This is a genomic window from Polaribacter pacificus, assembly GCF_038024035.1.
In the GTDB taxonomy this organism is placed as follows: Bacteria; Bacteroidota; Bacteroidia; order Flavobacteriales; family Flavobacteriaceae; genus Polaribacter; species Polaribacter pacificus.
In genome coordinates this window covers 519,041-576,711 of record NZ_CP150664.1, presented here as the reverse complement: position 1 = coordinate 576,711, position 57,671 = coordinate 519,041, and the positions used below count along the sequence as shown (strand labels likewise).

The following is a 57,671-nucleotide window of genomic DNA, read 5'->3' as shown; positions in this document are numbered from 1 at the left end:
TATTGCATTGGTAGAAATAATTTTAAGCAGATAGACCCCAGAGGGTAAAACACCCAAATCAATAGTTCTTGTCGGATTTTCTATGGTTCTAACAAGTTTTGAGCTCATTGAGTAAATCTCTATTTTGGTAAGTTTCCCTTGTTTTGATTGTTGTAAGTGTAGATTATTTCCTCTAAGTGGATTGGGATACACACTAAATTGAACGAGCTTTTCTGTCGATACTCTTAAGGCAGTATACAGCCCCCAAACATCTTGAGCAGCAGGCCCTCCCCATATTCTGGTAGCCAAATATGGATTGTCAATAAAAGGATTTCTATTTCCTTGAGCGTAGGTATTGCTGGTGTTTTGATGATAGTCGTTGCGGGTTTTTTCGAGCTCAGAAACAGGGTCTTCTGCATTCCATTGTAGAAACAAATCAAGCATGGCATCAGGGGTGTTGCTTGAGCTTCCAAAACCAACTGCCGTTGGCAAACATTGATCTCCATACCGCAGGTACATATACATGATAATCCTGGCCACATCACCTTTCCATTGATCTCCTGGGAACCAGCCATTAGTAACAGCTTTTGAGGCTGTTCCAGATCCTGGAGCAAATACAGCATTGCTTCTTTCTGCGTTGCGCTGTTTGTCTGCAGGTCTTAGATTGTGTGCATCAGTTCCTGCCCCAGGTTGGCTAGTAGAAAGTTTTGGGCTGGCTAGTGATTTTGGAAAGACATGCTCGCGATTCCAAACAAACAACTGATTGTTTCCGCTATCTCTAAAGCCTTTGTCTCTTGATAGATCATTGGTAATTTCCAAATCAGTTCCGTTCTCCCATCCGTAGATAAGTGTTACGTTATTGGGTATAGAAGGGTACAAATCGGTAGCTTTAGAAGCTTCCCAGACTCCTGGAGTGTACCTTAGCGTATGGGTGTGTGTCGAGATGATTTTTACAGCCAAAGCTTGCTTTAGTGCAAGGCCAGAGGCTGTTAAATCTACATCTTTATAATAAGCTTGTTGAGCATTAATAAGGGCTATTCCCCAGATAAGAAAATATCCAAAAAACAGTTTCTTAAGCATCAATTTAGGTTTAGTTTTTTTCAAGCAAAGCCATATAGAATCCATCATAACCAGAAACTGAAGCTAGTTTTTTTTGATCTTTAACCAGCTTAAATCCTTTTCCTGCCTCAGAAGCTAAAAATAAAGCTACTTGCTCTTGGTTTTCTGAAGGCAATACAGAACAGGTTGCATAGACCATTTTTCCACCAACTTTTAACATTTTAGAGTAGCTCTGTAAAATCTCTTGTTGTGTTTCTTTAATTCGGTCTATAAATTCTGGTTGTAATTTCCATTTAGAATCAGGGTTTCTTCTTAAAACTCCTAAACCAGAACAAGGTGCATCTATAAGCACGCGATCTGCTTTTCCGTGTAATTTTTTTATGGCCTTGGTAGAGTCAATCACACGCATGTCTATGTTATGAGCTTTGTTTCTCTTGGCTCTAACTTTTAATTTTCTCAATTTACTTTCGTAAATGTCCATGGCAATAATTTGACCTTTGTTTTGCATCAAAGCAGACAAGTGTAAGGTTTTTCCACCAGCACCTGCACAGGTGTCAACTACTTTCATCCCTGGTTCTACATCCAAATAGGCTGCCACCAATTGTGAAGAGGCATCTTGTACTTCAAAATGACCATTTTTAAAGGCATCTGTTTGAAACACGTTGGCGCGTTCTACTAATTTTATAGCATCAGGGTGGTTAGGTAGGGTTACCGTTTCTATATTGTCCTTAGCTAATTCTGCTTGTAATTGTTCTTTGGTGTTGGTTAAGGTGTTTACTCTTAAAATGACTTCCGCAGGAATGTTTAGAGCATGCAGCTCTTTGGTCCAAAGGGCTTCGCCCAATTCTTTGGCACACAATTCATCCATCCAATCTGGAATAGACTCTTTAAATTTTCTGATTTTAGACAGTTCATCAAAACGTCCTTTGATTCTTCGAGCAGGAGTTGGCTCTATTTGGTTCCAATCAGGTAATGGAATTCCTTTTAAAACACACCAAACCGAAAAGATTCGCCATAAATTAGGTCTGTCAAAAGGCTCTTTAACCTCTGCAATCTCTGCATAGAGACGTTTCCAACGAATAATTTCATAAATGGTTTCGGCCACAAATTTACGGTCTCTGCTTCCCCAACGTTTATCTCTTTTTAAAGCTTTTTCTACTGCTTTTCCTGCATATTCTCCCTCATTAAAAACATCGCGAATGCTGTCTATGACTGCATATGTTAAGTTTCTGTGTAACCTCATTTCTTTATTAATTTTATTCGTGTGCAAAGGTAAGAATAAACCTACAGCTATAATTTACTTTTTGATTTTTTATTCACGGCTCTTTTTTTCGAGCAAATTATGTATTTTCGTGGTTCCTAGCAGATAAATACCCGTGAACAACTTACAGCACCCAGTTTCATACATTACAGGAATGACCACCAACAGAGCTTCTTTGTTGTTGCAAGAATTGGGTGTAAGAACCTGTAATGATTTTCTGCATTTGTTCCCATTTCGATATATAGACAAAACAACTTTTTATAAAATAAATCAGCTGCAAAACAGTCAGGCTGAAGTTCAGGTGATCGGCAAAATTACTCAAATAAAAACGGTAAAACAGCAACGAGGAAGTCGATTGGTGGCTACTTTTATCGATGAAACTGGAACCATGGAACTGGTTTGGTTTAAAGGAGTAAAGTGGATTAAAGATTCCTTAAAAATAAACACGCCCTATGTGGTGTACGGAAAATTGAACAGCTATAACAACAGTTTTTCAATTGCGCATCCAGAGATGGAATTGCTGACCGCCCATCAAAAGAAAATCCACTCGAGCATGCAGCCTGTGTATCCATCCACAGAGACCTTAACCAATAAAGGCTTTAGCAATAAGGTGTATAGAACACTCATGCAAAACCTATTTGTGCAAATAAACGGGCGTTTTGAAGAAACACTGCCTAACTCACTTTTGCAATCAGAACAATTGATTTCTAAAAGAGAGGCCATGCTCAATATTCATTTCCCAAAAAGTCAGGAGCTGTTGGCCAAAGCACATACCCGTTTAAAGTTTGAAGAGTTGTTTTTTATTCAACTGCAATTGCTTCGCAAAAAACTGATTCGTCAATCCAAGTTTAAGGGCTTTGTTTTTGAAAATGTAGGAACACATTTTAATAATTTTTACAAGGAGCATTTGCCTTTTGATTTGACCAATGCTCAGAAAAGAGTTTTAAAAGAAATCAGAAAAGATGTGGCCTCAGGAGTACATATGAATCGCTTGTTACAAGGAGATGTTGGCTCCGGAAAGACTATCGTAGCCTTGCTAAGCATGCTTTTGGCGATAGACAACGGTTTTCAGGCAGCATTGATTGCTCCTACAGAGATATTGGCAACTCAGCATTACAATGCCCTAGCAGAAATGGTGACACCCTTGGGTTTGTCTATTTCTTTATTAACAGGGTCTGTAAAAGCAAAACAAAGACGTATTATCCATCAACAGCTAGAAGAAGGAAGCTTGCATATATTAGTAGGAACTCATGCCTTGCTAGAAGACAAAGTTCAGTTTCAGAATTTAGGAATCGCTATTATTGATGAACAGCACCGATTTGGGGTGGCACAACGTTCTAAAATGTGGCAAAAAGGAAACGTAGCTTTAAAATTACCGCCACATATTTTGGTGATGACCGCAACACCGATTCCAAGAACCTTGGCGATGTCTTTGTATGGTGATTTGGATATTTCTGTGATTGATGAATTGCCTCCAGGTAGAAAAGAAGTTAAAACAGTACATCGCTATGACAGCAATCGATTGGCTGTATTTAAGTTTTTAAAAGACGAAATAGCCAAGGGAAGGCAAGTCTATGTGGTGTATCCGCTTATTCAAGAATCTGCTGCCATGGATTATAAAGATTTGATGGACGGTTATGAAAGTATCTCAAGAGATTTTCCACAACCACAGTATCAAATTAGCATCGTTCACGGAAAAATGAAACCCGAAGACAAGGAGTATGAAATGCAACGCTTTGTAAAAGGGGAGACCCACATTATGGTAGCGACAACCGTAATAGAAGTTGGAGTTAATGTACCCAATGCCTCGGTAATGGTGGTAGAGAGTTCAGAGCGTTTTGGATTGAGTCAATTGCATCAGTTGCGTGGTCGGGTTGGTCGTGGAGCCGATCAAAGTTTTTGTATTCTAATGACTGACTTTAAACTATCTGATGATGCCAAAATACGTTTAAAAACCATGGTGGATACCTCGGATGGTTTTCAGATTGCCGAAGTGGATTTAAAATTAAGAGGACCAGGGAACTTAATGGGCACTCAGCAGAGTGGCGTAGTAAACCTAAAAATTGCTGATTTGGTAAAAGATACTGCCATATTAACCAAAGCACGTAACATGGCGATGGCTATTTTACAAGACGACGCAGACCTTTCGAAACCAGAAAATTCTTTGCTAAAGAAAACCTATACTGAGCTGCAAAAAAGACAGGGCTTGTGGGCAAATATTAGTTAGCAGCACCAAGCCAAACATCGGCATGTTTTTCTGAATAATAGGTGGTAGTTTTACCATTGTTGTCGGTAAATTTTGAAATCCGTGTTTTTGGATCTTTCATGATTTTTTCAATCATTTTTTTATTGTCAACATAGTCTTGAAATGAATAGAACTCATCAGGGTCTCCAATATCATCAAGGGTGTAGTGGTTTTCATTATAACGGTATTCCCATTGCAATCCCAGAGCATCAGATGGAAAGGGTTTGTTTTCTTTGGGCTTATGAAAGGTGGTTTCATAAAAATCTAAACAGGATCCTAAAGCGCAGACTACTTGAGAATTTGAGACATCATTGTCATAAAACCAGATGCGTAAATAATAAGGTTCATTAAGCTTATCTAATTGTTGTTTCCAATGATCGTGAATCGCTAACAGGCCAGCAATTATTTTCTTTCTCGTTTTTCCTTTGGGTGGCGCAAAAACACTATTTAAAACAGGGATGTTGCCATAAGGTTGTATCCAGACTTTTACATAATCTCTTTGGTTACTTTTTACATACTCCAGATCTAACTGCTTGCTATTTTGCACCCAATTATCAATGGCTTTCCATATGCGTTTGTGTCCTCTAATTTTTTTAGTTCGATTCATCTGTAAAATAAGTTAATTGCCATGCTTGCGTTTTTTGCGCTTGTTTGCTGGTTGGTTTGTCCCAAGCAGGGTAGACTCTAAAACCTCTTTTCCCGTCTTTCTTTTCTGTGGATACTATGCCTTTATTGATTAAAACCTCTTTTGGGAATTTAAAAAAGCCGCGGTTATTTTTAGTGATAGCTTTGATGATAAAGAACTCAAAATCATCAGTTTGTTTGTGAGGCTCTGTAATGCCGTTTTTGTTTCGCTTCCAGCAAGTTACAAACTGTCCAATTTTTTTGGGAGTCCTTTTAGCGGTTCTTTCAATGATTTTGATCCCATTAATTTTATAAGAACAAGCCTTGTATTCCTTGCTTTCTATTTCTTGTTGATAGTCAGAAACAATTTCTTTCATCTTACAAATAAACACTTTTTTAAAAAGTTACACCAAGCGATTGCTGTTAAATTCTTCTTCTGAATTCTGTTTCTTATGTAGGTAAATTTGTGTAGTTTTGAAATCAAGATGTCATTTAGAAATGAGTTTATAAAAAGATTGAGAGATCTCTTAAAACAATGAGATTTTTGGTAATACTCAACATGACAATTTACATTAAAACAAAAGCCTTATTCATTTTATAGACGTCATATTGCCCATTCCGATTAAGCAAACCTTTACCTATGCGGTAACGGAGGCAGAAGCTGCTTTTATAAAGAGAGGAATGCGCGTGGCTGTTTCTTTTGGGAAAACCAAGATGTACACTGCCTTGGTTTACGCCATACATCAAGAGGCGCCTAGCTTGTACGAAGCCAAAGAGATCAATCAAATTTTAGATGAAACTCCAATTGTTACCGAGCGACAGTTAGCGCATTGGGAGTGGATCTCAAACTATTATATGTGTGCGCTGGGCGATGTGTATCGCGCTGCACTGCCTTCTGCATTTTTATTAGAAAGTGAAACAGTGGTGTATGCCAATGCAGCTTTTGCAGATGAAAGTGTCTTGACCGATGAAGAGTTTTTAATTTACGAGGCCTTACAGCATCAATCACAGTTAACCATACATCAAGTTGCTGATATCTTAGGTAAGAAAAAGGTGCTGCCTGTCATTTCTGAAATGCTTCAAAAAGAAGTGCTGATTGTAAAAGAAGAAATCTACGAACAGTATGTGCCTAAGATGGTAAAATACCTTCGTATTCAGCAGCAATATGCATCAGATACAGGATTGGAAGCTCTTTTGGTAAGTTTGAGTAGAGCGCAAAAACAACGAGAAGCCGTTTTGGGTTATTTTCAGTTGGCGAGTACTAAAAAACCTATCAAAGTAAAAGCACTTGAAGAAAGTGCAGGAGTGTCATCGGCAGTGATAAAGGCGCTAGTAGAAAAAGGTGTTTTTGAATTGTATGAAATTCAAACCGACCGCATTCAGTTTGACGGGAGCACGCAAGCACTTAAGGAGCTTAACTCATATCAAGAAGTTGCCTTAGAAGAGATTGAAGCTTCATTTAAAGAAAAAGAGATTGTTTTATTACACGGGATTACGAGTTCTGGAAAAACAGAAGTCTATACCAAATTAATAGAAAAGGTATTGGAAACTGGCAAGCAGGTCTTGTTTTTGCTTCCAGAAATTGCCTTGACCACTCAGATTATAAGCCGTTTAGAAAGGTATTTTGGCGATAAAATTTCTGTCTTTCACTCTAAGTACTCAATGAACGAGCGGGTAGAGGTATGGATGAATGTATTGCAGCAAAAACCGAAGGCACAAATTATTTTAGGAGCCCGTTCATCAGTGCTCTTGCCCTTTTCAAATTTAGGATTGATTGTTGTTGATGAAGAACACGAGACTTCTTACAAGCAGTTTGAACCTGCTCCCAGATACCACGCTAGAGATACTGCCATGGTATTGGCACATTTGCATCAGGCAAAAACCGTGCTGGGATCTGCCACTCCTTCATTAGAAAGTTTTTATAATACCGAGCAGCAAAAATACGGTTTGGTGAGTCTCAACAGGCGTTTTGGAAATGTTCAGTTGCCTAAGATGGAGCTGATCGACATTAAAGAGAAGCATCGGAAAAAACAAATGAAAGGTCATTTTTCTGATCGGTTATTGGCTTTGATTACAGAAGCATTGGAGGCAAAAGAGCAGGTGATCTTGTTTCAGAACCGAAGAGGTTTTTCTCCAGTAGTGGAGTGTACTACCTGTGGTGTGGCTCCTCAATGTCCAAATTGCGACGTGAGTCTAACCTATCATAAATTTAAGAATGAACTGCGTTGTCATTATTGCAATTACCAACGTGCCATGCCGCATAATTGCGCCGCTTGTGGAAGCAATAGTTTAGATACCAAAGGTTTTGGTACTGAGCAATTAGAGTTAGAACTAAAAGCCTTGTATCCAGATCATCAAATAGGTAGAATGGATTTAGATACCACGCGAGGGAAGCACGGTTATCAAAAAATCATCAGTGCATTTGAAAGTAGAGAAATTGATATTTTAGTAGGGACTCAGATGCTTTCTAAAGGATTGGATTTTGACAATGTGTCTTTGGTGGGTATTTTGAATGCCGACACCCTGCTTAACTTCCCTGATTTTAGAGCCCATGAACGCAGTTATCAAATGCTGGTTCAGGTAGCTGGACGTGCTGGGAGGTCTAAAAAACAAGGAAACGTAGCCATACAAACTTTTAATCCGTACCATCAAATATTACAGCAGGTAACCACCACAGATTATACTGCCATGTATAAAGAGCAATTGCAAGAGCGTTGGCAGTATCAGTATCCGCCTTACCATCGCTTGATTAAATTTACCTTAAAGCACAAGGATTATCAAAAGGTAGATATGGGTGTTCAATGGTTGGCTAAGGCCTTAGAAGCTGTGTATGGTGATCAGGTTTTAGGACCAACAGCACCAGTGGTGTCTAGAGTTCGAAACCAGTTTATCAAACAGCTTACTCTTAAGATTAAGCCCAATCAATCTTTAAAAGCGACCAAACAACAAATAGAAAAAATTCAGAACACCTTTTTTTCAGTTGCTGCCTTTAGACCTATCAGATTGATTATTGATGTGGATGCGCAGTAGTTTTGAGAGAAAAGAGAAAAGAGAAAAGGGAGAAGAGAGAAGAGAGAAGAGAGAAGAGAGAAGAGAGAAGAGAGAAGAGAGAAGAGAGAAGAGAGAAGAGAGAAGAGAGCATTCTGTTGGTGCTTTGTTTTTTGGGGTTTCTTTTGGCGTTAAAATGACTGATTGTGGTTCTTACCAGTGCTTTTTTTTAAAAAAAACTATTTTTTTTAATACATCAGGCAACCCTTTTAAAACATTTGTAGTCTATATATTTGTAAGGCATTAAAACCAAAGCATCCGGATTGAAAATTAGAACATTGCATACTAAAGAACAACGTTTGATTGAAGAGGCTGTACAGCAAAAAAGAGCGGCTCAACAACAATTGTTCAATCTATATAGCCCTAAGATGCTTGGGGTGTGTAGACAGTATGTAAAAGATGTTCATCATGCAGAAGATTTAATGCTTACAGGCTTCTTAAAAGTGTTTAATCATTTAGCTAATTTTAAACACGAGGGAAGTTTTGAAGGATGGATTCGAAGAATTATGGTGAATACCTGTATCTCGCATTTGCGAAAAAAGAATCCAGTACAATTGGTTGATGAAGATTTTGTTTTTAACGATCAGGCAACGCCTAATTTAGAAAGCACCGCTGTAGAAGATCTTCAGAAATTAATTGATGAATTGCCGATAGGCTATAAGTTGGTGTTTAATTTGTATGCAATAGAAGGGTATAAGCACTCAGAAATTGCTCAAGAGTTAAACATTACAGAGAGCACCTCAAAATCGCAGTTATTTAAAGCGAGAAAATGGTTGCAAACTGCTTATGAACGGATAAACACAACAATAGTACATGGAGACTAATAATATAGACAAATTACTGCGAGCTGCTTTAAAAGAAAGAAGCATAGCACCTTCTGCATCTGCATGGGATCGCTTATCAGATGCTCTAGATACTCAAGAAGCTGCTCCAAAAAAGAAACGCGTATTTTGGAGATACGCCGCGAGTATTGCGATTTTAATTTCTGTAGGGTATTTCTTAGTGCCTAGCGATAAGATTGAGCCAGTGCTTCCAAATAATGTAGTGGTACAACCTGTTATAGACACCACTAATTTTGTAAAGCCTACGTTTAAGAACACGGTGCCTGTAGAAGAGGTAATCGTTTCGGTTCCTGAGCCAGAAGTACTATCAAAAGAAAAGAAAAAATCAAAAAGCACTTTAAATACGCCTAAGCAGGTGCAAAAGAAGACAGCTGTTATTGCAAGCTTAGACAAGGAAACTCAAAAAGAGCCTGTAAAAAATACAGCTAAATCTGATAGCACTAAACAAGAGCCTGTTAAACAGTCTACGAGAATTCGGGTAAACAGTGCAGACTTGCTTTTTGCCGTAACCAACAGTCCAAAAGAAGTTAAGGCCTATTATGCTAAGTATAATGTAAACAGAGATGAGGTCTTAAAAAGTATCGAAAAAGAATTGCAAAAAACATCCTTAAAAATTGATGCGCAAACGGTTTTGGCAGAAGTAGAGAGAACTATCGATGAAGAAACCTTTAAAAAGAGCTTTATGCAAACCGTCAAAGGAAAAATAACGGGCTTAGCAACAGCTTTTTCTAACCGAAATAATTAAAAAAAGAAAAAATCACCCACTTATAATATTTTAAAAAGATGAAACATATACTAGTAGTATTCGTATTGTTATGCACTGTGCATGCCTTTTCTCAAGAGAAAACTTTTGAGAGTGAAGTTAAAAAAATATCTAAAAATATAGAGCTGATTACCAAATCTCAAAAAGATTCTTTAAAAACCAAGGTAGAAGCTATTAACAAGCGATTGGATAAAAAAGAGATTGATGCAAAAACGGCTACCGCTTTAAAAAACGAAGCAGCTAGTTACCACGCCAAACAAATAGAAATTTTGGTAGGCTTAGAAGAGAAAAAGTTACAGCAACTGGTGCAAGACAAAACCAATGGGAAAATTGCCGATTTAGATGAAAAAGAAATCAAATATAAAGAGTATGATGATGATGGCTCATTTAGAATTGGATCTAAGACTTTTAATATTCGGATAAAAAACACCGATGATGCTACTGATTGGGATTCTGATTGGAACTCTTCAAGAACCACCCGTTGGGAGCGAAGAGGAAAGCGCAACAGAGGTACCACAACTCAATTTGTTTTTGCAATGGGAGTTAATAATGTGTTGGTTGATGGTCAATTGTCTAGTTTAGACAACTCTGTGTACAAATTTTGGCAATCTCATTTCTATGAGCTAGGATGGACTTGGAAAACACGCATGTCTAGAGAAGCATCAAAATTATATATCAAATATGGAGTTTCATTTTTATGGAACAACTTAAGAGCTTTAGATAATAAAATGCACGTTGTTAATGGGGATGTTACTGATTTGGTTGTCCACCCTCAAGAATTGACAGAGAGTAGATTACGTCATGTTCAAATGACTTTTCCAGTCCATTTTGAATGGGATTTCTCTAGAAATGATGAGTTTTCTGATGGTACTTTTAGAGATCGAACCAATAATTCTGTTCGTTTCGGTATTGGAGCTTTCTTTGGATTTAAGCTAGGGACTCGTCAATACTTAGAGTATAGAGATGTCACTGGTACTAAGGTAGAAGAGGTTCAAAAAGATGACTTTAATACCAATGTTTTAAACTACGGAGTGAGTTCTTATTTGGCGTGGAAGTCTTTTGGGTTGTATGCCAAGTATGATTTAAATCCTTTGTTTAAGGATACGGAAACTCGAAACTTTTCTATGGGAATCCGTTTTGATTTTAATTAAACCAAGCCCATATCTTTTAAAAAAAAGCGAAGTTGTAGACTTCGCTTTTTTCATGCAATTTAGAATGCCAACTGAGGCTTAGTTCTGTTTGCTGTTCTTCCAGTCTTCTCTAAGTTTTGTAGAGAGAATTCCGGTTCCGTCATGTTTCCAACCAGGAGGTTTGATGAGGTATTTTAATTTATTGCCTAGGCTGGTTTTGGCGTTTCCCACATCTTTAAACATAGAAATCCATTCATGTAAGGCAATTTTAATAGGATTGTGCGTGTCTATATTGCTAACCAAACCATAGACAGGTTGTTCTACTTCGGGTTCAAAAGTGCCGAAAAATTTGTCCCAAATAATTAAGATGCCTGCGTGATTTCTGTCTAAATATTGTGGATTGGTAGCATGGTGCACTCTGTGATGACTAGGTGTGTTAAAAACGGCCTCAAACCACTTTGGCATTTTGCCAATAAGTTCTGTGTGGATCCAATATTGATATAATAAGCTGATTGACATTTGGGTTAAAATCATCAGTGGATGAAATCCGATAAAAACCAAAGGCAACCAAAAAATAAAAGAATAAAAACTACCAGACCAGGTCTGTCTTAAGGCAGTACTCAAGTTATAGTGCTGTGATGAATGGTGCACCACATGACTTGCCCAAAAAAATCGACTCTCGTGACTAATTCTATGAAACCAGTAATAAGCAAAATCATCAGCAAAAAAAACAAGTAGCCAAGCCCACCAAACAAAGGGGATTTCGAAGAGGTGAACAGTGTTGTAAACAACATAAAAGGCACCCAAAACAAGTGCCTTGCTTACCAAGCCAATAGCCACATTGCCCAAGCCCATTGCAATAGAGCTTGCAGCATCTTTATAGTCATAATCTTCGGTTTTTAACTTTGCAGTAAGTAGTACCTCAATGATGACCGTTGCGATAAAGAAGGGAATTGCGTAGTGAATGAGGTTGGGTAACTCTGGGGTGTTCATTTGTATTTTGGCTTTAGACAAATATAGTTACAAAGTTGGAAAGGAGCAAAAGGAGTGATGGGTGATGGGTGATGGGTGATGGGTGATGGGTGATGGGTGATGGGTGATGGGTGATGGGTGATGGGTGATGGGTGATGGGTGATGGGTGATGGGTGATGGGTGATGGGTGATGGGTGATGGGTGATGGGTGATGGGCGAAAAGCTGTCTAAAATTAATTTAAAATAGCTCTTGAGATATGAATAAAAACCCGTACATTTGCAGACTTAAAAATAATTTTAAACAATTACTTATGAATCATTACGAAACTGTTTTCATTTTGAATCCCGTTTTATCTGAATCTCAGATAAAGGAAACAGTACAAAAGTTTAATGACTATTTGGTTTCTAAAGGTGCCGAAATGATTTCAAAGGAAGATTGGGGCTTAAAAAAATTAGCGTATCCAATCCAAAAGAAAAAAAGTGGTTTTTATCACTTGTTTGAGTATAAAGTAGCTGGTGAAGCCATTGCGAACTTTGAACTTGAATTTAGAAGAGATGATAGCGTTATGCGTTATTTAACTGTTAAATTGGATAAGCATGCTGCTGCTTGGGCTGAAAAGCGAAGAGGGCGTGTTCAATCTGCTAAAAAATAAGAAGCTATGTCATCTATAGACCAACAAGCAAAAGGAAACAAGCAGGGAGAAGTAAGATACTTAACTCCGCTTGACATTGAAACTAAAAAAGAGTCAAAATACTGTCGTTTTAAGAAAAACGGCATGAAGTATATCGATTACAAAGATGCTGACTTCTTAATGTATTTAGTAAACGAACAAGGTAAAATTTTACCAAGACGTTTAACAGGAACATCTTTAAAATACCAACGTAAAGTTGCACAAGCTATCAAACGTTCTCGTCATTTAGCTTTGATGCCATATGTTGGAGATATGTTAAAATAATAAAAGAAGAAGCATTATGGAATTAATATTAAAACAAGACGTAGAAAACGTAGGCTTTAAAGATGATGTTGTATCTGTGAAAAACGGATATGGTAGAAATTTTTTAATCCCACAAGGATATGCAGTATTGGCAACTTCTTCTGCAAAAAAAGTATTGGCTGAAAATTTAAAGCAACGTGCTTTTAAAGAGGCTAAGATTGTTGAGGATGCAACTAAGATTGCTGACGCAGTAAAAGGAATGGAGCTTAAAATTACCTCTAAGGTAGGTTCTGGAGACAAATTATTTGGATCTGTAAACAATGCTGATGTTGCTGAAGCGATCGCAAAACTAGGTACAGAAATTGATAAGAAATATATCAAAGTAGCTGGTGGAAGTGTAAAACGATTAGGGAAGTACAATGCAACTGTGCGTTTGCACAGAGCAGTAGTTACTGAAATTACATTTGATGTAGTTGCTGAATAAGCACTCTCAATAGTATATCATAAAGCCTATCAAATTTATTTGGTAGGTTTTTTTATTTTTAATCATTAAATACGTTGTAATGAAATATAGATCATTGACCAAAGAACAATTTGAGGCCTTACACGAAGAATTTGCATTGTTTTTGGCTAGCCAAAAGATTGATGCTAAAGAGTGGAAGGCCTTAAAAGAAGAAAAACCAACTGTGGCTGATGAAGAAATGGCTATTTTTTCTGATTTGGTGTGGGAGGATGTGCTGAGTAAGACCACTTATGTAGAGCATTTCTCAAAGCAAAGTGTCAATTTTTTTAAATGTGAAGAAACACAAATTCACCGCATCTTTGTAAAGGTACATAAAGACATTGACCTTTTAGAGCAAGAGGGCTTTGAATGGTTGTTACAACACCCTACTGATGAAAGTGTTGAGCTTTATACCGGTACCAAAGCTTATACAGGAGAACGCAACCTAGAGATTTTTGATTTGATAGAGAAAGGAGCTGCCATTTCTAAAGGTGAACTGTATGATTATTTTCATCAATTAATCGGGTGTTAATTCCAATATTTTATACGTTCCTTAGTTTAAAAATCATATTTAATTGTTGAACTAATTTATAGTAATTCTATTATTTATATTAAAAACCTTTGTTGTTGTTGTTGTTGTTTGTCTTTGGTTGATTAAGTCTACAGTCTGTATTTTAACATTATAAAAAGACCGCTCTATGAGCGGTCTTTTTTACTTAATAATAGTCTTTATTTTTTTATCATCTGGAAACTCCCAGAAGAATTGATCATTTACCCAAACTTTTCTGACATCAAATGTGGCTCCTTCATTATACAAAAAAGATTCAATTTTATCTCTAGTACCATCACCCCAGTTTATATAAGTAATATTATTCGCATTTGGGTATTCATAATTCAGTAATACTGATAAGCTATTCAATCCATTTGAAATTTTAGTTAAACCTATACCTTTAGGGTTATCTAAATTACTTTTATAATAATTAACTTCTTTTCCGTTAATAACAAAGGTTAAACTAATTGAATTAACATCAATACTATTTGGTGTCGAACTATCTAAAAGATCATCTCCATCTTGATTGACAATATGGAGGCTTAGGTTGCTGCTAAAATAGGCGGAAGTTAGCCCGTAATCTTCTTCTTCGATACAGCTAAATAATGCTAAGCAAAATATTAAAACATACATTTTTTTCATAATTATAATTTTAAGGGGTTTTTATTTTAAGGAATTATATTGTAAAACATTTTTTTATTAAAATTAAAATTGTTAGTTAATGGAGACCAGTCGTCAAAAGCAAAATATCCATTAGCTCCATAATTATTTCCCCACCCCCAGTTCATGTGAAGATAGAGATATGCATAGCCAGTGCAATCAGGTTGATAGTACCAAACTCTTTTATAACCGTCGCAAACCCACATATGTCCACCAGGAACATTAGGTGGCTCGTAACCAGCTAATAAAACAGGTCTATTATTATCAAGATCATTAACTACATTTGAGTGGTTATAATTTGCAAAAATAGCAGATGTGTAGTTAAATCTATTTTTTAAAACAACACCAATATCTTTACTATTATGAACACCAGTTCCAATGCAACTATATGTAGGATATTCACTGTAAGCATTATTAATACCTCCATTTATATCAAGAATTAAATCTGCAGTTGCTGTTGTGGCTGTTGTATTTGGCATACTTGCCCATGAATACGAAGTAGGATATTCATGATATTTCATGATTTGTGCCATAGCGATTGCAACACAACCTGCGTATACTTGAAAATCACTACCACTGCATGGTATCGTATGTAAGGAAGCGTTAAATCCGTCACGCTGTTCCCAAAGTGTAGATAATAAAGGTCCAACGATTTCTTCTACAATTGGTTCACAATCAGGTTCTGGATCAATTATTTTCCTTTGATTAATGTTTTTTTCAATTGAATACCAAGCGGATTCAAATTTAGCACTTGGAGTTAATGTTGATTCTTGAATTTTTGTAATTGTATTAGACACCTCACTAAGCCAGCCTTTAACACCAGGAGGTAAACTATCTATTTCATTCGAAAATATATTAGTATTTGATTGTGCTAAAATAGGTAATGTTCTTTTATCTGCAGATAAAACCATAAAACCACCTTCTTCATAATTTGTTATATAAAAAACATTGTTCCCTTTTTTATTCTTAAAGGCTTTTAGGTTTTTTATTTTTCGTTTTGAAACACCTTTGGCATATGTTTTCTTTGAATTATTTAAAGGAGCGTTTTCAGCTATTTTTGTTGCTAAATCTTCATCAACAAAATGTTTTTCAAAATTAGTAACAATAATATCGTCAGATTCTTTCTTATTGCAAGCAGTTATTATGATAAAAAATATAAGCAATATTACAATGTTTTTCTTTTTTTCTTTCTTTTTCATGTTTTTAGTTAGTTAAAAATTTTAAATAAAAATAATATTTATTTATATGTTAACCAAATATTTTTAAATTAATATATTATTAAATCCTAATAAAATTTGTTTTTCCACATCTTTGTTCTTAATTTAAAAATGGGTATTAAATCAATTTTAAACCTCAGAAATACAGATGTTTATCGAATTTAATGTTTTTTTAGTTAAAATTTTACAATAATTTTTAGAAATGGCAGGTTTTGGATCAACAAAATAAATGGGAATGCCGTTTTTTACATATTGTATAAGGTTTGCAGCCGGATACACTTGCATAGAGGTTCCGATAATAACCAACATAGCTGCTGCAGCTACTTTTTGTGCGGCTTTCTCTAGTAGCGGCACATCTTTATCCAAACCAGACGATATCGGGTCTTAGTTGAGCTCCTGAAGGGCAACAATCTCCTAGCAGTAGATTTTTACTCCAATCATAGGTGTTTTGTGGGTATTTGGTGCTACGAACCTTTAGTAATTGTCCGTGTAAATGCATCACTTGTTTGCTACCAGCTCTTTCGTGCAAATCATCAACGTTTTGAGTGATAATGTCTACCTGAAAATGATTTTCAAAGGCAGCAAGGTTGTAATGCGCCTTATTTGGACTTACTTGTAGCAATTGTCTTCTGCGTTGGTTGTAAAAGTCTAAAACCAACTCTGGATTTTTAGCAAAACCTTGTGGAGAAGCCACTTCTAAGACGTCATGACCTTCCCAAAGTCCGTTTGCATCTCTAAAAGTCTTAAGGCCGCTTTCGGCACTGACTCCTGCACCGGTTAGAACCACTAAATTTTTCATACTAAAGGTTTTTGACTGCTAAAATATGATTTTTTGTTATGTTTGTGATAGAAACCCATGATATGATTGATGAAGCCCTAATTAGCTATTTAGAAGATTTTGTAAGCGACCAGCGAAAAGCTACTTTTAACCGTGTTTTGGATGCAAGAACCCGACACTTTACGGTAGTTCTAGAGGATATTTATCAACCTCATAATTCAAGTGCAGTTATTAGAAGTTGTGATATTTTTGGCATCCAAGATGTGCATATTATTCAGAACAAATACTCGAGCAGGGTCTCAAAGCACGTAGCTAAAGGTTCTCAAAAGTGGCTTGACATTAACAAATACAACAGCAGCGCTCATAATACCCAAGATTGTTTGGATGATCTGCGTGCTTCTGGTTATCAGATTATTGCCACCACACCCCACAATGATTCTTGTGTACTCTCTGAGTTTGATATTAGTAAAAAATCTGCTTTTGTCTTTGGGGTAGAAAAGGATGGGGTATCTGAGTACACCATGAGCCAGGCTGATGGCTATTTAAAAATCCCGATGGTTGGTTTTACAGAAAGTTTAAATATCTCGGTTGCTGCAGCTATTATCTTGCAAGATCTTACCTCAAAATTAAGAGCTTCAGAAATCCCTTGGGCATTGTCAGAGCAGGAGCGAAGTTTGTTATATGCTGATTGGATTCAGAAATCAATCAAAAGCATCAAAAAGATAAAAGAACATTATAACGAGTCTGTGAAATCATAAAATGAAAGAGGTAGATCTTTATATAGAAAAGAAAAAAGAGTGGCGAGAACTTTTAATCTTGTTACGTAATTTGTTGACCAACCTAGAGCTAGAGGAAACTATTAAATGGGGGAGTCCAGTGTATACAAATAAAGGCAAGAACATCGTGGGCCTTGCTGCTTTTAAAAGCTATGTGGGTCTTTGGTTTTTTCAGGGTGCTACTTTGGTAGATGCTCAGAAAAAGCTTATCAATGCGCAAGAAGGAAAAACCTCCGCAATGCGTCAGTGGCGATTTTCATCCAAAGAAACCCTAGATGTCGAAATGATTGTATCCTATGTAAAAGAAGCGATTGACAATCAAGTAAACGGCAAGGTTATCCTTCCAAAAAAGAATTTAAAACCAGTGATAATTCCTGAATTATTGGCAGCAGCTTTGAAGAAAGATAAGGATCTAGGCAATCAATTTTCTGGTTTTAGTTTGTCAAAACAACGTGAGTTTGCCGACTATATTTCTGAAGCAAAAAGAATATCAACAAAAGAGCTACGATTGGCGAAAATAATCCCTATGATACTAGAAGGCAAAGGTTTACATGATGCATATCGTTAATTTTTAGTTGTCTTCTGTTTTTTGTTTTCTTATCTTTGGATTGCTATGAAAACAAAAACTCATCAGGACAATACCGTTTTGGTTAAAAAGGTATTGCACAGAAAACAAGTGGTTTTGTTATTGCTGTTTGCGTATAACGAAACCATTATCAAACAAATTAAGAGCCTGCATACGTTTACTTACAGTAGGACCAACAGAGGCTGGGTTAGTCCTTTTAGTGAGGCTACCTTACTTAAAGTTCAAGAACTTTTGGCAGCTACGACAGTGCTGATTTTACATGATTCTTTGACACAAAATTTGTACAGGCGTGGTGTAAAAACCGAGCGAAATTTAACAAGAGAAGACCTTAGGCTAGTGGATGATTACGCAAAGTATTTGTCTGGCAAACGCTATAGTGATAGCACAGTTGCAACCTATGTTACTTTTATTGCTGATTTTGTAAATTATGTTCAACCCAAAGCAATCGAAACGCTTAGCAATAGAGATGTAGAATTGTTTTTTGAAGATGTGTTTGTGCCAAGACAATACAGCATTAGCTCACAGCGTCAGTTTGTAAGCGCACTAAAATTGTTTATTGCTTTTTATCCTCAGTGCAATATCGAATCAGTACAGTTAGAGCGTCCAAAAAAATCAAGAATTTTACCAACGGTTTTATCTCAAAATGAAGTGATTAGGTTACTTCAGGTTACTAAAAACTTGAAACATAGAACCGTATTGGCTTTGCTCTATTCTGCTGGCTTGCGCATTGGTGAATTATTGGCCATGGAGCTACGACATATAGATATTAGCAGGCGTCAATTGTTTGTAAAAAGCGGAAAAGGCAGAAAGGATCGTTATGTGATTTTAGCTGATAGTTTTGTGCCTTTGTTGCAAAATTATTTACTGACCTACCGACCAGAACGCTATTTTGTTGAAGGGGCTCCTGGCGTCCGTTTTTCTGATAGCAGTATTCGAAAGTTTTTACACAAGGCTACCCAACGAGCAGGAATTCCTAAAAAAGTAACTCCACATACCTTGCGTCATAGTTATGCAACTCATTTGCTAGAGAACGGTATTGGTTTGCGTCATATTCAAGAGCTTTTAGGCCATGCTAAGCCAGAAACGACCATGATCTATACGCATGTAGCCAAAAAAGATTTACTGGAGATTAAAAGTCCGTTGGACACCATATTGCTAAACATCAGCAAAGAACCGCAGGCCCCAACTCCTTTATTAAACACCGAAAACTTAAATCCGAATCGCTGATCTAAGTTTGCACCAATACAAATGCGTATTTTTTTCTATCTTGCTTTAAAATTGTAAAAAGTCTAAAAATGAAGATTTTTCCACAATTTTAATCGGATAAAATGAGGCTTTTTTCCTTTTATCCGGAAATTTAAACGTTTTTTGGGGAACTTTGTTCTCTATATAACCAGTTGTATTTCATATTGCAGCCTTTTGGTCATCAACTAAAATTTAGATTCTTTCTAAGATTCCAGGACTAAAAACCCAGATATTTAACGAAACTTTTTGAAGCGGAACAAGAATTGTGAATTCGCCAAACTGTTCGATTGTAATCGTTGAGAGTTGACTCTCAATACGTTTGCAACGTATACAGTTTGCCTAAGTTCTTGAAAAAAAATTAGAAAGTCAAGAACTTGTGTTCTGGATTTATAAAAATCGATACCCTTTAAATGAAAGATCACGTTCTTGAATGAACTGCTGATTTTTAGTGTTGAATTAGAAACGAAAGAATCCTTTTCTTCTAAGACAATCGATATAAGGGAGTTATATAGTTCATCTTAGAATAAAAAAATTTGAGTTGACGGTCCTATCAATGTAGCGGCTTCAATCCACCGTATGGCTAGATTAGGAACAATTTAAAAAAAGGATAGGATCGAAAAGCTTGCTAGTGCTTTTAACACAATAGGAACTCCTATGCCATACTAAACACAACAGCGTATATAATTAATTTTTAAAATTTAGAAAGATTCAAAAATTTAGTTACTTTTAAAGTGTAAAGAAAACACGAAAATCAAGGTAGGCTTATATTGTCTAGCATCCTGAGTGCCTCCAGCAACTTTGTCTACATCATGTCGGCACACCCAGAGCACAATATAAGCCACCCAAAACTAATCATATACACTCACGTTGATGTTTAATATGTAAGCCTTTTGGTATTCATTCCAATTTTGTGATTCATTCGAATTTTTATTGGTTCTAAAAATCTAGGAGTTTTGAGATGGACGCAGGGAATTGAAAAGCGATAAACTGTTCGATTGAAATCGTTGAGAGTTGACTCTCAAAACGTTTGAAACGTTCAACAGTTTAGCTAAGGTATTGAAAATAAGGGAGAAAGTCAAGTTCAGTATCCCAACAAACATGTAAACTAGATGATCACAATTTGAGCTAAGAGCTATTTTTAATGGCTTGTGATTTTTAGAAATGGTTTGATTCGAATTGAATCCTTTTCTGCTAAGACAATCCATATATGGAGCATATAGTTCATCTTAGAAGAAAAAAAACAGGAATGAATGCGCGTAACTAGCGGCTTACATCCTCCGTGTTTTTCAGTTTAAAAAACTAGGTCATTACTTAAAAATTGAGCACAAAAATTAAAAAAAATAAAGAAAAGAAAAACCAAAACACTAAACACAACAACCCATATAAATAATAGCTTGGATAGTTTCTATTTTGAAAATTTAGTTATTTTTAAAGGAAATTTGAGAACCTATAATGTCAGTGTTACAAAAACGCTACTATTCATATAGGAACTAGTTGTGCATAATTTGAAGAAACATATGGAACATTTTAATTTTGAATTGGAAGAAAAATTTGACAAAGGAAATTTTAATGAATATTTGGCTGATGCTAAAACCTCTATCGCTGCAGAAAATGGACCTGTAGATTTTGAAGTGACAGAAAATATCATAAACAAAATTTTCAATGGTTATACTGGTGTTTATGAAAAATACAACATCATAAAAAAAGGAGTTCTAATTGGATTTTTAGAAGCTTTCGTTGATAATAATTTAGAATATATGAACATTTTCACAAGCCCACTTAATTAATATGATTTGTCCACACTGTTCCACTGCTGCAAAATACGAATGGAAAACCACTCAAGCGATGAAAGTTGATGAAGAGGAATCTAAAGGAACTAAAATAGCATACTCAACTTGCCCAAATTGTGAAGAAATAGTTGTTTATCTGCAAAGAGGTGAATTAGAATATGACAATATTGGAATGGACTACTTTGAGGATATAGAATGGCAAAAAATGATATATCCTAAAAAGGAGAATTTTACAAATTCAGATGATATTCCAAAATTATATTTAGAGGATTATGAGGAATCAGTAAAAGTTCTTTCAGCAAGTCCTAAAGCATCTGCTGCATTAAGCAGAAGACTTTTGCAAAATATTTTAAGAGAAGAATATAAAATTAAAGAAAAGACTTTGGTTCAAGAAATTCAAAATTTTATTGAATTAGAAGGAATTCCTTCACATTTAACTGATGCTGTTGATGCTGTTAGGAACATTGGAAATTTAGCTGCTCACCCAACTAAAAACAAAAATACGGGAGAAATAGTATCTGTAGAAAATGGAGAGGCTGAATGGCTAATCGAAGTTATAGAAGCTCTGTTCGATTTTACTTTTATTCAACCTTTGAAACTTCAAAGAAGACGGAAAGAACTAAACTTGAAATTAGAACAGATTGGAAAACCTGAAATGAAGAAGAAAGAATAAAAACTATGCACAACAACGTGTATAATTCATTGCTAGTACTCGCCTACTTACGAAAATCCTCGCGGATTTTCTATTCGGTTTGTATTTGCTAATTTAGTTGCTGAAACACGCAACGAAATCATACACAAACACGTTGTGGTGCATTTAAGAAAAATCGTACTAATCATTAAAATTTTGACATTAATTAAATGGATTTAAAAAAAATTATCCTAATCAACCTTTAAAATAATGAAAGAGAAATTAAAAATTTTAGATTCATTAGAGGTATTAAGTTTTCAAAATAAAAAAACTAAACATCCTTCACATTTTCACGATACATATTGCATATCATTAATTGAAAAAGGAGTTCTTGTTGAAAATGAATTAATAGCATCTACAGGTAAAATACTAATTTCAAATCCTTATGAGATACATAATAATCTATCATCAGAGAATATAAGTTTTTCTACATTCTATGTAAACCAAGATGTCATTGATTTTATAAGCCCTTTTAATCGCACATCATTTCAAGATAAAGTTATTGAAAATCCTTTATTGCATAGCAGTCTCAAAAACCTTTTAAATTTTATCAAAGAAAAGAAAGAAAAGAAAAATTTCGTCAATGATTTTTACGATGATTTTAATCAGTTCATTTTTCAATTAACAATAAATTATGGAGCAGCAAATCCATACAATAATGAAAATGATACAACCATAATAAAAGATTTAAAAATATATATATCTGACAATTTGAACACACAATTAAGTTTGATTGAGCTTTCTAAAATGGTTGGAATGAGCAAATTCCAATTTATCCGTTGGTTTAAATTCAATATTGGGTTGACCCCATTTGAATACATACTTCTTAAAAAAGTGGAGTATGGTAAAACATTAATTAAACAAGGAATTCCCCTTGTTGAAGCTGCATTAGATTCTGGTTTTTATGACCAAAGTAATTTTTCCAATTATTTTAAAAAATATATCGGAATGAGTCCAAATTCTTACAAGCAAAGTTGCAATATATTCCAAGATTCAAATCAGCAATAAAACTATATTTGAACTTTATAAAATTGAAACCTTTTTTTTATGAAGTATATTATTGTCTTACTATGCATTGCTTTTGGATTAGAAACACAAGCACAAAACACCAATGATTTTGAAATTCAAATAAAATTACAAACAACTAAACTAAACGACCAACAATCTTCTGGAACGTGCTGGAGTTTTGCTACTACATCTTTTATAGAGACCGAAGCACTTCGATTAGGGAATGATACAGTTACTTTATCACCTATATTTTATGTCAAACCCACCTATATTAAAAAAGCTGAAAAATTTATTGATAAGAAAGGGGAAAGTTGGTTTAAGGCAGGAGATTTAACATTTAGTGTTTTAGATGCTTATAAAAAATACGGTGCTGTTCCTGAACAGGCATATAATGGCATCATTGAAGGAGATTGGCAACACGACCACGTAGAAATGGACAATTTGCTTTCTGCTATGGTTGAATCTGTGGGAAATTCTGGCTACGGTAGAATAAAACCGCAAAGTTGGAAAAAATCTGTCAACGGTGTTTTAAATGCATATTTAGGAATAGCACCCAAAACATTTAATTACAAAGGGAAATCATACACACCACAAACTTTTGCAGATACTTTTATCGGTATAAATCCAGATGATTATATAGAAATAACAAGTTATTCTCATCTTGAATTTTACAAAAATGTTGTTTTAAATATTCCTGCCAATTGGAATGACAACAAATATTTAAATCTGCCAATTAAAGATTTTGAAAGTGTTATCAATAATGCCCTTAAAAATGGATATTCATTAGCTTGGGATGGCGATGCTACCGAACCTAATTTTGATTTTCAAAAAGGGGTTTTGAATCTTATAGAACAACAAGAAGATTCTAAAATAACCCAAATTATTAGACAGCTAACTTTTGAAGATGGAACAACAACCGATGACCATAATATGCATATCATTGGAACAGCTAAAGACAAAAATGGGAAATTATATTATTTATTGAAAAATTCAGAAGGAAGCAATTCAATGGATGGCTATATCTATATGTCTAAAAATTCACTTCTGTTAAAAACTATTTCTGTTTTAGTTCATAAAGATGCAATACCAGCGGTTATCAAGAAAAAACTTATTTAGATAATTAGGATTTCTCATTAAAATAAAAAACTTATTATGAAGATAAATGTACCCATAAAACTTCTGTTGGCAATTACTATCATTTTAAATTCTTGCGTCACAAGCAATAAAAAAAACAATTCAATAGAAGGAATTTGGAAATCTATCGGTTACGGGAAAATTCTAAAAATAGATGCTAATTCTTATGAATATTATGACATTACAACTATTTCTTGCTTGCCTGCAAAAGAAGGCAAAATTTCGGATGTTAAAAATTCAATGCAAATTTCAAACGATACACTAACCATAACACGTGGATTTAGCAAATATCGCTATGTAAGATTAAGTAAGTTTCCAGACCTATGCCAACAAAGTACAAAAGACAAAAACGACATCTCATATAATTTTGAAGTCTTTGCAAACACCTACAAAAATCATTATGCATATTTTGAACTCAATAAAATAGATTGGGATAATCTTTACAAAAACTCAAAAGATAAAATAGATTCAAAAACTACGGAGGTCGAATTGTATATAATTATGCAAGATATGCTTAAAAGTTTGAAAGACAATCACGGTTCCATAGAACCAACGGATGAAATTTACGAATTGGCAGAAAATCAAATTCAAACAGAATTAGATGCACAAGAAACGGAAGAATTAAAAGAATATGGCGATTTTGAGATTGCTGGAATTGTTGCAGATTATTATCTTAAAGAAGATTTGACCAAAGACACGTGGCTTATGCAATGGGGAAAGATGGAAAATAATGTTGGTTATATCCAAATCAAAGCAATGTTTTTGTATGCAGATTTGAATTTAAACGATAGCTTTGTCAAAGAAAATGGATTTGTTTCAACTTATATGGACGCATTTGATAATTTGAATTACGAACAACAAATTGCAGAGGAAGTAGCTGGAATAAGCAAATTAATGGATTCTATAATGCAAGACTTAAAAGAAACAAAACATATTATTGTTGATGTTCGTTTTAATGGTGGTGGACAAGATGTCGTTGCATTAGAAATTTTGAGACGATTTAACGCTGACAGAAAACAAATCGCTGTAAAAAAAGCAAAGCACAATAACGGCTATACAAAAAAAACACCTATTTATTTAGAGCTTGCCAAAAATCCATACACAAAACCAGTTTATCTGTTGACTTCTCAACAGTCTGCAAGTGCAACAGATATGATGGCATTAAGTTCAATGGAATTAAACAATTTAAAACGTATTGGCTCAAATACAAACGGAGCAATTTCAGATGCTTTACAAAAGACTTTACCAAACGGATGGTATTTTTCACTTTCAAACGAAATTTACACAGATAACAATGATAAATTCTACGAAAATATCGGAGTTCCTGTGCATTACGAATTGAATTATCCCAATGAAAGACAGACATTTTTTAGAAGTGTTGCTAACGATTTAGAAAAAGATAAAAAGTATATTTTGAATGCGATTAATGAGCTACAGAGCGAGTAAAAACGCACCACAACAACGTATATAAAACATAGCTATTACAGGCTTTCCGAGAGATTTTCGCTTCTTTATTAAGTCCGCCAAATTTTTATTTTTGTATATTTAGAAATTAAAAGATAAATAGAAAAAATAAAAATTCGGCTCGTGTTTAATCCGAAAAGTTAGCGTCTATTTACACGCTACGTTTCATATACAAGACCGTTGCCATCCATTTGAGAAAAACGATTTACATATTAATATTTTTAGGAATTGGAATTAATTTCTGCTTCTCTCAAACTGAATCTGAAAAACGATTTGGATTGACAGAATTTGACTCAAAAAAACACGACCGAATTTATCGTGTTCAAATTGAGGATTATCAGAATCTCGAATTAATTGATTTCAAAAACGGAGAATTTAAAGGAACTCTTACTCATTCGGTTTGGACTACAAATAGAAAAGGAATTAGAAAAGATAGTATCATTCAGAAAATTGCGATTCCGAATTCTATGGTGGAAAAACTGATTTCGGAAATGAATAACAACGGATTCGAAAACCTAAAAGACTGTAACGAAGTTGAGAACTGTATTAGCGGATTAGACGGAACAACAACTTTTTTTAAAACAATTAAAGATGGAGAAATAAATTCTTCATCATATTGGGAATTAGAATCTGACTATTATTACAATCAAAATAGAGTAAAATTACCAGCAGAAGTTATAAAAGCAAGAAAACTGATTTCGATAATCAACAAAGAATTTGACTTGAAAGAACAATTTCAGAACTTTTTAAACCGACTGCCGAATGGACGTTATTCGTACAGTATGCTGATAATGAAAAAAGGATAAAAAACGTATGGCAACACCGTGTATAATTCATTGCTAGTTATAGCCTACTTACGAAAGTCCTCGAGGACTTTCTATCTGTGATTTATTTGCTAACTTTAGTGCTGAAACACGCAACGAAATCATACACAAACACGTTACCCATAATTAGTGCAAACTAAGTTTTAAGACTTCTACAAAGCGAAAGATTTTCCTTTTAAAGACCTGGATTCTATCTAAGTTATCGTTGAAGATCCTTTTTTGGGAACTAAACGCTTAAAAGGTTAGGAGTTTTTATTCAACATTATTTTAATATCGTTTTTCTGACCATACACGTGAAAGCGTTCTGACTCGTTCTTTACCAAAAAAGGCGCTATTAATGTACCCTAAGTCACAAACTAAATGCTAAAAGAGGCTGTTTTGTATTTATGCAATTTGTGGAATTGTCTCGCATACTTATTATCTGAAGGACAAGCATTCTGTCTCGTTTGTTTGTGAAGGTAAATGAAGGTCTGTGATAGCACGAAAGTCAGCGCGCACTACCAATGGCTAACACTGTGTATGGTTCATTGCTAGCTTCGTTTATCAATCAAAAAGGGTAGGAGTGTTTAAGTTCATAATATTTCATTAAATTTATCGCTAAGAATACGCAACGAAACCATACACAAACACGTTGGCAACCATTACCAATCACACTCAAAAGGAATGACTAAATACACATTAAATAAAGATAAATCAGATGGATATGGTGGAAATATTACTGACGTTAAAATAGTAAATAAAAAAAGTGAATTAAAAAAATGTCTGAATAATGGTTGGTACGAAGTAGATAGATTTACTCCAATTATAACACCTATTAAAAAATGGTGGAATAACTTTACTACTACGCAGAAAATAGGAATTTTAGCATTTATCATCCCTCTTTTTTTTAGTGGTTTAAAGTGGAGTATAGAAACGTATCTGAATCACGAATATCATTCTTTAAAGAAAGATTACAAGTCTTTAAATGCGAAATATTATCTTTTACAAGAGAAATATAACGATTCGACAACCATATTGAATGAAAAAATTGAAACCATATCACAACAACTGAAAACCAAAAAAGCTTCTGGTAAAAAGTGAATGATTTGAATTTATCAAAGGCGGATTGAAAAAAACGGTAGCCAACACTGTATAAAATCAATTGCTTTAGATACGTTTTTAAAACGAAAAGAGTAGGAGTGTTGAAGTTTGTATTATTTCATTAAATTTATCGCTAAGAAACCGCAACTAATCTTATACAAACACGTTGTATTTCATATTGCAGCCTTTTGGTCATCAACTAAAATTTAGATTCTTTCTAAGATTCCAGGACTAAAAACCCAGATATTTAACGAAACTTTTTGAAGCGGAACAAGAATTGTGAATTCGCCAAACTGTTCGATTGTAATCGTTGAGAGTTGACTCTCAATACGTTTGCAACGTATACAGTTTGCCTAAGTTCTTGAAAAAAAATTAGAAAGTCAAGAACTTGTGTTCTGGATTTATAAAAATCGATACCCTTTAAATGAAAGATCACGTTCTTGAATGAACTGCTGATTTTTAGTGTTGAATTAGAAACGAAAGAATCCTTTTCTTCTAAGACAATCGATATAAGGGAGTTATATAGTTCATCTTAGAATAAAAAAATTTGAGTTGACGGTCCTATCAATGTAGCGGCTTCAATCCACCGTATGGCTAGATTAGGAACAATTTAAAAAAAGGATAGGATCGAAAAGCTTGCTAGTGCTTTTAACACAATAGGAACTCCTATGCCATACTAAACACAACAGCGTATATAATTAATTTTTAAAATTTAGAAAGATTCAAAAATTTAGTTACTTTTAAAGTGTAAAGAAAACACGAAAATCAAGGTAGGCTTATATTGTCTAGCATCCTGAGTGCCTCCAGCAACTTTGTCTACATCATGTCGGCACACCCAGAGCACAATATAAGCCACCCAAAACTAATCATATACACTCACGTTGTAAGTAATGCCGAAAAACCCAGAAACCGAGTGAATAAAACGATATTTGAAATTACGAAAATGGACTGTCCTTCAGAGGAAAATCTAATCCGAATGAAATTGGACGGAATTTCAAGTATTGCGAATCTGGACTTTGATATTCCGAACCGAAAATTGACTGTTTTTCACAGCGGAGAAATTGACCAAATCGAAAAGTCAGTTATCGAACTGAATTTAGGCGGAAAAAAAATCTCAACGGAACAAACCGACCAAACGGAATTTAAAGAAAACGCAAACCAAAAAAAGCTACTTTGGTCTGTACTTGCAATCAATTTTGCTTTTTTCATTATCGAAATGACAACAGGAATTATCTCAAAATCAATGGGACTTGTTGCAGACAGTTTGGATATGCTTGCCGACAGTTTCGTGTACGGAATTAGTTTGTTTGCGGTTGGAGGAACTATAGTTAAGAAAAAGCGGATTGCAAAACTTGCTGGATATTTTCAAATAACACTTGCGATTATTGGATTTGTGGAAGTTTTAAGAAGATTTTTTGGAGACGAGAAACTTCCCGATTTTTCGACAATGATTATCGTTTCGATTTTTGCACTTATCGCAAACGGAATTTGTCTTTACATTTTGCAAAAGTCAAAAAGCAAAGAAGAGGCTCATATGAAAGCGAGTATGATTTTTACATCAAATGACGTGATTATCAATTTAGGAGTAATAATTGCTGGAATTTTGGTAAATTGGTTGAGTTCGAGTAAACCTGATTTAATTATCGGAACAATTGTTTTTGTGTTGGTAATTCAAGGAGCGTTTCGGATATTGAAATTAAGTAAGTGAATGAAAAAAAGCACTACTTACAACAACGTATATAGCTCACAGCTAGTCAGTTGCTTAATCGAAGTTAAAGTATATTTGCTAGTCCGCCAAATTTTTTAATTTGGCTTATTGAGTAAGAATAATAAGAAAAATTAAAAAATTCGGCTCGTGCTTCATCCGAAAATAATTTCATAATTTGCACGCTACGAGCCATATACAAGACCGTTGTGCATAATGCAGAAAATGCACGTGTTAAACATCAAAATTCGTCATAAGTATTAAACGATAGTATTTTAAATTTCTACTAAGTAAGGAAAGAAATGGAATCTACCAATCAGAGAGTTTTAAATTGGCTCGAAACTTTGATGGGGTTATTGATGTATGCTTTTTAAATAACCTTGTAAAATATGAATAGTTAAGATAACCTAACTCTAGTGCTATATCACCTACTGATTTTTGTGTAAAAGTCAACATTCGCTTACTCTCAAGAACATTTTTTTGAGCAATTAAATCCGTTACCGTTTTATTAAGTTTATCCTTACAAATTCTATTAAGGTGTTTTAAAGTAATATTCAATTTTGAGGCATAAAACGATGGAGATTTTTCCGATTTGTAATACATATTCAAATATTCATTGAATTGCTCAATCTTTTCACCATAGGAATTTGTGGTGTACTTATTTTCCAAAAGATATTTTCTTGTTATCTCAATATGTATAATATCTAAAAGGTTCATTACTTTATCTAACTTTTTAGTCTTTAGACTTCTTGTTTCATTTATTAACAGGTTAAAGTAATATTCTATATCGTGCAATTCGTTTTCAAAAAATCTAATTTCTGAGATTTCTTGATTGTTGGCATAAAAAGGATAATCCTGAATGCTCTTATTTCCGAAATACAAATTATATAATTCTTCGGTAAAGAAAACGATAAAACCATCTACATCGTCAGATAGTTTCCAGCTATGAACCTGACCTGGCCTTATCATAAAAATGCTTCCTTTGGTAATCTCAAAAGTATTAAAGTCAATTTTGTGAATGCCTTTCCCTTTGGTAAATAATACCAACAGATAAAAATTATGACTATGCGAATTTTCAATAAAACTATGGCTAATCAAATGATTTCTAAAAGTATTTATATATAGATTGTTCCCATTTATTTTCTTGTTAAAATTCCTAATGTCGTAAATTGGATATTTGGTCATATAAAATGTCTTAATTGTGCTATTAAAAGCGAATATAGTTATTTATTTGTATCAACAAAATATTTAATTTTGCGGACGTAATGGAAAGATTTTACTTTCACATCATATTTAGACGTATAATTGAAATGTCTTTATTGCTTTAAAAAACTGTTTTTTTTAGCTTTATGAATATTTTATAAAAGATATGGAAGTTTCTACTAAAAGATAATTGAAACATTTGATCTTTTATGTTTTAAAAGTAGAACTGAATAATTTAAGAATTGAGTGTATGGATTTATTTAAAGGGACTAAAATATATAGCATTGTTACTGGTACTTGTCCGGTATGCCAAGAAGAAAGTATGTATGTTGAAAATAATCCATATAAACTGAGTTCAATATTTAAAATGCACGAACGCTGTAAAAATTGCGGTTTGAAATATGTCATAGAACCTTCTTTCTTTTTCGGAGCAATGTATGTCAGCTATGGTTTAAATGTTGGAATAGCCATAATAACGTTTTTAATATCTTATTTAATAGTTGGTCTTAGTGTTTTGGAATCATTTTTTGCACTAATTGGAATGCTAATCATTCTTATTCCAGTTGTATTACGATTATCTAGAAATATCTGGATTAACATCTTCAAGAAATATAACAAAAACGCTAAGCAGGTTTAGCTATAGACTACTAAAATTTGAATAGAGAGTAGAGCAGTACGTGAAAGCACTATGCACAACAACGTGTATAAAACATAGCTATTATAGGCTTTCCGAAAGGTTTTTGCTTATTTATTAAGTCCGCCAAATTTTTATTTTTGTATATTTAGAAATTAAAAGATAAATAGAAAAAATAAAAATTCGGCTCGTGCTAAATCCGAAAAGTTAGTGTTTATATATACGCTACGTTTCATACACAAGACCGTTACCCATAATTAGTGCAAACTAAATTTTAAGGTTTTAACAAGCCGATTGAATTTCTTTTAAAAATCTGAACTTTGTTTAATGTTACCGTTAAAGATCCTTTTTTGGAGAACTAAACGCTTAAAAGGTTAGGAGTTTTTATTCAACATTTCTTTAATACCGTTTTTTTGACTGTACACGTGAAAGCGTTCTGACTCGTTCTTTACCAAAAAAGGCGCTATTTATGTGTACTAAGTCACAAACTAAATGCTAAAAGTGGCTCTTTTGTATTTATAGTGTTTGTGGAATTGTCTCGCATACTTATTATCTGAGGGATAAGCATTCTGTCTCGTTTGTTTGTGAAGCTAAATTAAGGTTTGTGATTTGCACGAGAGTCAGCGCGCACTAACAATGGCTAACACTGTGTATAGTTCATTGCTAGAGCCGTTTTTAAGTCGAAAAGGGTAGGAGTGTTTAAGTTCAGAATATTTCATTAAATTTATCGCTAACATTACGCAACGAAACCATACACAAACACGTTAGGTTTCATTGGGGAATTTTCAATAATTACCGAAATATAGTTTTTTAAAGAACTTTATTTTGGTTGAATAATCCTCGAAAACAAGCTAGTCGAAACATTACGTTTGACTGTGTCATGCGAGAGAAAAGATCATAATTATCGATTTTAGAGCTCAAAAGAGCCATTTTGCGGAGTTTTTCTGACTCACACGTGAATTTATAGCTGATTCCGAATTGATTATTGTAGAAAAGCTGAGTTGAGTTAAGGTTGGAAAAAATCACAGTGGAGTACAGGTTGTTCAAATGAAATTTTAGGAAGCCCGACAAATTAGTACAGCAACGAAAACCTAACACTGTATATGCTTCATTGCTTTAATCCGTTTTCAGAACGAAAAGGGTAGGAGTGTTCAAGTTTATTTTATTTCACTAAATTTACTACAAAGAAACCGCAACGAAACCATATACAAGACCGTTAGCTGTAATTAAAAACGAAATCATCGCTATTAAATGAAAAATCTTTTTATTGAAACTGAATTAAATAACTGGAAAGATATTTTTCTTTTAAATAGTAAATTAACGAAACAGCTTTTGTTTAGAGGACAATCAAATAAAGATTGGACAATTTCTTCATCATTAGAAAGATTAGTTGAAAGAATCCATCCTAATTATGTTGACCGAGCAATAATAACGGTTCAGGAAAAACAAATGATTGAAGAATTTCAGTGGAAATATCCATTATTTAAAAATCCAACAATTGAAAAAGAAAACTACGTTGAATGGTTATCTATAATGCAACATTATGGGGCTTCAACAAGATTGATAGATTTTACAGATTCATTTTTTGTAGCAACACAAATGGCAATTTCTGAAAGTTATACAGATTCTGCTGTTTGGGGAATTAATAAACATACTTTGAATAAGTTTATATTTGAAACTTATACAAATGAGAACGAAACAAATTCAGCTTCTCAAAAAACACTTGACTCACTTTCTATTAAATTAGCCAACGAAAAAATAAAAAATGCTTTCAACGAAGTAGAAAAAAAGTTATTAATAATTAGACCCGAAAACAGTAATGAAAGAATATATAGGCAACAAGGATTATTTGTTATGCCTACAAATTTAAAAATTCCTTTTGTCGAAAGTTTATCTACAATAATTGGAAACCAAACTCCTTTATTTTGGGACTTTAGACATCTTATATTAAATTCAGATTCATACAAACAAGATCAATTTGCACTTGTTAAAATTAATATTCCGAAAAAAATCCACAGAGAAATATTAGAAAACTTAAGAGAAATGAATATAAATTCCGAAATATTATTTCCTGGAATTGAAGGATTAGCTAAATCTTTAAATTATAGTAAGTTTGTATAAGATAACTACAGCTAACACTGTGTATAGTTCATTGCTAGCTTCGTTTTTAAATCAGAAAGGGTAGAAGTGTTTAATGTTCATAATATTTCATTAAATTTATCGCTAAGAATACGCAACGAAACCATACACAAACACGTTGTAAGCAAGCCGAAAACAAGATTGTAACTTTAACGAAAATCAGTAAAAAGTGAGAAAATTAAAACTTCAAATTCAACTCTCGATTGATGGATTCATTTCTGGTCCAAACGGAGAAATGGACTGGATGATTTGGAATTGGGATGAAGAACTAAAGAACTTCGTCAAAGAAATAACAGAATCGACTGACACCATTGTATTAGGGCGAAAACTTGCTGAGGGATTTATTCCACATTGGAAATCCAACAAAGAATTGGAAGGTGCTGAAAAAATTAATAACTCAAATAAAATAGTTTTTACAAAAACGCTCGAAAATACTGAATGGGAAAATACCCTTTTGGAAAAAGGAGATTTAGTCGAAAAAATAGAAAAATTAAAGTCCTCAACTGGAAATGACATAATTGCCTATGGAGGTGGCGAATTTGTTTCTTCACTAATAAGAGAAAATTTAATTGACGAATATTATTTTTTTATAAATCCTTCGATTTTGGGGAAAGGAATGCCAATATTTGAGAAAGTTAATTATAAAACTGAATTAAAATTGAAAAGTGCAAAAGCCTATAAATGCGGAATAACAGTTTTGACATATAAAAAGTAAAAGCCAGCTTACAACACCGTATAAAATTAATTGCTAGTACTGGTTTTCTTACGAAAATCCTCGCGGATTTTCTATTCGGTTAATATTTACTAAGTTTATCGCTAAAACCACGCAACTAATCTTATACAAACACGTTACCCATAATTAGTGCAAACTAAATTTTAAGGTTTTAACAAGCCGATTGAATTTCTTTTAAAAATCTGAACTTTGTTTAATGTTACCGTTAAAGATCCTTTTTTGGGAACTAAACGCTTAAAAGGTTAGGAGTTTTTATTCAACATTTCTTTAATACCTTTTTTTTGACTGTACACGTGAAAGCGTTCTGACTCGTTCTATACCAAAAAAGGCGCTATGTATGTACCCTAAGTCACAAACTAAATGCTGAAAGTGGTTCTTTTGTGTTTATTGAGTTTGTGGAATTGTCTCGCTTACTTATTATCTGAGGGATACGCATTCTGTCTCGTTTGTTTGTGAAGATAAATTAAGGTTTGTGATAGCTCGAAAGTCAGCGCGCCCTAACAATGGCTAACACTGTGTATAGTTCATTGCTAGCTTCGTTTTTAAATCAAAAAGAGTAGGAGAGTTTAAGTTCAGAATATTTCATTAAATTTATCGCTAACAATACGCAACGAAACCATACACAAACACGTTAGGTTTCATTGGGGAATTTTCAATAATTACCGAAATATAGTTTTTTAAAGAACTTTATTTTGGTTGAATAATCCTCGAAAACAAGCTAGTCGAAACATTACGTTTGACTGTGTCATGCGAGAGAAAAGATCATAATTATCGATTTTAGAGCTCAAAAGAGCCATTTTGCGGAGTTTTTCTGACTCACACGTGAATTTATAGCTGATTCCGAATTGATTATTGTAGAAAAGCTGAGTTGAGTTAAGGTTGGAAAAAATCACAGTGGAGTACAGGTTGTTCAAATGAAATTTTAGGAAGCCCGACAAATTAGTACAGCAACGAAAACCTAACACTGTATATGCTTCATTGCTTTAATCCGTTTTCAGAACGAAAAGGGTAGGAGTGTTCAAGTTTATTTTATTTCACTAAATTTACTACAAAGAAACCGCAACGAAACCATATACAAGACCGTTGGGTTTCATTAGGAAATTAGATTTAATATTGAACTTTTAGTTTTTTTAGATTATTTTTTATTGCCGAGAAATTCTTCCATCATCAACATTCTAAAAATACTTTTAGAGGAATGAATGGAGTTAATATTAATCAGCCAACAAATTTAAATTAAGAATGGGATCTCAGATTTTAAAAGAATCAAAATTCAGTTATATAGTTCTATGGGTTCTATCCTGTATTCCATTTGGAATTTATCCTTTTTTACTTTTAACAAATATGATTTCACTTGCTGGACACAGATCTGGAAATGAATCGTTTTTTGATATGCTTTTGCCTTATTCTTTTTTAATTTTCTCAACTCTTTATCCTTTGACTTTTTTATATAGTTGGACAAAAAGGAAAAAGAAAAATTTAATTATTTCACTTCTTCCAATATTTCACATAATTATCAGTTTAATTTTGTTTTTCCTCTGGCTAAACTTTGGAAAAGAGTTTTAAAAATTACTACTTTATTTGTACAGATTAAAACAGAATAGAACAACGATTTAAGGCCAAAAGAGCCATTCTAAGACATTTTCACAAGTCCGAGAGAGATTTACTATAGTGGCGGAATTGAATACAACTGCGAGTCTGAGTTGACTTAGATACCAGGATTTTAAAGCGAGAGGACACTAATTAGATCTTGCCTCTGCTCACAATAATCGACAAAAAACGAAAACCCAACACTGTGTATAGTTCATTGCTAGCTTCGTTTTTAAATCAAAAAGGGTAGGAGTGTTTAAGTTCATAATATTTCATTAAATTTATCGCTAAGAATACGCAACGAAACCATACACAAACACGTTACCCACAATATGAAGAAACCTATGATATACATTATGATTGCAGTAATTCTAATAATCGGAATTACATTATTTATGAAATCTGCGAATAAAGGAAAAACTAAAACAGCAGAACAAAATTCGACTGAAAAACAAACGGAACAAAATCCTTATACTGATATGCGAAATATGGCTTTTTCGGCTACTTCTGAACAATTAGGTTTAAGTGGAATTGATAAAAATGATGTTTACGGAATAGTTTCTGAAATGGATATGAATGGAGCAACTGCAACTGTCGTGACTTTTTCAACTGGAGACACAAGTCTTTATTTGAGTACAGGTGGAGGATTTATTGGTGCTGGACAACACGAAAGCGTTCAGAGAGTTGTGAAAAAATATGTGGAAAATGGACAAAAATATGTTGAGAAAGCGACTAAAATTGAAAAAGCGGAATTACCTGAAAGCGGAATGACTAACTTCAATTTTCTGACTAAAAACGGAATTTATAGCATTTCTAAAAGTTTGAGTGAACTTGAATCTGGAAAATCGGAATTTTCAAATCTGTTCGTTGAATTGAACGAAGTAATATCTCAAATCAGAATGAAAAGCGAATAATAAATACTGTGGGTAACACCGTGTATAGTTCATTGCGGTTGAATTTCCTCATCGGAAATTCACGCATTTTTACTAATTTAGTGCACGGCGGAAAGTGACTCGCGTCCATTTCCGCAACGAAACCATACACAAACACGTTGTACGCAAGCCCGAAAAAATCAACACTTAGTTTAAGTTATAATTCACGAATACAGCATTTTAATTAAGAAAGTCATGAGATTGACGTGTTATAGTCAGGTGAAAATGTCTAAAAATTCGTGAAGTATTTATAAATTAAGTTCTAAAATTGCTGAAAAGATTTAAAAATGATTAAACAACCAGAACTAGGAAAAACAATTTCAGATTATAGAAAAGCAAAAGGATTAACACAAGAAGATTTAGTTGAAAAATGTAATCTTAGCGTTAGAACACTTCAGCGAATTGAATCTGGAGAGGTAACTCCAAGAATCGTCACAGTTAAATTGATTTTTGAAGCTTTAGAACTTGATTATTATAACTATTTTAAACCTGATTCGGGAGAGAAAGGTATTGTTACCTTATTCAATTTTAAAGACAACACTTTTAAAAAGGTTTCAGTTGTAACATTAACGGCATTTGTTATTGCATTTACTTTAACCATTTTATATCAATACAAAAAACCTAAGAACATAGTTAAGAATGAAAACATTTTTGCTGAAAAAAACATAATGAAAGATTCGGTAGATTTAATAAACCCTATAATTAATGGACAATATAGTGGATGGAATAATGAAGATGAATTAATTGCGAGAGACATAAGCTGTATGATTGATGATGTTTATTTTATTTCTCCATTAATAAAATTAAACAAAAAGACTAGAGAATTCCGAACACCATGTGTTACCGGTACAATTTCAACTGATAAAGTAATCATTACAAGTATGAGATGTGAGCCGACTAAAAGAATTGTAAGTAAAATTGTATTTGAAGGGGACAAATATATTTATACTGAAGGAGCAAAATTAGTTTTTTCAGAAAAGGAATCTATTAATGCTTACGAAATAATCATACTTAGAAATTGATTAAATAATTGGCCATCGTACAACACTGTATAAAATCAATTGCTTTAGGAGCGTTTTTAGAACGAAAAGAGTAGGAGTGTTAAAGTTTGTATTATTTCACTAAATTTATCGCTAAGAAACCGCAACTAATCTTATACAAACACGTTGGGTTTCATTAGTGAAATGAAACTAATTATTGAAATATAGTTTTTTAAAGAACTTTATTTTGGTCGAATAATTCTAGAAAACAAGCTAGTCGAAAGATTACGCTTGACTGTATTACGCGAGAGAAAAGATCATAATTATCGACTTTAGGGCTCAAAAGAGTCATTTTACGGAGTTTTTCTGACTCACACGTGAATTTATAGCTGATTCCGAATTGATTTTTGTGGAAAGGCTGAGTTGAGTTTAGGCTGGAAAGAAAATTACAGTGGAGTAAAGGCTTTTCAAATGAAATTTTAGGAAACCCGACAAATTAGTACAGTAACGAAAACCCAACAATGTATATGCTTCATTGCTTTAATCTGTTTTCAGAACGAAAAGGGTAGGAGTGTTCAAGTTTATTTTATTTCACTAAATTTACTACAAAGAAACTGCAACAAAACCATATACAAGACCGTTACCACACATTTGAATAAACCAATGGCATTACCTGAACATTCAAAAATAATTAACAAAGTAGCTCGCGGAATTTTCAAAGAATACGGAATTGAACGGAAAGGACAATCACGTACTTGGATGGATGATCAATATTGGTTTACGACAATAATCGAATTTCAGCCATTTAAAGACAGACAAGGAACTAGTTTGAATGTTGGAATAAATTTTCATTGGTACGAAAAGGAATATTTTTCTTTTGATATCGGAAATCGTGAATCTGATTTTATTGATTTTAGAAACGAACAACAGTTTAAATCCGAAATCGAATCATTGGTGGAAAAAGCTCTTAAAAGGACACTCGAATTTCGGAATTCAATGATGGATTTGAAAAACGCTGAAAAGAATATCATGAATCACGAATTTGCCAGCGACAATCTTTGGGGAAATTATCATCGAGCAGTTATTTGCGGACTGAACAACGAGCCGAAAAAGTCGAACGAATTTTTTGATCAGATTTTAAGAAATGAATTTGAATACGATTGGCAAAAAGAGCTTAAAGAAAAAGTAGAAAAACTAAAATCCTATTTGAAAAATATAACGGAGTTTAAAGATAAAGTTGATGAAACAATAAAAATTACCCGAACGAAAAAGAAACTGAGAGCCACCTTGAAAAAAAACGTGTGGTAACAACGTGTATAGTTCATTGCTGGAGGCGTTTTCAAGTCGCAAAGATTAGTTGCTTTCAAGTTTATATTATTTCATTAAATTTATCGCTAGGAAACCGCAACGAAACCATACACAAACACGTTACCCACAATATGAAGAAACCTATGATATACATTATGATTGCAGTAATTCTAATAATCGGAATTACATTATTTATGAAATCTGCGAATAAAGGAAAAACTAAAACAGCAGAACAAAATTCGACTGAAAAACAAACGGAACAAAATCCTTATACTGATATGCGAAATATGGCTTTTTCGGCTACTTCTGAACAATTAGGTTTAAGTGGAATTGATAAAAATGATGTTTACGGAATAGTTTCTGAAATGGATATGAATGGAGCAACTGCAACTGTCGTGACTTTTTCAACTGGAGACACAAGTCTTTATTTGAGTACAGGTGGAGGATTTATTGGTGCTGGACAACACGAAAGCGTTCAGAGAGTTGTGAAAAAATATGTGGAAAATGGACAAAAATATGTTGAGAAAGCGACTAAAATTGAAAAAGCGGAATTACCTGAAAGCGGAATGACTAACTTCAATTTTCTGACTAAAAACGGAATTTATAGCATTTCTAAAAGTTTGAGTGAACTTGAATCTGGAAAATCGGAATTTTCAAATCTGTTCGTTGAATTGAACGAAGTAATATCTCAAATCAGAATGAAAAGCGAATAATAAATACTGTGGGTAACACCGTGTATAGTTCATTGCGGTTGAATTTCCTCATCGGAAATTCACGCATTTTTACTAATTTAGTGCAAGGCGGAAAGTGACTCGCGTCCATTTCCGCAACGAAACCATACACAAACACGTTGTACTTAATGTAAAATGAAAGAATACAGAATAAAAACATTTAGTGATTTACACAAATTACTTGATAGCTCAGAACGCTTGACAATATATCGTGGACAATCCAACGCAGATTGGGAATTAGTACCAAAAGCTGGTAGGGAGCCATTTAACAAAGTCAACGATAAATACGCTATTGAATATTTTAAAGATAATTCTCTACCATTTCTAGATATCACGCCTGAAAACGATTGGGAATGGCTTGCATTTGCTCAACATCACGGAGTTCCAACTAGGCTTCTAGATTGGACAAAAAACCCAATGATTGCAATGTTTTTTGCAGTTGCTGTTGATGAGGATTGTGATGCTGCTGTGTATAAGTTTAAATATGAAAATTATGCTTTAACTGAAAAAAAAGCTCCTTTTGATTTTAAAATTGTTACAGTTTACAAACCGAGGTCAATAACGAAAAGAATAATTGCACAGCAAGGACTATTTACAATTCATCCAAACCCTTCTAAATCATTTTCAAAAGCACCTGCTAAGGGAACTTTGGAGAAAATAATCATTGACAAGGATTACCGTAAAAAACTAAAATTTGAATTACATCGATATGGGTACAATCATTTTTCAGTTTTCCAAGATTTACAAGGTTTATCTGAATATATAGAATGGAGATGGATGAATAGAGAATAAAAAAACACTAAGCACAACAATGGCTATAAGTAATTGCTGGTTCTCGCCTACTTCTGAAAATCCTCTCGGATTTTCAGTTTGGTGTGTACTTGCAAAGTTAAGTGTTAACCCACGCAACTACTCATAGCCGAGACCGTTGGCTATAAGCCGAAAAAGAAATTGAAACAGCCATTAAAAATCATATTGTTATTTCTGACTTTATGTTCATTTGAATTAGTAAATGGACAAATCTATGAGTTGAAAATAAATAAATCGAAAAATTCGAAATTAGTTAAGGTCTTAAATAATGGCGTTTTAATCGGTAAAACTAATGCGAATTACTTGTTAGTTAAGATTTATAAAGTTGACAATGGGAGTGGAAGCGCGAAACTTGAAGAAGGACACGAACGATCGTTTAATTTACTTGTAGCGATTTCAGAATATGACGAATATCCTAAACAAAATGTTTTTGAGATAGGTCCTTTTTATAATCCCGAATTTGTTGAGTGGACTGAAATTAAGAAATACGAGAGAGAATTTACTATTAAACACGGAGGAGTTGACAATCGAGTAATTACTAAGTTGCGTGTTAATATTGAATCATTAAAACTGATTAAGAGCCAATAGCCAACACTGTATAAAATCAATTGCTTTAGGTACGTTTTTAAAGCGAAAAGGGTAGGTGTGTTTAAGTTTGTATTATTTCACTAAATTTACTACTAAGAAACCGCAACTAATCTTATACAAACACGTTACCCATAATTAGTGCAAACTAAATTTTAAGGTTTTAACAAGCCGATTGAATTTCTTTTAAAAATCTGAACTTTGTTTAATGTTACCGTTAAAGATCCTTTTTTGGGAACTAAACGCTTAAAAGGTTAGGAGTTTTTATTCAACATTTCTTTAATACCTTTTTTTTGACTGTACACGTGAAAGCGTTCTGACTCGTTCTATACCAAAAAAGGCGCTATGTATGTACCCTAAGTCACAAACTAAATGCTGAAAGTGGTTCTTTTGTGTTTATTGAGTTTGTGGAATTGTCTCGCTTACTTATTATCTGAGGGATACGCATTCTGTCTCGTTTGTTTGTGAAGATAAATTAAGGTTTGTGATAGCTCGAAAGTCAGCGCGCCCTAACAATGGCTAACACTGTGTATAGTTCATTGCTAGCTTCGTTTTTAAATCAAAAAGAGTAGGAGAGTTTAAGTTCAGAATATTTCATTAAATTTATCGCTAACAATACGCAACGAAACCATACACAAACACGTTACCCATAATTAGTGCAAACTAAATTTTAAGCTTCTTACAAACCGATTGAATTTCTTTTAAAAATCTGAACTTTGTTTAATGTTACCGTTGAAGATCCTTTTTTGGGAACTAAACGCTTAAAAGGTTAGGAACTTTTATTGAACAACTCTTTAATACCGTTTTTTTGACTGTACACGTGAAAGCGTTCTGACTCGTTCTTTACCAAAAAAGGCGCTATTTATGTACCCTAAGTCACAAACTAAATGCTGAAAGTGGCTCTTTTGTATTTATTGAGTTAGTGGAATTGTCTCGCTTACTTATTATCTGAGGGTTAAGCATTCTGTCTCGTTTGTTTGTGAAGATAAATTAAGGTTTGTGATAGCTCGAAAGTCATCGCGCACTAACAATGGCTAACACTGTGTATAGTTCATTGCTAGCTTGGTTTTTAAATCAAAAAGGGTAGGAGAGTTTAAGTTCAGAATATTTCATTAAATTTATCTCTAAGAATACGCAACGAAACCATACACAAACACGTTACCCATAATTAGTGCAAACTAAATTTTAAGCTTCTTACAAACCGATTGAATTTCTTTTAAAAATCTGAACTTTGTTTAATGTTACCGTTGAAGATCCTTTTTTGGGAACTAAACGCTTAAAAGGTTAGGAACTTTTATTGAACAACTCTTTAATACCGTTTTTTTGACTGTACACGTGAAAGCGTTCTGACTCGTTCTTTACCAAAAAAGGCGCTATTTATGTACCCTAAGTCACAAACTAAATGCTGAAAGTGGCTCTTTTGTATTTATTGAGTTAGTGGAATTGTCTCGCTTACTTATTATCTGAGGGTTAAGCATTCTGTCTCGTTTGTTTGTGAAGATAAATTAAGGTTTGTGATAGCTCGAAAGTCATCGCGCACTAACAATGGCTAACACTGTGTATAGTTCATTGCTAGCTTGGTTTTTAAATCAAAAAGGGTAGGAGAGTTTAAGTTCAGAATATTTCATTAAATTTATCTCTAAGAATACGCAACGAAACCATACACAAACACGTTGCCATTAATTAAAAAAACGAACATTTTGAATAGAATAATATTCCTAATTATTTTACTGATTTCTTTTAAAACATTTGCTTGTGATTGTGAATGCGTTGGAGATTGTTCATTTAAATCGGTTTCAAGTGGTTCGGACTTTGTAGCTTTAGTAAAAGTAATTGAATATTCGGATTTTCTTGACCAAGAGATTTATGATTATGATGGAAAAATGCCTTTGTCAATGACTGTAGAAGTTATTGAAAAATATATTGGCTATGAGAAACGGAAAAAGATAAAAATTTGGGGAGATAACGGAATGTTATGCCGACCATATATTGCGAACTTTGAAATCGGAAAATATTATTTAATTGCACCTTCGAAAATAGGCGAAACTTCCGATAATGGAGTTAAAGGAGATTATGACTTCTTTAGTTGCTTTACCGACTATTTAACTGTGGATTTTGAAAAACAAATAGCTTACGGAGAATACTCAAGAAAAGAAAATCAAATATCTCTACAAGATTTTGTGAAAGAAATTAAAAGCATCAATTTTAAAAAAACGGAATGGTTTACGAACAACAACAATAAAAACTTTTTTAAATCAGATTCAATTACTCTTTATAAAATTCTGAATGAAAAGGATGAATTTGTAAAATTGAATAATGGATTAATCAAAACTGAACAAAATAAAAATAAAGACTTTACAACTTTAGAATTTAAAAGAAATCGAAAGTTAAAAATAATTGATACGAATATTGAGAACTGGACAGAAACTGAACATTTAGGAAAATGGAAATGGAAGTTTAATATCGAAAAGAATGAATTAAGTTTTTACTTGAATAAAAAATTATATTCTACATTTAATGTAGTTTCACAAGAAAGAGATTATATAAATTGGAATGATAACGACAAAGTTCATTTTTATGTTTTGAAATTGGAAAAAGTAAAAAATAACTAATGGCAACACCGTGTATAGTTCATTGCGGTTGAATTTCCTCATCGGAAATTCACGCATTTTTACTAATTTAGTGCACGGCGGAAAGTGACTCGCGTCCATTTCCGCAACGAAACCATACACAAACACGTTGGCTTTAATTACTGACAAAGATTAAATGAAAACAGATAAAGAAAAACTTGATGAATTAATTACACTTGAAAAAGATGATAATTTACTCAATCATATTTCGACAAGTTTGTTTAATCGAGGAGAAACTATTGCCGAAAAAAACTTGAATGAATATACTATTTGGACGACAAACTATTTTGTTGGTACTTTTTATCCAGTTTTCAAAATTAACTTTAACGAGAAAAACGAAATAAAAAATATTAAAACGGAGTTAAACCTAAATGGAAAATTATGGATAATTATTTTAGGTGGACTAGTTTTGTCATTTTTCGTATTCGCTTTAATAATTCCCGTGATTAAGGATTTTGAATATCTTGATTATACTTCTTTAATAATTTTAGGAGTTTATGGATTACTAGCATTTGGAATTTATTGGGTATTTAAGAAAATTTATCTAAATGAGAGAAAATACTTATTAAGTGAATTGAAAATGGCTGTTGAATTAGAGAAAGAAGAAAATATTGATAAAATTGAAAACGAGAAAAATGAGTGGACAATAAAAATGACCTTATTCAGATTGTTTGCATATCCATTTTCAATATTTATTATTTTATTTCCAATACATACAATCCTAACAGGTGGAAATATAGAACCTAAAGTTGTAGGAGGAATTTTGTTAGCTCTTTTATATTTGATTACAGACATTAATATGATTCAGAAAAAAAGAAAGAAAAACTAAAGCCAACACCGTGTATAGTTCATTGCTAGCTTGGTTTTTAAATCAAAAAGGGTAGGAGTGTTTAAGTTCAGAATATTTCATTAAATTTATCGCTAAGAATACGCAACGAAACCATACACAAACACGTTGGGTTTCATTAGTGAAATGGAACTAACTATTGAAATATTGGTTTTTAAAAAGTTTTATTTTGGTCGAATAATCCTCGAAAACAAGCTAGCCGAAAAATTACGTTTGACTGTGTCACGCGAGAGAAAAGATCATAATTATCGACTTTAGAGCTCAAAAGAGCCATTTTGCGGAACTTTTCTGACTCACACGTGAATTTATAGCTAATTGCGAAACGATTGTTGTAGGAAGGCTGAGTCGAGTTAAGGCTTTTCAAATGAAATTTTAGAAAACCCGACAAAATAGAACAGTAACGAAAACCCAACAATGTATATACTTCATTGCTTTAATCTGTTTTCAGAACGAAAAGGGTAGGAGTGTTGAAGTTTATTTTATTTCACTAAATTTACTACAAAGAAACCGCAGCGAAACCATATACAAACCCGTTGGCAATAATTTGAAAAAACATAATGGAAGAACAACCTTTGATATTCGAAAAAAAAGGATTTCCCTCAATTAAATTATTTGACAAACATTTTGAAATTAAAGCAATTGACTATTGGGAATTTAGGACTTTCAAATATTCCGAAATTAAAGAAATAATTCACTATAATCCGAATGACAAATGGTGGAATAAACTCTATATTCTTACATCATTAACTGCGCAAATATTCTCTAAAAATGACCCTTGGATTTTAAAAGTAATAAAAAATAATGGCGGAGATTGGGTTTATAAAACTTCGCGTGAACCAAACTCTGACTTTAGAAAGACTGTGAATCTGATAAAAACGAAACTGGATAACTGACTGAATTAAAAAAAACTATTGCCAACACCGTATATAATTAATGGCTAGTTCTCGCCTACTTACGAAAATCCTCGCGGACTTTCTATCTGGTTTTTATTTGCTAAATTAGTTACTTAAATACGCCACTAATCATATACAAACACGTTGCCTTTAATTGCGAAAAACGAAAAAACGAAAATGACTTTAAAGATTAAACAAATCAAAATATTTATTATCATCTTAATCTATTTTTGTTTAAATAGTTGTGCTCCAAAATTGACTTTTACTGAAATTGAATCCCGAGTTAATGATGATTATAAAGCATTTAACGAAAATAATATTGAGTATGAATTTAAAAACACTCCGATAAAGTACCTGAAAGAATACGGAGAGAAAGGTTACAGGAAAAAACTTCTGGAAATATATGAGTTAAGGAAAAATAATAAGTATCCTCCAAATTATAGCGAAATAGGAAGTCTTAGAATTCAAGCCAGAAATAAATGTAACTCAACCTATTTTTATAAAGTTAGATACCTTATAGACAAAACTCAGCATACGCCATTTATAGATTCTACTGCTCTAGCTTTAAACTATAAAGAATATGGGAGAAAAAATGTGAATTTTCTTCCAAATGTCAAAATCTTACAAATTAGAGAGAAAAAGGAAGAAATATTAATATTAGATAAAGACAGAAAATGGAAACTGTTAACTTTTAATAACTCAGATATGAAAACATATGATACATATTTTGGAAAAGGGTTTTCAAAATGCATTAAGTCAAAAGTTGAGAGTTCTGATTACTTACCATATTGGTGAAAATCTTAAAATGAAGGAATTTAGTACGAATAAAACAACTAAAGGCAACACCGTATAAAATCAATTGCTAGAGTCACGTTTTCAAGTCAAAGAGATTAGGAGTCTTTAAGTTTTATTATTTCATTAAATTTATCACCAAGAAACCGCAACTAATCTTATACAAACACGTTGTAAGCAAGCCGAAAATGACATTCGAACAATTAAATAGACATATAATTCCAATGACCGAATTTACTCTTAAATGGAGATTTACGGAAGAAGAATATGATTGCTTGTCTGAACAACATTTGAATGAATTAAAACCATTAGACAAAGTTGGAGCGGAATTTCTTGCTGATTTTTTAAATGATTGTAAAGTCCATAGTGAATTGCCTTTTAAAAATGGAATGTTTCGGAATTTGGACAAAGCTAAAATTCTGGAAAATAATGACAAAGAAATCACGAAATGGCTTTACCAAAGAGCAATTCCTTTTGACAAAGAGGTTTTCCTTTCGTGGAACGGAAATAATGGAATGATAACTAAATGGAAATTTGTAGTTAAATATTGGAATTCGATTTTTTATGGAGGAGCTGATGATTTGACTGTTTTTGACCAAAGCCTTGAATGGACTTTGTTCTTTTTCCACGAAGACGAAATTCATTTCGGAACAAACAAAAATTATGAACCAATAGTGGAATTTGATAAAGATTGGTTTGTGATTTAAAAGTAAGCGGAATAAAAAAGCCAGCTTACAACACTGTATAAAATCAATTGCTTTAAGTGCGTTTTTAGTACGAAAAGAGTAGGAGTGTTTAAGTTTGTATTATTTCCTTAAATTTATCGCTAAGAAACCGCAACTAATCTTATACAAACACGTTACCCATAATTAGTGCAAACTAAATTTTAAGGTTCTTACAAACCGATTGAATTTATTTTAAAAATCTGAACTTTATTTAATGGTATCGTTGAAGATCCTTTTTTGGGAACTAAACGCTTAAAAGGTTAGAGGTTTTTATTCAACATTTCTTTAATATCGTTTTTTTGACCGTACACGTGAAAGCGTTCTGACTCGTTCTTTACCAAAAAAGGCGCTATGTATGTACCCTAAGTCACAAACTAAATGCTGAAAGTGGCTCTTTTGTATTTATAGTGTTTGTGGAATTGTCTCGCATACTTATTATCTGAGGGATAAGCATTCTGTCTCGTTTGTTTGTGAAGATAAATTAAGGTTTGTGATAGCACGAAAGTCAGCGCGCACTAACAATGGCTAACACTGTGTATAGTTCATTGCTAGCTTCGTTTTTAAATCAAAAAGGGTAGGAGTGTTTAAGTTCAGAATATTTCATTAAATTTATCGCTAAGAATACGCAACGAAACCATACACAAGACCGTTGTGGGTAATTTGAGAAAACCGAAATGAACGAATCAAAAAGACTGAATTTTTTAAAATCATATCTCAAATTATATGGAGTTGAGAAAATTGAATTGACCAATGAAACGATTGATTCAATAAGCGGAATTGCAATCTATGACGAAAATGACATAGAAGAACGACAGGAATTTATTTGGCATAAATCTGAAAAGGAAATTCCTTCATCCGAATTGAACATTCTGATTGAAAAAATTGTTGCGGAAAAATGGCATAACGGAGACAAAATTTCGGAACATATTGAGGAATTGGAATTTGAGGAATTTGACAATACAACTAAAGAAAAAATATTGACTGAATTATTTGACGTAAGAATTAGAATGATTGATGATGGAGAGGAAACGGACTCATATTGGGTGCATTACTAATTGAAAAGCTGAATATGAAAAATAAAAAACTACCCACAACACCGTGTATAGTTCATTGCTAGAGGCGTTTCCAGGTCGAAAAAAATAGTTGACTTCAAGTTTATATTATTTCATTAAATTTATCGCTAAGAATACGCAACGAAACCATATACAAACACGTTACCCATAATTAGTGCAAACTAAATTTTAAGGTTCTTACAAACCGATTGAATTTCTTTTAAAAATCTGAACTTTATTTAATATTATCGTTGAAGATCCTTTTTTGGAGAACTAAACGCTTAAAAGGTTAGGAGTTTTTATTCAACATTTTTTTAATATCGTTTTTTTGGCTGTACACGTGAAAGCGTTCTGATTCGTTCTTTACCAAAAAAGGCGCTATTTATGTACCCTAAATCACAAACTAAATGCTGAAAGTGGTTCTTTTGTATTTATAAAGTTTGTGGAATTGTCTCGCTTACTTATTATCTGAGGGATACGCATTCTGTCTCGTTTGTTTGTGAAGATAAATTAAGGTTTGTGATTTGCACGAAAGTCAGCGCGCCCTAACAATGGCTAACACTGTGTATAGTTCATTGCTAGCTTGGTTTTTAAATCAAAAAGGGTGGGAGTGTTTAAGTTCAGAATATTTCATTAAATTTATCGCTAAGAATACGCAACGAAACCATACACAAACACGTTAGGTTTCATTGGGGAATTTTCAATAATTACCGAAATATAGTTTTTAAAGAATTTTATTTTGGGCGAATAATCCTCGAAAACAAGTTAGTCGAAAAATCACGTTTGATTGTGTCACGCGAGAGAAAAAGACCATAATTATCGACTTTAGAGCTCAAAATAGCCATTTTACGGAGTTTTTCTGACTCATACGTGAATTTATAGCTGATTTCGAAATGATTGTTGTAGAAAGGCTGAGTCGAGTTAAGGCTTGAAAAAATTACAGTGGAGTAAAGGTGATTTAAACGAAACTTTAGGAAGCCCGACAAATTAGTGTAGCAACGAAAACCTAACAATGTATATACTTCATTGCTTTAATCTGTTTTCAGAATGAAAAGGGTAGTAGTGTTCAAGTTTATTTTATTTCACTAAATTTACTACAAAGAAACCGCAACGAAACCATATACAAGACCGTTACCCATAATTAGTGCAAACTAAATTTTAAGGTTCTTACAAACCGATTGAATTTATTTTAAAAATCTGAACTTTATTTAATGTTATCGTTGAAGATCCTTTTTTGGGAACTAAACGCTTAAAAGGTTAGAGGTTTTTATTCAACATTTCTTTAATATCGTTTTTTTGACTGTACACGTGAAAGCGTTCTGACTCGTTCTTTACCAAAAAAGGCGCTATGTATGTACCCTAAGTCACAAACTAAATGCTGAAAGTGGCTCTTTTGTATTTATAGTGTTTGTGGAATTGTCTCGCATACTTATTATCTGAGGGATAAGCATTCTGTCTCGTTTGTTTGTGAATGCAAATGAAGGTTTGTGATAGCACGAAAGTCATCGCGCCCTAACAATGGCTAACACTGTGTATAGTTCATTGCTAGTTTCGTATTTAAATCAAAAAGGGTAGGAGTGTTTAAGTTCAGAATATTTCATTAAATTTATCGCTAAGAATACGCAACGAAACCATACACAAACACGTTACCCATAATTAGTGCAAACTAAATTTTAAGGTTTTAACAAACCGATTGAATTTATTTAAAAAAACTGAACTTTATTTAATGTTATCGTTGAAGATCCTTTTTTGGGAACTAAACGCTTAAAAGGTTAGAGGTTTTTATTCAACATTTCTTTAATATCGTTTTTTTGACTGTACACGTGAAAGCGTTCTGATTCGTTCTTTACCAAAAAAGGCGCTATTTATGTACCCTAAGTCACAAACTAAATGCTGAAAGTGGTTCTTTTGTATTTATTGAGTTTGTGGAATTGTCTCGCTTACTTATTAACTGAAGGATACGCATTCTGTCTCGTTTGTTTGTGAAGATAAATTAAGGTTTGTGATAGCACGAAAGTCAGCGCGCACTAACAATGGCTAACACCGTGTACAGTTCATTGCTAGCTTCGTTTTTAAATCAAAAAGGGTAGGAGTATTTAAGTTCAGAATATTTCATTAAATTTATCGTTAAGAATACGCAACGAAACCATACACAAACACGTTACCCATAATTAGTGCAAACTAAATTTTAAGGTTCTTACAAACCGATTGAATTTATTTAAAAAACCTGAACTTTATTTAATGGTACCGTTGAAGATCCTTTTTTGGGAACTAAACGCTTAAAAGGTTAGGAGTTTTTATTCAACATTTCTTTAATATCGTTTTTTTGACCGTACACGTGAAAGCGTTCTGACTCGTTCTTTACCAAAAAAGGCGCTATTTATGTACCCTAAGTCACAAACTAAATGCTGAAAGTGGTTCTTTTGTATTTATAGAGTTTGTGGAATTGTCTCGCATACTTATTATCTGAAGGCTAAGCATTCTGTCTCGTTTGTTTGTGAAGATAAATTAAGGTTTGTGATAGCTCGAAAGTTAGCGCGCCCTAACAATGGCTAACACTGTGTATAGTTCATTGCTAGTTTCGTATTTAAATCAAAAAGGGTAGGAGTGTTTAAGTTCAGAATATTTCATTAAATTTATCGCTAAGAATACGCAACGAAACCATACACAAACACGTTACCCATAATTAGTGCAAGCTAAATTTTAAGGTTCTTACAAACCGACTGAATTTATTTAAAAAACCTGAACTTTATTTAATGTTATCGTTGAAGATCCTTTTTTGGGAACTAAACGCTTAAAAGGTTAGGAGTTTTTATTCAACCTTTCTTTAATACCGTTTTTTTGACTGTACACGTGAAAGCGTTCTGACTCGTTCTTTACCAAAAAAGGCGCTATTTATGTACCCTAAGTCACAAACTAAATGCTGAAAGTGGTTCTTTTGTATTTATAGAGTTTGTGGAATTGTCTCGCATACTTATTATCTGAAGGCTAAGCATTCTGTCTCGTTTGTTTGTGAAGATAAATTAAGGTTTGTGATAGCTCGAAAGTTAGCGCGCCCTAACAATGGCTAACACTGTGTATAGTTCATTGCTAGCTTCGTTTTTAAATCAAAAAGGGTAGGAGTGTTTAAGTTCAGAATATTTCATTAAATTTATCGCTAAGAATACGCAACGAAACCATACACAAACACGTTAGTGGTAATTACACAACATCAGAATCTGATTTACACTTCGAGATAAATAAGTCTTAAATACTAATGAAAATTAATAGATTTTACAAATGAATAAAAACGAGTTAATAACCTTTTTTGAAAGTGACCTGAACAACTTAATCACTGAAATAGAACTTTATAAGAATGAAGAGAATATTTGGCGAATAGAAAAAAGCATCTCTAATTCAGCAGGAAATTTAACTTTGCATTTAATTGGGAACTTACACACTTTTATTGGAAAAGAAATTGGAAAAACAAACTATGTTAGGAATAGAGAACTTGAATTTACTCAAAAAAAAGTTCCAAGAATTGAATTGATTAACAGTATAAATACCACCTTAGAAATGGTTAAAAAATCACTGTTATCTATTACAAACGAAGAATTGAAAAACGATTATCCAATTTTGAAGTTTTCCAAAGTAGAAACAAATGAATACTTACTAGTTCATTTAATAAAACATTTGACTTATCATCTTGGACAAATAAATTATCATAGGCGGCTAATAGATTAATAAAGACTACCACTAACAACGTATATAAAAAATAGCGGTTTTGGTGCTTAAACGAAAGATAAATAATAAAATAAAGGTCGGTTATAAACCGAAAAGTTAGTGTTTAAAAACCCGCTACTTTTCATATACAAAACCGTTGTGTGTAATTTAAAAAAACTCTCGAATTGAAAAGAATAATCGGAATTTTATTGATAATCATCTTTCTGTTTTCTTGTAAAAATTCAGATTTAGAATCAATCAAATTTGAAAAAAAATTATTATCAAAAATTGAGGAAAATGGGAGGAATTTTATCAAATCAAAAGAGAAAAAATATTTAGATTTTAAAGAATTAACTGAATTTGATTGGGATTTTTTTAAATATATTTCAGGAAATGAAAGTGTTCCAGTTCTAAAAGACGAAATCAAATGCGACCTTAATTTGGATTTTGAAACGAGTGATTTAGATATAAATAAATCAAGGTTTTATTTTTTTAAGGACAATAAGTTTATCAAAAAATTAGAAATAGGTCATAATAATAAAGTCCGTTTTTATTTCTCAAATTATTGTTCAGAAAAAGAATATTACGAAAGTAAATTCATAGCAACAAATAATTCTGAAAAATTTGAAAATTCAGAAACTATATTACATCCTTTTTGTGAATCAATAATTTATAAAAGCGAACAGTTAATTGAATATTATGATTATAAATTTCTTGTTTCAAGTCTTATAACAAAAGACAAAGGAAAAACTTATGAATATAATATTGCCGAAAAAGAATTAACTGACTCAATTGGAGTTAGTAAAGTTTTTAATGAAAAAATCAATACAGAAAATGGAATAATAAAAATTTCTTTTGACATTATAAAAGACAGAATAAGCAAACCGAAAAATTTTGTATCCGTGAATGAGAATAAAATATTTATAAATCCTAATTTCTCTAAAAATTGTTATACGAACTCTGAAGAAAATGTAATTTTTCATTGCGAATTTGATTTTTTGGAAAAAGAATTTAAATCAACAGAATTTGAAATAAAAACTACACACAACAACGTGTATAATTAATGGCTAGTTCTCGCCTACTTACGAAAATCCTTGCGGATTTTCTATTCGGTTTTTATTTGCTAAATTAGTTACTTAATACACGCCACAAATCATACACAAACACGTTAGCAAAAATTATGAAAAAGAAAATAATTCTACTTTTAATATTAGCTTCATTAACTTATAGTTGTGAAGAAAAAGGGACTGAATGGAGTACAATTCAAATTTCGGGAAAGATTAATACCCAAGGAGTTGATGAAGTTAAATTTTATCCATTTGAAAACTTGACTGATGATTATACCTTAATGCAAACTAGTAAAGTGATTAATAATAATTTTAAGTTTTCATATACACTTAATAAAGACAAAATGGCTTTATTAATACTTAATAAGAAAAGATATTATATATACGTTGAACCCCAAAAAAATATCGAGCTAGAAATCAATTCAGATTATTCCATAACCTTTAAAAATGAAAAGGAAAAAAACAATTTGGTTTATTCTGAATATTTATCTAAACATTCTGCAAATTTAAATTTCAAATTACCTGTAAAAAAATTCACAAATCAAATAGATTCTTTAGAGCGTAAAAAAATCACCTTCATCAAAAACAATAAAAATAGAATTAGTAATAATTTTTACAATTTCCTTGAAAATTATACTATTTATAATTCAGCAAAAGAGAAAATATATTATGCACGAAGATATAATCCTGAGCTTATAAAAAAAGAAAACAACTATTTTGATTTTCTTAAAAAAATTGAAATACAAGATGAAAGTTTAATCAATAATTATGGTTATTTAAATTTTGTTGACAATTATATTAATTATCTTTATTTAGATAAAATTTGGAATAAAAAAGTTGAATATAAAAATGATTATATTGAAAAATATTATTTAGCAAAAACTCATCTAAAGGGAAATGTACTTGAGCAAATACTTACAGAAAATTTAGTGCTTGGTATTTCTCATAAAATTGAAAAGGAGAAATTTAATTCAATATTGAATGAATTCTTATCTGGTGAAAATTCAGGGAATTTAAAAAATCTAATTAAGAATAGAATCTCAAAATTCGAGAATTCGAAACTATCAGTAGGAAAAACTTTACCTAATTTTGAGTTAATAGATAATAATGATCAAAAATTACTTTTGTCTAATTTCAAAAAAAAATATTTAATCATAGATTTTTGGGCAAGTTGGTGCGGACCTTGTAGAGCAAGTATTCCAAAAATGATTGAAATTTCAAAAAAACATAAAGAGAATTCTAATTTTGCCTTTATTAGTATAGACTCAAATAAAGAAAATTGGAAAAAAGCTAAAAATCAATTGAAAATTCCAATTCCTAATTTTATTATTGACAAGGAAGTACAAAAAATATTTGGCTTTGATAAGGCAGTTTCCATTCCATACTATTTGGTTTTGGATAATAACGGAAAAGTAATTTTAAGAAACCCTTCAGTTAACGAAATTGAAACATTTTTAAATGAAAATTAACTTTTGCTAACACCGTATAAAATTAATTGCTAGTGCTGGTTTACTTACGAAAATCCTCGCGGATTTTCTATTCGGTTAATATTTACTAAGTTTATCGCTACAACCACGCAACTAATCTTATACAAACACGTTGCCATACATTTGAAAAAAATCATCTTCATATCGACAATTTTTCTGATTTTAAGTTGTGAAAAGAACACAATGGAAATCCGATATTATCGATCTGATCAATCAATTTCAATTGAAAGATCAAAATTTATTGGACTTGACACAACCAAATTGAATTTTCGACAGATTACAGAGGAATTATTGGATTTTAATGATCACGACAAAAAAGTAGTTGTAGAATTTATGGACGGAAATATTAAAAAAAGAGTTATTCCTCATTTATATGGTCTGGGCTACATTAGAGAGAAAAATGTTTTAGAAATTAAATCTGACTCGATTCTCATTGACGACAATTACCCAATAAGCGAACTAAAACGGATTTTAAAAAGGCATTATCTAAATAAAGGTGAAATCGCATACTATTCTGAATCACCAAAAAGGGCTTTAGTATTAATAACAAATGATTCAAATAAAAATGGAAAGGAGCTGAAAGAAATTCTGACTAAACTAACCCGTACTTTTGACGAAATCAAGCTTGAAATAAAAGATACGATTGAATTAAGAGTTTTCTTCGACTATTTAAGACAAATGCCCAAATATCCGATACCTCCGAAACCACTAAAAATCGAGATTGCAAAGTAAAAACGCATGGCAACACCGTGTATAGTTCATTGCGGTTGAATTTCCTCATCGGAAATTCACGCATTTTTACTAATTTAGTGCACGGCGGAAAGTGACTTGCGTCCATTTCCGCAACGAAACCATACACAAACACGTTGTAAGCAAGCCGAAAATGACATTCGAACAATTAAATAGACATATAATTCCGATGACCGAATTTACTCTTAAATGGAGATTTACGGAAGAAGAATATGATTGCTTGCCTGAACAACATTTGAATGAATTAAAACCGTTAGACAAAGTTGGAGCGGAATTTCTTGCTGATTTTTTAAATGATTGTAAAGTCCATAGTGAATTGCCTTTTAAAAATGGAATGTTTCGGAATTTGGACAAAGCTAAAATTCTGGAAAATAATGACAAAGAAATCACGAAATGGCTTTACCAAAGAGCAATTCCTTTTGACAAAGAGGTTTTTCTTTCGTGGGACGGAAATAATGGAATGATAACTAAATGGAAATTTGTAGTTAAATATTGGAATTCGATTTTTTATGGAGGAGCTGATGATTTGACTGTTTTCGACCAAAGCCTTGAATGGACTTTGTTCTTTTTCCACGAAGACGAAATTCATTTCGGAACAAACAAAAATTATGAACCAATAGCAGAATTTGATAAAGAATGGTTTGTGATTTAAAAGTAAGCGGAATAAAAAAGCCAGCTTACAACACCGTATAAAATCAATTGCTTTAGGTGCGTTTTTTTAAACGAAAAGAGTAGGAGTGTATAAGTTTGTATTATTTTATTAAATTTATCGCTAAGAAGCCGCAACTAATCTTATACAAACACGTTGGCACAAATACGAATAACTGCAACCTAACTATAATACAAGTATAGAAAACTAAGTATAATGTTCAAATAAAATCCAATAATTCATCGCAAATCGACATATGATAAAAAGTGTTGAATTTGAATTTAAGGAATCTGATTTGAGACATGTTTAACTGGCAATTAAGTTTTTGTCTTGTTCGATTTAGATGCTTGACATAGTTTGTTTCCCTCATTTTAAATTTGGCACAAGAGTTGAAGATATTTCACTCAACAAAGAGTAAAATATTGTTTTAAGAATAATCTGCAAAAGATGAAGTACGTACAAGTTATCTTTTTGATATTTTTTGGTTTATCAGAAACTGCAACGTTTGGGCAAGGACGAAATTTTAATTGTACAAAAGATTTACAAGAGGATGTTTGGCTATCTAAATCATTCGAAAATTTCAAGTTTTTTATAGAGGAGGAGAAAATAAATGTGAATAATAATTCATTTTGGCTTATTGGAGGTGGAGAAGGCGAAACATCTACAAAAAGTTCTGTTTTAATAAAACCAATGAAACAGGAAACATTAATTTATCAATATTCTCCTTTAGTTATTTTAGATAAACAAATAGTTAAAACGAAAATTTCAATTGATTATTTGTCGAATTTTTTTAAAAAATTAAATGACAATGTTTCATCGAATATTGCAGCTAATGCTAAATATTTTGTACTTAAATTTAGCGACAAAAAACGTGTTAAATGTGTTAGAGTATTCTATAGTGTTGAATTTCCACCAAGAAAAAGTAGGGATAGTCATTTAATCGACTTCAATAAGCTTATCAAATTATTGAATAGATAGTTTGATTTAAATTTAAAAAGTACATGTGCCAACACCGTGTATAGTTCATTGCTAGAGCCGTTTTCAACTCGAAACAAATAGTTAACTTGAAGTTTATAATAATTGATTAAATTTATCACTAAGAATACGCAACGAAACCATACACAAACACGTTGGCACCAATTACTGAATGGAATACGAAAAGACAATAAACAACTATCCAAATCCTTGGAATTTTGACAATGAAAATGTTGAAATGTTTTCACCTGACAAATCAAATAAAATTGAATTTTATGAATTGTTTGAAATTGGAATGGGAGCTCCTTTGGGAGGTTATTGTTATTGGATTGACAATAATGGAAATAAAATAAGGTTGAATCATAGGTTTGGTGGACCTCCAAAATGGAATTCTCAAGGAACGGAAGTTGCTCTTCCTTTTTGGACAAATAAATTTTGGAAAGGAACTGTTCAACAAATTATTGTTTTAAATATTGAGAAAAAGGAATTAACCCGTTATAAAAAAGTTTTTGATGTTTTAGATTTACGAACTTTTACCGAAAATGAAATATGCGGATATGATAGTCCTATTTATAAAAAGAAAAGCGTGAAATTTGACTTGAAAGAATCAAAAATAGCGGAAAAAATAAAACTTTAAAAAAACTGGTGCCAACACCGTGTATAGTTCATTGCTAGCTTCGTTTTTAAATCAAAAAGGGTAGGAGTATTTAAGTTCAGAATATTTCATTAAATTTATCGCTAAGAATACGCAACGAAACCATACACAAACACGTTGTGTACAATTTGTTGATACATATAGATAAATATGTTAATTGATATAATTCTTATTCAATATCTTCGCTTTTCACAAATTCTAACAAGATATAAATGAGTGGTATAAATTACTTTTTTCTTTTAATATTAATAATTCTCATATTAACTTCTTTCAAACAAACACGAAATTTCTTAAAACAATTTTCTGCTGAATTTTTAACAGGAGTTTCAACAATCGGATTGACTATTATCGGTATAATGTCTAATTCTGAAAAAATATTTGTAAATAATTACACTTGGAAAGAGGCCTGGATTTATTTATTATTACTTTTTGCTATTATGATTTTCGCTTCTATTTTTATTGGAGCTAAAAAAAGCTTAGAAAATAGAAGTTTTCAATCTCTAAATTCTGAAAATATTAAACTTCAAAAAGAAATCAAAAGCTATAAGGTTGAATATTATAAGTTATGTAGTAATAACATTTACAGACTATTTAATTCCTTTTACTCATCAGGAGGAGAACGAATCAGCATATATAAACACCAAGGAGATCATTTCATTCTTTTAGGTCGTTATGCAAAAAACCCTGCTTTTAATAAATATACTGACTATCAATACTCTGAAAATGAAGGTTTAATTGGTCATGGTTGGAACAATGGTGAAGCATTTATAACTGGTGCACCAAAATGGACTAAAAGTGGTAAAGAATACAAACAATTTATGAGAGAACGTTGTACAATCTCTGACAAAAGATTAAGAACAATAACAATGAAAAGTCGTTCATTATTTGTAAGTACACTCAACGATGAAAGTACCGCAGAAAACCCAGATGGAATTAT

At 32.6% G+C, this 57,671-nt stretch carries 52 protein-coding genes and 1 pseudogene (2 of these 53 running past the window's edge); 44 read left to right on the top strand and 9 right to left on the bottom strand.

Annotation, left to right across the window (positions count from 1 at the left end):
• Together WHC90_RS02590 and WHC90_RS02585 are read right to left on the bottom strand one after the other, a co-directional pair.
• Window positions 1-1,059, bottom strand: partial view of an endonuclease gene (locus tag WHC90_RS02590; protein WP_188599555.1) — the 5' portion only. Its footprint begins 30 nt before the window's first position; only the first 1,059 of its 1,089 coding nucleotides appear in the window; it begins with the start codon at window positions 1,057-1,059; the stop codon falls past the left edge of the window.
• A 10-nt stretch (window positions 1,060-1,069) separates the two neighbouring features.
• Window positions 1,070-2,281, bottom strand: coding sequence for an RsmB/NOP family class I SAM-dependent RNA methyltransferase (locus tag WHC90_RS02585; protein WP_188599556.1), 1,212 nt, complete (start codon window positions 2,279-2,281; stop codon window positions 1,070-1,072).
• A 127-nt stretch (window positions 2,282-2,408) separates the two neighbouring features.
• On the opposite strand from WHC90_RS02585, the gene recG reads away from it, so the two are divergent.
• The gene (gene recG / locus WHC90_RS02580) at window positions 2,409-4,526 is read left to right on the top strand and encodes an ATP-dependent DNA helicase RecG (protein WP_188599593.1); all 2,118 of its coding nucleotides are present in this window, start codon (window positions 2,409-2,411) and stop codon (window positions 4,524-4,526) included.
• Here the strand turns inward: recG and WHC90_RS02575 are convergent.
• The gene (locus tag WHC90_RS02575; protein ID WP_188599557.1) at window positions 4,519-5,151 is read right to left on the bottom strand and encodes a hypothetical protein; all 633 of its coding nucleotides are present in this window, start codon (window positions 5,149-5,151) and stop codon (window positions 4,519-4,521) included. The genes recG and WHC90_RS02575 overlap by 8 nt on opposite strands.
• On the bottom strand, window positions 5,138-5,545 hold the full coding sequence (locus tag WHC90_RS02570; RefSeq protein ID WP_188599558.1) for a MepB family protein: 408 nt from the start codon (window positions 5,543-5,545) through the stop codon (window positions 5,138-5,140). Before WHC90_RS02570 ends, WHC90_RS02575 begins: the two co-directional genes overlap by 14 nt.
• 232 nt (window positions 5,546-5,777) lie before the next feature.
• Between WHC90_RS02570 and priA the strand changes: the two genes are divergently transcribed.
• Genes priA through WHC90_RS02545 form a run of 5 tightly spaced genes read left to right on the top strand, consistent with a single transcriptional unit; the run spans window position 5,778 to window position 10,972 of the window.
• The gene (priA, locus tag WHC90_RS02565) at window positions 5,778-8,198 is read left to right on the top strand and encodes a replication restart helicase PriA (protein WP_188599559.1); all 2,421 of its coding nucleotides are present in this window, start codon (window positions 5,778-5,780) and stop codon (window positions 8,196-8,198) included.
• Window positions 8,188-8,463 carry a hypothetical protein gene (locus tag WHC90_RS02560; protein ID WP_229664955.1) on the top strand — a complete coding sequence of 92 codons (276 nt, stop codon included), beginning with the start codon at window positions 8,188-8,190 and terminating at the stop codon, window positions 8,461-8,463. Before priA ends, WHC90_RS02560 begins: the two co-directional genes overlap by 11 nt.
• 16 nt (window positions 8,464-8,479) lie before the next feature.
• Entirely contained in the window at window positions 8,480-9,040 is a 561-nt protein-coding gene (locus tag WHC90_RS02555; protein WP_188599561.1) for an RNA polymerase sigma factor, read from the top strand.
• Complete coding sequence (locus WHC90_RS02550; protein ID WP_188599562.1) at window positions 9,030-9,803, top strand: hypothetical protein; 774 nt, start codon at window positions 9,030-9,032, stop codon at window positions 9,801-9,803. Before WHC90_RS02555 ends, WHC90_RS02550 begins: the two co-directional genes overlap by 11 nt.
• A gap of 38 nt (window positions 9,804-9,841) precedes the next feature.
• Window positions 9,842-10,972 (top strand): hypothetical protein, encoded by a 1,131-nt coding sequence (locus WHC90_RS02545; protein ID WP_188599563.1) that lies wholly within the window; start codon window positions 9,842-9,844, stop codon window positions 10,970-10,972.
• A 78-nt stretch (window positions 10,973-11,050) separates the two neighbouring features.
• On the opposite strand, the gene WHC90_RS02540 is transcribed toward WHC90_RS02545, so the two are convergent.
• Window positions 11,051-11,944 (bottom strand): sterol desaturase family protein, encoded by an 894-nt coding sequence (locus WHC90_RS02540; RefSeq protein WP_188599564.1) that lies wholly within the window; start codon window positions 11,942-11,944, stop codon window positions 11,051-11,053.
• A gap of 290 nt (window positions 11,945-12,234) precedes the next feature.
• Between WHC90_RS02540 and rpsF the strand changes: the two genes are divergently transcribed.
• The 4 genes from rpsF (at window position 12,235) to WHC90_RS02520 (ending at window position 13,892) form a co-directional block, all read left to right on the top strand.
• Entirely contained in the window at window positions 12,235-12,576 is a 342-nt protein-coding gene (rpsF, locus tag WHC90_RS02535) for a 30S ribosomal protein S6 (protein WP_188599565.1), read from the top strand.
• 6 nt (window positions 12,577-12,582) lie between these two features.
• Window positions 12,583-12,879 carry a 30S ribosomal protein S18 gene (rpsR, locus tag WHC90_RS02530; RefSeq protein ID WP_188599566.1) on the top strand — a complete coding sequence of 99 codons (297 nt, stop codon included), beginning with the start codon at window positions 12,583-12,585 and terminating at the stop codon, window positions 12,877-12,879.
• A gap of 16 nt (window positions 12,880-12,895) precedes the next feature.
• Complete coding sequence (gene rplI / locus WHC90_RS02525) at window positions 12,896-13,342, top strand: 50S ribosomal protein L9 (RefSeq protein ID WP_188599567.1); 447 nt, start codon at window positions 12,896-12,898, stop codon at window positions 13,340-13,342.
• Between the two features lie 79 nt (window positions 13,343-13,421).
• Window positions 13,422-13,892 (top strand): DUF6495 family protein, encoded by a 471-nt coding sequence (locus tag WHC90_RS02520; RefSeq protein WP_188599568.1) that lies wholly within the window; start codon window positions 13,422-13,424, stop codon window positions 13,890-13,892.
• A gap of 180 nt (window positions 13,893-14,072) precedes the next feature.
• On the opposite strand, the gene WHC90_RS02515 is transcribed toward WHC90_RS02520, so the two are convergent.
• The 3 genes and pseudogenes from WHC90_RS02515 to WHC90_RS02505 all read right to left on the bottom strand — a co-directional run bounded on the left by WHC90_RS02515 (window position 14,073) and on the right by WHC90_RS02505 (window position 16,586).
• Window positions 14,073-14,552, bottom strand: coding sequence for a hypothetical protein (locus WHC90_RS02515; RefSeq protein ID WP_188599569.1), 480 nt, complete (start codon window positions 14,550-14,552; stop codon window positions 14,073-14,075).
• Window positions 14,553-14,578: 26 nt separating this feature from the next.
• Window positions 14,579-15,769 carry a C10 family peptidase gene (locus WHC90_RS02510; protein WP_188599570.1) on the bottom strand — a complete coding sequence of 397 codons (1,191 nt, stop codon included), beginning with the start codon at window positions 15,767-15,769 and terminating at the stop codon, window positions 14,579-14,581.
• A 147-nt stretch (window positions 15,770-15,916) separates the two neighbouring features.
• Window positions 15,917-16,586, bottom strand: a pseudogene (locus tag WHC90_RS02505) (Sir2 family NAD-dependent protein deacetylase).
• A gap of 38 nt (window positions 16,587-16,624) precedes the next feature.
• Here WHC90_RS02505 and WHC90_RS02500 point away from each other — a divergent pair.
• The 11 genes from WHC90_RS02500 to WHC90_RS02450 all read left to right on the top strand — a co-directional run bounded on the left by WHC90_RS02500 (window position 16,625) and on the right by WHC90_RS02450 (window position 28,871).
• Entirely contained in the window at window positions 16,625-17,323 is a 699-nt protein-coding gene (locus WHC90_RS02500) for a TrmH family RNA methyltransferase (RefSeq protein ID WP_373284675.1), read from the top strand.
• A 1-nt stretch (window position 17,324) separates the two neighbouring features.
• Window positions 17,325-17,909 (top strand): YdeI/OmpD-associated family protein, encoded by a 585-nt coding sequence (locus tag WHC90_RS02495; protein ID WP_188599571.1) that lies wholly within the window; start codon window positions 17,325-17,327, stop codon window positions 17,907-17,909.
• A gap of 45 nt (window positions 17,910-17,954) precedes the next feature.
• Window positions 17,955-19,154: a tyrosine-type recombinase/integrase gene (locus tag WHC90_RS02490; RefSeq protein ID WP_188599572.1), complete on the top strand. Its 1,200-nt coding sequence runs from the start codon at window positions 17,955-17,957 to the stop codon at window positions 19,152-19,154.
• A 1,535-nt stretch (window positions 19,155-20,689) separates the two neighbouring features.
• On the top strand, window positions 20,690-20,959 hold the full coding sequence (locus WHC90_RS02485) for a hypothetical protein (protein ID WP_188599573.1): 270 nt from the start codon (window positions 20,690-20,692) through the stop codon (window positions 20,957-20,959).
• 58 nt (window positions 20,960-21,017) lie between these two features.
• Complete coding sequence (locus tag WHC90_RS02480) at window positions 21,018-21,635, top strand: DUF4145 domain-containing protein (RefSeq protein WP_229664956.1); 618 nt, start codon at window positions 21,018-21,020, stop codon at window positions 21,633-21,635.
• A 228-nt stretch (window positions 21,636-21,863) separates the two neighbouring features.
• The gene (locus WHC90_RS02475) at window positions 21,864-22,661 is read left to right on the top strand and encodes an AraC family transcriptional regulator (RefSeq protein WP_188599574.1); all 798 of its coding nucleotides are present in this window, start codon (window positions 21,864-21,866) and stop codon (window positions 22,659-22,661) included.
• Between the two features lie 39 nt (window positions 22,662-22,700).
• A complete protein-coding gene (locus WHC90_RS02470) occupies window positions 22,701-23,777 on the top strand; it encodes a C1 family peptidase (RefSeq protein WP_188599575.1) in 1,077 nt (358 codons plus the stop codon).
• Between the two features lie 36 nt (window positions 23,778-23,813).
• Window positions 23,814-25,241, top strand: coding sequence for a S41 family peptidase (locus WHC90_RS02465; protein ID WP_188599576.1), 1,428 nt, complete (start codon window positions 23,814-23,816; stop codon window positions 25,239-25,241).
• A gap of 296 nt (window positions 25,242-25,537) precedes the next feature.
• On the top strand, window positions 25,538-26,065 hold the full coding sequence (locus tag WHC90_RS02460) for a hypothetical protein (RefSeq protein ID WP_188599577.1): 528 nt from the start codon (window positions 25,538-25,540) through the stop codon (window positions 26,063-26,065).
• A gap of 681 nt (window positions 26,066-26,746) precedes the next feature.
• A complete protein-coding gene (locus tag WHC90_RS02455; protein WP_188599578.1) occupies window positions 26,747-27,163 on the top strand; it encodes a hypothetical protein in 417 nt (138 codons plus the stop codon).
• A gap of 913 nt (window positions 27,164-28,076) precedes the next feature.
• Window positions 28,077-28,871, top strand: a complete 795-nt coding sequence (locus tag WHC90_RS02450; RefSeq protein WP_170137144.1) for a cation transporter — start codon at window positions 28,077-28,079, stop codon at window positions 28,869-28,871.
• Window positions 28,872-29,177: 306 nt separating this feature from the next.
• Here the strand turns inward: WHC90_RS02450 and WHC90_RS02445 are convergent, their stop codons facing one another.
• Window positions 29,178-30,053, bottom strand: a complete 876-nt coding sequence (locus tag WHC90_RS02445; RefSeq protein WP_188599579.1) for an AraC family transcriptional regulator — start codon at window positions 30,051-30,053, stop codon at window positions 29,178-29,180.
• Window positions 30,054-30,321: 268 nt separating this feature from the next.
• Between WHC90_RS02445 and WHC90_RS02440 the strand changes: the two genes are divergently transcribed.
• The 23 genes from WHC90_RS02440 to WHC90_RS02330 all read left to right on the top strand — a co-directional run.
• The gene (locus WHC90_RS02440) at window positions 30,322-30,708 is read left to right on the top strand and encodes a DUF983 domain-containing protein (RefSeq protein WP_188599580.1); all 387 of its coding nucleotides are present in this window, start codon (window positions 30,322-30,324) and stop codon (window positions 30,706-30,708) included.
• A 1,248-nt stretch (window positions 30,709-31,956) separates the two neighbouring features.
• Window positions 31,957-32,826 (top strand): FRG domain-containing protein, encoded by an 870-nt coding sequence (locus WHC90_RS02435; RefSeq protein ID WP_188599623.1) that lies wholly within the window; start codon window positions 31,957-31,959, stop codon window positions 32,824-32,826.
• A gap of 187 nt (window positions 32,827-33,013) precedes the next feature.
• On the top strand, window positions 33,014-33,559 hold the full coding sequence (locus WHC90_RS02430) for a dihydrofolate reductase family protein (protein WP_188599622.1): 546 nt from the start codon (window positions 33,014-33,016) through the stop codon (window positions 33,557-33,559).
• Window positions 33,560-35,520: 1,961 nt separating this feature from the next.
• Window positions 35,521-36,078, top strand: coding sequence for a hypothetical protein (locus WHC90_RS02425; protein ID WP_188599626.1), 558 nt, complete (start codon window positions 35,521-35,523; stop codon window positions 36,076-36,078).
• Window positions 36,079-36,383: 305 nt separating this feature from the next.
• Window positions 36,384-37,118 (top strand): helix-turn-helix domain-containing protein, encoded by a 735-nt coding sequence (locus WHC90_RS02420; RefSeq protein WP_188599620.1) that lies wholly within the window; start codon window positions 36,384-36,386, stop codon window positions 37,116-37,118.
• Window positions 37,119-37,739: 621 nt separating this feature from the next.
• Window positions 37,740-38,384, top strand: a complete 645-nt coding sequence (locus WHC90_RS02415) for a hypothetical protein (RefSeq protein WP_188599621.1) — start codon at window positions 37,740-37,742, stop codon at window positions 38,382-38,384.
• A 155-nt stretch (window positions 38,385-38,539) separates the two neighbouring features.
• Entirely contained in the window at window positions 38,540-39,097 is a 558-nt protein-coding gene (locus tag WHC90_RS02410; RefSeq protein WP_188599626.1) for a hypothetical protein, read from the top strand.
• 153 nt (window positions 39,098-39,250) lie between these two features.
• A complete protein-coding gene (locus WHC90_RS02405; RefSeq protein ID WP_188599625.1) occupies window positions 39,251-39,907 on the top strand; it encodes an FRG domain-containing protein in 657 nt (218 codons plus the stop codon).
• A 159-nt stretch (window positions 39,908-40,066) separates the two neighbouring features.
• Entirely contained in the window at window positions 40,067-40,513 is a 447-nt protein-coding gene (locus WHC90_RS02400; protein ID WP_188599624.1) for a hypothetical protein, read from the top strand.
• Window positions 40,514-42,210: 1,697 nt separating this feature from the next.
• Window positions 42,211-43,122 (top strand): hypothetical protein, encoded by a 912-nt coding sequence (locus tag WHC90_RS02395; protein ID WP_188599618.1) that lies wholly within the window; start codon window positions 42,211-42,213, stop codon window positions 43,120-43,122.
• Window positions 43,123-43,276: 154 nt separating this feature from the next.
• Complete coding sequence (locus WHC90_RS02390; protein WP_188599617.1) at window positions 43,277-43,969, top strand: hypothetical protein; 693 nt, start codon at window positions 43,277-43,279, stop codon at window positions 43,967-43,969.
• A gap of 575 nt (window positions 43,970-44,544) precedes the next feature.
• Window positions 44,545-44,880 (top strand): hypothetical protein, encoded by a 336-nt coding sequence (locus tag WHC90_RS02385; protein WP_188599616.1) that lies wholly within the window; start codon window positions 44,545-44,547, stop codon window positions 44,878-44,880.
• Window positions 44,881-45,057: 177 nt separating this feature from the next.
• The gene (locus tag WHC90_RS02380; RefSeq protein ID WP_188599615.1) at window positions 45,058-45,675 is read left to right on the top strand and encodes a hypothetical protein; all 618 of its coding nucleotides are present in this window, start codon (window positions 45,058-45,060) and stop codon (window positions 45,673-45,675) included.
• A 221-nt stretch (window positions 45,676-45,896) separates the two neighbouring features.
• A complete protein-coding gene (locus WHC90_RS02375; protein ID WP_229664959.1) occupies window positions 45,897-46,379 on the top strand; it encodes a hypothetical protein in 483 nt (160 codons plus the stop codon).
• 692 nt (window positions 46,380-47,071) lie between these two features.
• Window positions 47,072-47,452: a hypothetical protein gene (locus tag WHC90_RS02370; RefSeq protein ID WP_188599613.1), complete on the top strand. Its 381-nt coding sequence runs from the start codon at window positions 47,072-47,074 to the stop codon at window positions 47,450-47,452.
• Between the two features lie 3,276 nt (window positions 47,453-50,728).
• Entirely contained in the window at window positions 50,729-51,172 is a 444-nt protein-coding gene (locus WHC90_RS02365; protein ID WP_188599612.1) for a DUF1572 family protein, read from the top strand.
• 164 nt (window positions 51,173-51,336) lie between these two features.
• Entirely contained in the window at window positions 51,337-52,215 is an 879-nt protein-coding gene (locus WHC90_RS02360) for a hypothetical protein (RefSeq protein ID WP_188599611.1), read from the top strand.
• Window positions 52,216-52,331: 116 nt separating this feature from the next.
• Window positions 52,332-53,687 (top strand): TlpA family protein disulfide reductase, encoded by a 1,356-nt coding sequence (locus tag WHC90_RS02355; protein WP_188599610.1) that lies wholly within the window; start codon window positions 52,332-52,334, stop codon window positions 53,685-53,687.
• Window positions 53,688-53,828: 141 nt separating this feature from the next.
• Window positions 53,829-54,437, top strand: coding sequence for a hypothetical protein (locus WHC90_RS02350; RefSeq protein WP_188599609.1), 609 nt, complete (start codon window positions 53,829-53,831; stop codon window positions 54,435-54,437).
• A 151-nt stretch (window positions 54,438-54,588) separates the two neighbouring features.
• On the top strand, window positions 54,589-55,107 hold the full coding sequence (locus WHC90_RS02345; RefSeq protein ID WP_188599608.1) for a hypothetical protein: 519 nt from the start codon (window positions 54,589-54,591) through the stop codon (window positions 55,105-55,107).
• 444 nt (window positions 55,108-55,551) lie between these two features.
• Window positions 55,552-56,082, top strand: a complete 531-nt coding sequence (locus tag WHC90_RS02340) for a hypothetical protein (protein ID WP_188599607.1) — start codon at window positions 55,552-55,554, stop codon at window positions 56,080-56,082.
• Between the two features lie 169 nt (window positions 56,083-56,251).
• The gene (locus WHC90_RS02335; RefSeq protein WP_188599606.1) at window positions 56,252-56,716 is read left to right on the top strand and encodes a hypothetical protein; all 465 of its coding nucleotides are present in this window, start codon (window positions 56,252-56,254) and stop codon (window positions 56,714-56,716) included.
• Window positions 56,717-56,946: 230 nt separating this feature from the next.
• A protein-coding gene (locus WHC90_RS02330; protein ID WP_188599605.1) for a hypothetical protein crosses the window boundary here: on the top strand, window positions 56,947-57,671 show its 5' portion. The gene runs 127 nt beyond the window's last position; 725 of the gene's 852 nt are visible here — the first part of the coding sequence; the start codon lies at window positions 56,947-56,949; its stop codon lies beyond the right edge, outside the window.

What these genes read in the sequence shown, in the direction of transcription:
- WHC90_RS02585 (WP_188599556.1), bottom strand. Translation starts at nt 2,281, where the DNA reads ATGAGGTTACACAGAAACTTAACATATGCAGTCATAGACAGCATTCGC.
- WHC90_RS02575 (WP_188599557.1), bottom strand. Translation starts at nt 5,151, where the DNA reads ATGAATCGAACTAAAAAAATTAGAGGACACAAACGCATATGGAAAGCC.
- WHC90_RS02570 (WP_188599558.1), bottom strand. Translation starts at nt 5,545, where the DNA reads ATGAAAGAAATTGTTTCTGACTATCAACAAGAAATAGAAAGCAAGGAA.
- WHC90_RS02560 (WP_229664955.1), top strand. Translation starts at nt 8,188, where the DNA reads ATGCGCAGTAGTTTTGAGAGAAAAGAGAAAAGAGAAAAGGGAGAAGAG.
- WHC90_RS02550 (WP_188599562.1), top strand. Translation starts at nt 9,030, where the DNA reads ATGGAGACTAATAATATAGACAAATTACTGCGAGCTGCTTTAAAAGAA.
- WHC90_RS02545 (WP_188599563.1), top strand. Translation starts at nt 9,842, where the DNA reads ATGAAACATATACTAGTAGTATTCGTATTGTTATGCACTGTGCATGCC.
- WHC90_RS02540 (WP_188599564.1), bottom strand. Translation starts at nt 11,944, where the DNA reads ATGAACACCCCAGAGTTACCCAACCTCATTCACTACGCAATTCCCTTC.
- rpsF (WP_188599565.1), top strand. Translation starts at nt 12,235, where the DNA reads ATGAATCATTACGAAACTGTTTTCATTTTGAATCCCGTTTTATCTGAA.
- rpsR (WP_188599566.1), top strand. Translation starts at nt 12,583, where the DNA reads ATGTCATCTATAGACCAACAAGCAAAAGGAAACAAGCAGGGAGAAGTA.
- rplI (WP_188599567.1), top strand. Translation starts at nt 12,896, where the DNA reads ATGGAATTAATATTAAAACAAGACGTAGAAAACGTAGGCTTTAAAGAT.
- WHC90_RS02520 (WP_188599568.1), top strand. Translation starts at nt 13,422, where the DNA reads ATGAAATATAGATCATTGACCAAAGAACAATTTGAGGCCTTACACGAA.
- WHC90_RS02515 (WP_188599569.1), bottom strand. Translation starts at nt 14,552, where the DNA reads ATGAAAAAAATGTATGTTTTAATATTTTGCTTAGCATTATTTAGCTGT.
- WHC90_RS02510 (WP_188599570.1), bottom strand. Translation starts at nt 15,769, where the DNA reads ATGAAAAAGAAAGAAAAAAAGAAAAACATTGTAATATTGCTTATATTT.
- WHC90_RS02500 (WP_373284675.1), top strand. Translation starts at nt 16,625, where the DNA reads ATGTTTGTGATAGAAACCCATGATATGATTGATGAAGCCCTAATTAGC.
- WHC90_RS02495 (WP_188599571.1), top strand. Translation starts at nt 17,325, where the DNA reads ATGAAAGAGGTAGATCTTTATATAGAAAAGAAAAAAGAGTGGCGAGAA.
- WHC90_RS02490 (WP_188599572.1), top strand. Translation starts at nt 17,955, where the DNA reads ATGAAAACAAAAACTCATCAGGACAATACCGTTTTGGTTAAAAAGGTA.
- WHC90_RS02485 (WP_188599573.1), top strand. Translation starts at nt 20,690, where the DNA reads ATGGAACATTTTAATTTTGAATTGGAAGAAAAATTTGACAAAGGAAAT.
- WHC90_RS02480 (WP_229664956.1), top strand. Translation starts at nt 21,018, where the DNA reads ATGAAAGTTGATGAAGAGGAATCTAAAGGAACTAAAATAGCATACTCA.
- WHC90_RS02475 (WP_188599574.1), top strand. Translation starts at nt 21,864, where the DNA reads ATGAAAGAGAAATTAAAAATTTTAGATTCATTAGAGGTATTAAGTTTT.
- WHC90_RS02470 (WP_188599575.1), top strand. Translation starts at nt 22,701, where the DNA reads ATGAAGTATATTATTGTCTTACTATGCATTGCTTTTGGATTAGAAACA.
- WHC90_RS02465 (WP_188599576.1), top strand. Translation starts at nt 23,814, where the DNA reads ATGAAGATAAATGTACCCATAAAACTTCTGTTGGCAATTACTATCATT.
- WHC90_RS02455 (WP_188599578.1), top strand. Translation starts at nt 26,747, where the DNA reads ATGACTAAATACACATTAAATAAAGATAAATCAGATGGATATGGTGGA.
- WHC90_RS02445 (WP_188599579.1), bottom strand. Translation starts at nt 30,053, where the DNA reads ATGACCAAATATCCAATTTACGACATTAGGAATTTTAACAAGAAAATA.
- WHC90_RS02440 (WP_188599580.1), top strand. Translation starts at nt 30,322, where the DNA reads ATGGATTTATTTAAAGGGACTAAAATATATAGCATTGTTACTGGTACT.
- WHC90_RS02435 (WP_188599623.1), top strand. Translation starts at nt 31,957, where the DNA reads ATGAAAAATCTTTTTATTGAAACTGAATTAAATAACTGGAAAGATATT.
- WHC90_RS02425 (WP_188599626.1), top strand. Translation starts at nt 35,521, where the DNA reads ATGATTGCAGTAATTCTAATAATCGGAATTACATTATTTATGAAATCT.
- WHC90_RS02420 (WP_188599620.1), top strand. Translation starts at nt 36,384, where the DNA reads ATGATTAAACAACCAGAACTAGGAAAAACAATTTCAGATTATAGAAAA.
- WHC90_RS02415 (WP_188599621.1), top strand. Translation starts at nt 37,740, where the DNA reads ATGGCATTACCTGAACATTCAAAAATAATTAACAAAGTAGCTCGCGGA.
- WHC90_RS02410 (WP_188599626.1), top strand. Translation starts at nt 38,540, where the DNA reads ATGATTGCAGTAATTCTAATAATCGGAATTACATTATTTATGAAATCT.
- WHC90_RS02405 (WP_188599625.1), top strand. Translation starts at nt 39,251, where the DNA reads ATGAAAGAATACAGAATAAAAACATTTAGTGATTTACACAAATTACTT.
- WHC90_RS02390 (WP_188599617.1), top strand. Translation starts at nt 43,277, where the DNA reads ATGAAAACAGATAAAGAAAAACTTGATGAATTAATTACACTTGAAAAA.
- WHC90_RS02385 (WP_188599616.1), top strand. Translation starts at nt 44,545, where the DNA reads ATGGAAGAACAACCTTTGATATTCGAAAAAAAAGGATTTCCCTCAATT.
- WHC90_RS02380 (WP_188599615.1), top strand. Translation starts at nt 45,058, where the DNA reads ATGACTTTAAAGATTAAACAAATCAAAATATTTATTATCATCTTAATC.
- WHC90_RS02375 (WP_229664959.1), top strand. Translation starts at nt 45,897, where the DNA reads ATGACCGAATTTACTCTTAAATGGAGATTTACGGAAGAAGAATATGAT.
- WHC90_RS02370 (WP_188599613.1), top strand. Translation starts at nt 47,072, where the DNA reads ATGAACGAATCAAAAAGACTGAATTTTTTAAAATCATATCTCAAATTA.
- WHC90_RS02365 (WP_188599612.1), top strand. Translation starts at nt 50,729, where the DNA reads ATGAATAAAAACGAGTTAATAACCTTTTTTGAAAGTGACCTGAACAAC.
- WHC90_RS02355 (WP_188599610.1), top strand. Translation starts at nt 52,332, where the DNA reads ATGAAAAAGAAAATAATTCTACTTTTAATATTAGCTTCATTAACTTAT.
- WHC90_RS02345 (WP_188599608.1), top strand. Translation starts at nt 54,589, where the DNA reads ATGACATTCGAACAATTAAATAGACATATAATTCCGATGACCGAATTT.
- WHC90_RS02340 (WP_188599607.1), top strand. Translation starts at nt 55,552, where the DNA reads ATGAAGTACGTACAAGTTATCTTTTTGATATTTTTTGGTTTATCAGAA.
- WHC90_RS02335 (WP_188599606.1), top strand. Translation starts at nt 56,252, where the DNA reads ATGGAATACGAAAAGACAATAAACAACTATCCAAATCCTTGGAATTTT.